Genomic DNA, 57,671 nt, shown 5'->3' on the forward strand with positions numbered 1-57,671 from the left:
CGGATGATCCGGCGAACACTGCAACGCGAAATCCAGAGCCACCTCCAGCCCCACATCCCGCGCCCGCCCCACGAACCAGTCGAAATCCTCGATACCCCCCAACTCCGGGTGCACCGCATCATGCCCGCCCTCCGGCGACCCGATCGCCCAGGGCACCCCCACATCCCCCGCACCCGCCGACAGACTGTTGTTCCGCCCCTTGCGGAACGTCACCCCGATCGGATGAATCGGCGGCAGATACACCACGTCGAAACCCATTCCCGCGATCGCCTCAAGCCGCCGCGCCGCCGACCGGAACGTCCCATGCGGCCGCTCAGGCGTACCCTCCGACCGCGGGAAGAACTCGTACCACGCCCCGAACAACGCCCGCTCCCGCTCCACCACCAACGGCAACGGATCCGACGACGACACCAACTCCCGCAACGGATGACGAGCCAGAACCCCATCCACCTCCGGCGTCAACGCCGCCGCCAGACGGGACGCGGCCGGGCGGCCGGTGTCGCGCAGGGCGTCCACCGCAGCGAGGAGCACGTCCTGCCGGTCCTCGTTCTCGGGGATGCCGGCGGCTGCGCGTTCGTACAGCCGGGCGCCCTCCTCCAGGACCAGCTCGGTGTCGATCCCCGCGGGGATCTTGATCCCGGCGTGCTTCCGCCAGGTGGCGACCGGATCGCCCCACGCCTCCACGGCGTAGGTCCAGTGCCCCTCGCTGTGTGCGCAGACCGTGGCGCCCCAGCGGTCGGTGCCGGGGGCGAGTTCGTGCATCGGCGTCCACGGGCCGGGGCGGCCCTCCGGGTCCTTGAGGACGACATTGGCGGCGACGGCGTCGTGGCCCTCGCGGAAGACCGTGGCGGAGATCTCGAACTCCTCGCCCACCACCGCCTTGGCCGGACGGCGGCCCTGGTGGACGAGGGGACGTACGTCCAGGACGGGGATGCGTCCGAGGGTGGGATCTGTGCCCGGGGCCGGGGTCGGACTCCCGGCGGGACCCGGACTCCCGGCGGGACCCGGACTCGGGGTGGGACTCGGGCCCGCGGCGGGTTTCCGCGGGGCGGGGGGAACGGCGTCGGCCTTCCGCATGGGGGAGGTGCCGGTGCCGGATGCCGGGGGTGCAGGCGAGTGGTGCGACGGGGGCATGACCGCTCCTGTCCGCGTCAACGTGGGTGGGCGGATGGGGGTGTCGGGAGGTGGGCCGGCAGGTCTACCGGAGGAGCCTTCCCATGCTGTGCGGGTGGGCATTCCGGCACTTTGTTAACTACTCACGCGTATGTCTACCTTCAAGACCGGCCGCTTCCGGAACAGCGGAAAAGGACCGGCCCCACCCGAGGGGGGCGAGGCCGGCAAGGGTACGCGTGTCCGGTTAATTCTGGTTTACGCGAGTCCGGTTTGCAGGGGTCAAGGGTTGTCCACCTGAAGCAGTTTGTTCGGCGAGCCGATCCCCGCTCCCCTGATCTTCCCGGAGGCCGCCCGCTGTACGAGCGCCTGGCTCACCTGCGCCGGAGTGGCCTTGGGACGGCCCGCCAGATACAGCGCCGCGGCGCCCGTGACGTGCGGTGTCGCCATCGACGTACCGGAGAAGGTGGCGATTCCCGTGTCGCTCGCGTTCGAGTCGGAGGTGATCGCCACGCCGGGGGCGAACAGGTCCAGGCTCGAACCCCAGTTGGAGAAGCTCGCCCGGGTGTCCTTCTGGTCGCAGGCGCCGACCGTGATGGCCTGTGTGACGCGGGCCGGGGAGTACAGGCCGGCCGGGAGTCCGTCGTTGCCGCCGGCGACCGCGTAGGTGACGCCGGAGGCTATGGAGTTGCGCACGGCCGCGTCCAGCTGGGCGTTCGCGTAGCCGCCCAGGCTGAGGTTCGCCACCGCGGGCTTCCTGGCGTGCTTGGTCACCCAGTCGATCCCCGCGATGACCTGCGCCGTCGTGCCCGCGCCGGTGTTGTCGAGGACGCGCACGGCGACGACCTTCGCCAGCTTGGCGACCCCGTACTCGGTGCCCGCGATGGTTCCGGCCACATGCGTGCCGTGGCCGTTGCCGTCGGCAGCGGTACTGTCGTTGTCGACGAAGTCCCAGCCGTAGCTCGCCCGGCCCCCGAAGTCCTTGTGCGAGATGCGGATGCCGGTGTCGATGACGTACGCCGTCACGCCCGCGCCCGCCGCTTCGGGCCAGGTGTAGCCCTTGTCGAGCGGCAGGTTCGGCTGGTCGATGCGGTCCAGGCCCCACGAGGGCGGGTCCTTCTGGAAGTGGTCCAGGGTGACCCTGGTGTCCTGCACGACCGAGGCCACGCGGGAGTCCGCCGCGAGACGCCTGGCCTGCTGCTCGTTGACCTTCACCGCATATCCGTTGAGCGCGGTCCGGTAGGTCTGGCTTATTTTCGCCCCGTACTTCTCGGCGATGCCCTTGCCGACGGCCGACGGAGCCTCCGTTCCCCCCTTGAGCGTCACGATGTAGCTGCCGCTGACGGCGCCGGGAGCTCCGGCGCCGAGGATCATCCCCTCCGGGGCGGCCTGCGCGGGCTGGGCGATGGCCGAGAGCGCCGCGACCGTGGTGACCGCGGTGAGGCCGCCCGCCCAGCGCAGACGCGCGTTTCTCATCCGTGCCATGACGTGAGTTCCCCTCCTCGACTCGACGCACGGCGGCCGGAGTTCCATCCACGCCCGGGCTGTTGCCGGCCGGTGCGCCAGTGGGCAGCCTCTCGTGTGGTGTGAACCGCCACAAGGTCGCCCAGGTGGCCGGAATCGGCCATATCGGCTATGGCGGATGTGTAAAGGTTGCGTTGTTTTTCGGACGGCAGTCTCGGCCCGTCCGGCGCTTGAGCACGAGGCTGTTCAGGCCGAAAGCGGGGGCTGGGGGTAGCCCCGGGGACGGTCACCGCAACCCGGCTGCGTACAAACCCGGCGGTGAGCGAACCGGACCGCGTACCGTCGGAGACGACACGTACGCCTCCGTGAAGGTGGAACTCGTGAAGGCCATCCGCAGGTTCACCGTACGTCCCGTCCTCCCCGAAGCCCTTCACCCGCTGAGCGATCTCGCGCGCAATCTGCGCTGGTCGTGGCATGCGGAGACCCGTGACCTCTTCCAGTCCGTCGACCCCGAGCGCTGGGCCGCCTCCGAGGGCGACCCGGTGCGGCTGCTGGGGAGCGTGCCGCCCGCCCGGCTCGCCGAGCTGGCGGAGGACCGCCGCTTTCTGCGCCGCCTCGCCGCGGCCACCGACGATCTGACCGACTACGTGAGCGGCGACCGCTGGTACCAGTCCCAGCCCCAGTCGTCCGACCTCCCCGCCGCCATCGCCTACTTCTCGCCCGAGTTCGGCATCACGGCCGCGCTGCCCCAGTACTCCGGCGGTCTCGGCATCCTCGCCGGCGACCATCTGAAGTCGGCCAGCGACCTCGGCGTGCCCCTGATCGGGGTGGGCCTGCTGTACCGGCACGGCTACTTCCGGCAGACGCTGTCGCAGGACGGCTGGCAGCAGGAGCACTATCCGGTGCTCGACCCCAACGAGCTGCCGCTGGTGCCCCTGCGCGAGCCGGACGGCACCCCCGCACAGGTGTCCCTGGGCCTGCCGGGCGGACGCCGGCTCCAGGCCCGTATCTGGCTCGCCCAGGTGGGGCGGGTCCCGCTGCTGATGCTCGACTCGGACGTGGAGGAGAACGGCCTCGGCGAACGGGGCGTCACCGACCGGCTCTACGGCGGCGGCAGCGAGCACCGGCTGCTCCAGGAGATGCTGCTCGGCATCGGCGGGGTGCGCGCGGTGCGCACGTACTGCCGGCTGACGGGGCACCCCGATCCCGAGGTGTTCCACACCAACGAGGGCCATGCCGGCTTCCTCGGCCTGGAGCGGATCGCCGAGCTGTGCGACGCCGGACTGGACTTCGACTCCGCGCTGGAGGCCGTGCGCGCCGGTACGGTCTTCACCACCCACACCCCCGTCCCGGCCGGCATCGACCGCTTCGACCGGGAGCTGGTGGCCCGCCACTTCGGCCCGGACGCCGAGCTCGCACGGATCGAGGTGGAGCGGATCCTGCAGCTCGGGATGGAGACGTACCCGGGCGGGGAGCCGAACCTCTTCAACATGGCGGTGATGGGCCTCAGGCTGGGCCAGCGCGCCAACGGCGTGTCCCTGCTCCACGGCAACGTCAGCCGGGAGATGTTCTCGGGCCTGTGGCCGGGCTTCGACCCGGACGAGGTGCCGATCACGTCCGTGACGAACGGTGTGCACGCGCCGACCTGGGTGGCGCCCGAGGTGTTCCGGCTGGGGGCGCGGCAGGTCGGCGCGGAGCGCACCGAGGACGCCATGACGGTGGGCGGTCGCACGGACCGCTGGGAGGCGGTCGCGGAGATCGCCGGCCAGGACATCTGGGACCTGCGCCGGGTGCTGCGCGAGCAGTTGGTGCTGGAGGTGCGCAAGCGGCTGTACGCGTCCTGGCGGCAGCGTGGCGCCGGGACGGCCGAACTCGGCTGGATCGACGGGGTGCTGGACCCCGACGTCCTGACGATCGGCTTCGCCCGCCGTGTGCCGTCGTACAAACGTCTGACGTTGATGCTCCGCGACCGGGACCGGCTGATGGAGCTGCTGCTGCACCCGGAGCGTCCGATTCAGATCGTCGTGGCCGGGAAGGCCCACCCCGCGGACGACGGCGGAAAGCGCCTGATCCAGGAGCTGGTCCGGTTCGCGGACGACCCGCGGGTACGCCACCGCATCGTCTTCCTCCCCGACTACGGCATGGCGATGGCACAGAAGCTCTACCCGGGCTGCGACGTATGGCTGAACAACCCCCTGCGCCCGCTGGAGGCCTGCGGAACGAGCGGTATGAAGGCGGCGCTCAACGGCTGTCTCAATCTGTCGGTGCTGGACGGCTGGTGGGACGAGTGGTTCCAGCCCGATTTCGGCTGGGCGATCCCCACCGCCGACGGCACGGCGACCGACGAGGACCGGCGTGACGACCTGGAGGCGGCGGCCCTGTACGACCTGCTGGAGCAGCGGGTGGCGCCGCGTTTCTACGAGCGTGGCCAGGGCGGACTGCCGGACCGCTGGATCGAGATGGTCCGCCAGACCCTGATGCACCTGGGCCCGAAGGTGCTGGCCGGGCGGATGGTCCGCGAGTATGTGGAGCGTCTGTACACCCCGGCGGCCCATGCGCACCGGTCGATGACCCCGGACGCGGCGCGCGAGCTGGCGGTCTGGAAGTCGCGGGTACGGGCGGCCTGGCCGGCCGTCACGGTCGACCACGTCGAGACGTCGGCGGCCACGGCGACGGCGGAACTGGGCACCACACTCTCACTGCGGGTCCGCATCGGCCTCGGTGATCTGACGCCCGACGACGTCGAGGTCCAGGCTGTGTCGGGGCGCGTCGACATGGAGGACGGCATCACGGACGCGACGGCGACAGCGCTGAAACCGGCGGGCGGACCGGACCTGGAGGGACGCTGGGTGTACGAGGGCCCGCTGTCCCTGGACCGCACGGGGCCGTTCGGTTACACCGTGCGCATTCTGCCTGCCCATCGGCTGCTGGCGTCCGGTGCGGAACTGGGCCTGGTGGCGGCGCCGCCGGAGGAGTCGGGGGAGGCGGCGGGGGTGTTGATGCGGTGAACGCCGTCATCGCGTCCGTGTCGGCCCGCTGATCGGACCTCTGGCCGGCATGTGCCTCACACGGTGATGACGATCTTCGACCGTGCGTGTTCCCCCTCGAGGTACCGGATGGCCTCGGGGGCTTCGCTCAGCGGGTAGGTGCGCTCGATGACCGGGGAGACCTTGCCGGACTCGGTGAGGTCTCTCAGCGCCACCAGGTTCTCCTTGCTGGGCGCGGGTCCTATGAGGGGGAGCAGCCGCTGCCGTACGAACGGGGAGAGAGCGACGGCCCCGAGCATGAGACCGGCAGGGCCGAGCAGACGTCCGGGCGCGCCGCCGCCACCGAGGACCAGCGTCCCCGTGGGGGTGAGCGCGCGTCGGAGGTCGTGCAGGGGACGGTTCGCCACGAAGTCGAGGACGACGTCGTGGCGTTGTCCGCTCCGGGTGAAGTCCTCCCGGGCGTAGTCGACGACGTGGTCGGCGCCGAGGGTCCGCACGAATTCGGCGTTCCTCGCGCTGCACACGGCCGTCACCTCGGCGCCGAGCGCCTTGGCGATCTGCACGGCGAAGGAACCGACACCCCCGGACGCGCCGTTGATGACAACCCGCTGCCCGGGCTGTACCCGCCCCTTGTCCCGCAGTCCCATGAGGGCGGTGTTCCCGGCGAGGGGCACGGCGGCGGCCTGCTCGAAGGTGAGGGAGGCGGGCTTCCGCTCGATCTGGGATTCCGGGACGGAGACGTACTCGGCGAAGGTTCCGTCGACCTCCCCGAACACCTCGTCTCCGGGCTGCAGCCCCGTCACCCCCTTTCCGACGGTTTCCACAACCCCCGCGAAGTCCCGGCCCCGGATCTTCGCCCTGGGCGCCCTGAACCCGATGGCGGGCCGCGCGAAGAGGTACGGGTCTCCGCGCATGAAATGCCAGTCGTACGCGTTCACCGAGGCCGCCCGCACCTGCACGAGCACCTCCCCTTCACCCGCGACCGGCTGCTCGACGTCCCTGACCTCCAGTACGTCGGGCGATCCATAGCGGTCCTGCACCACAGCCTTCAACGCGCCCCCCATGGCCGTAAACAGCGGCGTTGATCGGGAGGATAGGCAAAGGCCCGCGGTACGGGCATCGGGGACCGTCCCTAGTCCTTGCGGAGTAGGCGGAGAGCTACTCGTCCGTGGCGCACAACCGCCGCAGTACCGCCCCGCACCGCCGCGCGTACGCATGCTGCAGGCCTCGTGTCGCCGGGCCGCCCGCCCTTGTGTACCACTTGGCCGGGCGGCTGAAGGCCGTGATCGTCAGCCAGACCGTGCCGTCGCCGGTGCGGTCCACGACGAAGGCCTCCTCACCGCACTCCGGGTGGCCCTGCAGCGTGCCGTACGCCCAGCCCGCGCGGCGCTGTTCCTCGACCGTCCAGACCACGCGGCAGGGGGCCTTGATCACGCCCGCGAGGGTGATGGTCACGTCGACCCCGGTGGCGGCCCTGTCCTCGGTGGCGGCGACCCCCACGCCCATGGCCCGGTGCATCTCCCAGGTCATGAGCGCCTCGGACGCGCGGCGGAACACCTCCTGGCCCTCGCCGATGCGCGTGCGGACATGCAGGGGACGGAAGCCCTCGGGGCAGTGGCCGGACTTGCGGGTCGCCCCGACATCCTCGTACGTGAAGTCCGTCAAAGACATAAGACCCCAGCGTAGGGCGGCCCCCGGCGTCGACTTCCCGCCGGGGGCCGTAGCGTCGCTACGCGCGCACTAGCTCACGTTGACCGCGGACCAGGCCGCCGCCACCGTCTTGTACTCGGTGCTGCTGGAGCCGTACAGGTCGGCCGCCGCCTTCAGGGTGCCCGAGCGGGCGCCCGAGTAGTCGGTGGTCGACGTGAAGTACGTCGTCAGCGCCTTGTACCAGATCTGCAACGCCTTGTCCCGGCCGATACCGGTGACCTTGGAGCCGTTGGAGGTCGGGGAGTTGTACGAGACCCCGTTGATCGTCTTCGCGCCGCTGCCCTCCGACAGGAGGTAGAAGAAGTGGTTCGCGACACCGGACGAGTAGTGGACGTCCAGGTCGCCGACGGAGGAGGACCAGGAGTCGGCCGAACTGCCGTCCTTGCTGGGCTTGTCCATGTAGCGCAGCGGGGTGCCGTCGCCGTTGATGTTGATCTTCTCGCCGATGAGGTAGTCACCGGGGTCGGACGCGTTGTTGGCGTAGAACTCGACGCCCGTGCCGAAGATGTCCGAGGTCGCCTCGTTCAGGCCGCCGGACTCGCCGCTGTAGTCCAGGCCCGCGGTGTTGGCGGTGACGCCGTGGCTCATCTCGTGCCCGGCCACGTCCAGCGACGTCAGCGGGTCGGTGTTGTTCTCACCGTCGCCGTAGGTCATGCAGAAGCAGCTGTCGTCCCAGAACGCGTTCACGTACGAGCTGCCGTAGTGGACGCGGGAGTAGGCCGCCTGGCCGTCGTTCTTGATGCCGCTGCGGCCGAAGGTGTTCTTGTAGAAGTCCCAGGTCTCCTGCGCGCCGTAGGCCGCGTCGGCGGCGGCCGTCTGGTCGCTGGAGGAGCTGGAGGCGGTGCCGGTGCCGAAGGTGTTGGTCGAGTTGCTGACCAGGGTGCCCTTGCCGGACGTCTTGCGGGCCAGGCTGTAGGTCTTGTGACCGCCGCGGGTGCTGTCGGTCAGGTTGTACGACGAGCCCGACTGTGTGGTGGTGAGGCTGACGGTGCCCGAGTACAGCGTCTTGCCGGTGCCGGTCGCGTTCTCGATGCCCTGGTACTCGAAGAGCTTCTTGCCGGTGGCCGCGTCGGTGATGACGTGCAGCTGGTTCGGGGTGCCGTCGTCCTGGAGGCCGCCGACGATCGTCTCGTAGGCGAGGACGGGCTTGCCGGACCCGGCCCAGATGACCTTGCGGGCACCGTCGGCGGAGGACTTGGCGGAGCCCAGCGTCTTGGCGGCGCTCACGGCCTGCTTCTCGGCCTTCGCGGCGGTGATCTGCGGCTTGAGCGAGGCCACCTTGATGGTCGCGTTGGTCGCTCTGGTCACGCCCTCGGTCCTGCCCGACTTCGCGGTGTGGACGACGAGGTCGCCGCCGAGGACCGGGAGGCCGGCGTAGGTGCGCTCGTAGCGGGTGTGCACCGTGCCGTCGGCGTCCTTGACGACGTCCTTGACGACCAGCTTCTCCTTGGTGCCGAGTCCTATCTTCTGCGCGGTCTCGGCGACGTCGGCCTGGGCCGTCTGGATGAGCGAGGTGCGGGCCGCGGCGGACAGCGCGGCCGGGGCTGCGGCGAGAGGGGCCTTGCCGGTGGACTCGGCCGGGCTCTGGGCCGAGGCACTGATGGTCAGACCAGTGGTGAGGAGGGCTCCGGCGGCAACGGCGGTGGCGATGGCCAGAGTGGTGCGCTTGTGACGCGCGTAGCGGGGAGTCACACAAGCTCCTTATGTGGGGGAATCCGGGCGGAGTGGGGATACCGTCCGGAACGGTTGTGAAGTTGCGGTGCGTGTGCGGCAGCTGAGGAAGCGTGACATCAAGGACGCGTACATGTCAGGACCTCAAAGTGATGTTGGCCGAAAATCAACTGACCGGTTAACGTTGCGGGAATGTAAACGGGCGCCGCCCGGGGGTGTCGAGCCCCCGGGACGGCGCCCTGTCCGTGCCGCTCGGGAGCGCGGTTTACGGGAAGGTCAGCTTCCAGCCGTTGATGGTGCCGACGTCCTGCGCCGCCTGGTCCTGGACCTTCAACTTCCAGGTGCCATTGGCCTGTTCGGAGGACGCGTTGACCGTGTAGGTCTCCTTGACGTCGTCCGCCGAGTCGGACGAGCTGAAGTTCTTCAGACGGTACGAGGTACCCGAGGGGCCGACCAGATCGATCACCAGATCACCGCGCCAGGTGTGCGTGATGTCGACGCTCACCTGGAGGTTGCTCGGCGCGTTTCCGGTCCTGCCGGACACGGTGATCGACGACGTGACCGCCGGCCCGTTGTCCGGGATGGACACCGGGGAGTTGTTCTCGTACGACGTGCCGCCACCGCCGCCGCCCCCACCGGAGCGCGACCCGACCGCGACGCCCGCCCATGCGTCCTGCACCGCCTTGTACTCGGCGCTGGAGGTGCCGTACAGCTCGCCCGCCGCCGCGAGGGTGCCGGTGCGGGCGCTCGCGTAGTTGGTGGTCGAGGTGAACTTCGTGGTGAGCGCCCGGTACCAGATCTGCAGCGCCTTGTCGCGCCCGATGCCGGTGACCGGAAGGCCGTCCGCCGTCGGCGAGTTGTAGCTCACGCCGTTGATGACCTTGGCGCCGCTGCCCTCGCTCAGCAGGTAGAAGAAGTGGTTCGCGGGACCCGACGAGTAGTGGACGTCGAGCCCTCCGAGCCCCGAGTACCAGCTGTCCTTGGACGAGCCGTCCTTGCTGGGCTTGTCCATGTAGCGCAGCGGGGTGCCGTCGCCGTTGATGTTGATCTTCTCGCCGATGAGGTAGTCACCGGGGTCGGACGAGTTGTTGGCGTAGAACTCCACCCCGGTACCCATGATGTCCGAGGTGGCCTCGTTCAGACCGCCGGACTCACCGCTGTAGTCGAGGCCCGCCGTGTTCGACGTGACGCCGTGGCTCATCTCGTGGCCCGCCACGTCCAGCGAGGTCAGCGGATCGGCGTTGTTCGACCCGTCGCCGTACGTCATGCAGAAGCAGCTGTCGTCCCAGAACGCGTTCACGTACGCGTTGCCGTAGTGGACCCGGGAGTAGGCCGCCTGGCCGTCGTTCTTGATGCCGCTGCGCCCGAAGGTGTTCTTGTAGAAGTCCCAGGTCACGGAGGCGCCGTAGTGCGCGTCGGCGCCCGCGGTCGCGGCGTTCGACGTGGTGCCGTTGCCCCAGGTGTCGTTCGACTGGGAGAACAGCGTGCCGGTGCCGGACGTGCCGTGGTTGAGGTTGTACGTCTTGTGGCCGCCGCGCGAGCCGTCGTTCAGCGTGTACGTCGAACCCGACTGCGTGGTGGTCAGGCTGACCTGGCCGCTGTACTGGGTGTTGCCGACGCCGGTCTCGATGCCCTGGTGGCGGAAGAGCTCCTTGCCCGTGGCGGCGTCGATGATGACGTGCAGCTGGTTCGGGGTGCCGTCGTCCTGGAACCCCCCGATCACCGTCTCGTACGCCAGCACCGGCTTGCCGCTCGCCGCCCAGATCACCTTGCGGGGCGCGACGTCGGCGCCGGTCTTCGTCGAGCCCGCCGCCCTGGCGACGGACAGCGCCTGCTTCTCCGCCTTCGAGGCGGCGATCGCGGGCGTGAGCGAGGCGACCTGGATGGTGGCCTGCGTGGCCTTGACGACCCGCTCGGTCTGTCCCGACCTCGCCGTGTCGACGATGAGGTCGCCGCCGAGGACGGGAAGGCCGGCGTAGGTGCGCTCGTAGCGCGTGTGGAGCGTGCCGTCGGCGTCCTTGAGGACGTCCTTGACGACCAGCTTCTCCTGCGAGCCGAGGCCTATGGACCGGGCGGTGTCCGCCTTCGCCGCGTCGGCGTCACGGATCAGCTCGGAGCGCTGCGAGGGGGAGAGCTTGAGGGCCGCGTGCGCGGGGTTGATCTTCCCGGCGGAGGGCCCGGCCGGGGCGGCGTTCGCGGCGCCGGACTGGACCGCGGCGGCCAGCAGGGCGGAGACGCCGACGAGGGCGACGGCCGCGGCACGACGGGGGGTGTGGGGGGTGCGTCTGCGAGAGGAACTGCTTCTCAACACTGACTCCTTCTGCGTGGCCGCGGATCGCGCGGCCAGGGGAGACCGGACGGATGGTCAGCCGTCCGGGCAGAACAGGGCTGAACGCGGAACCAGGTGCATGAAGGGCACGGGCCACGGCACGGCGATGGAACGGTGAGGTTGCTGTGGAGTGGCCGTGGGAAGCGTGTCAGCTGACTGCGCTTACTGTCAGGGGCGCGTCAAGAAGTTGTCCGGAAATCGTCCGTTGTCCGGGTGGTCATGTCCGCTATACGGAGCGTTTGCCGGGGTTGGCTACGAAGCGTCCGCCTCTCCGTGCCACGTCCGCCACAGGGCCGCGTATGCGCCGTTCGCCGCGACCAGTTCCTCGTGGGTGCCGAGTTCCGTCAGGCGGCCGGACTCCATCACCGCGACGCGGTCCGCGTCGTGCGCGGTGTGCAGCCGGTGCGCGATGGCGATGACGGTCCGGCCTTCGAGGACGGCGGCCAGCGCGCGTTCGGTGTGGCGGGCGGTCGTCGGGTCGAGGAGCGCCGTCGCCTCGTCGAGGATCAGGGTGTGCGGGTCGGCCAGCACCACCCTGGCGAGGGCGAGTTGCTGGGCCTGGGAGCCGTCCGTGGGGCAACCCGCCGTGCCCAGCTCGGTGTCGAGGCCGTCCGGCAGCTCCCGTACCCAGTCGTCGGCGCCCACCGCGGTGAGCGCCGCCCACAGTTCCTCGTCCATGGCGGACGGTTCGGCGATCCGCAGGTTGTCGCGGACCGAGCCGAGGAAGACGTGGTGCTCCTGGGTGACCAGGACGACCTGGCGGCGCAGCCGCTCCGGCCCGAGACCGGCGATCGGCACCCCGCCGACCGTCACCGAGCCCGCGCTGGGCGCGTCGATGCCCGCCAGCAGTCTGCTCAAGGTGGTCTTCCCTGCTCCCGAGGGTCCGACGACAGCCAGCCGCTCCCCGGGCCGCACGGTCAGGTCGACCCCGCGCAGCACTTCGCCGCCGCGGTCGTAGGCGTAGCGCACGTCCGTCACGTCGATCCGGTCGTCCGCGGGGACGGCCGACGCACTGTCCGGAGCGGAGTGCGGGGCATGGGCGAGCCCCTCCACCCGGGCGAAGGACGCGCCGCTGCTCTGCAACTGCTCGACCCGCATCAGGATCTCGTCCAGGGGCGAGCTGAACTGCTGCAGATAGACCGCGGCCGCCACCACCGACCCCAGGCTCATCGCCCCGTGCGCATGCAGCACTCCGCCGGCCAGCAGCACCGCGGCCACGGGAAGGACGTACGACACCTCCACCACCGGGAAGAACACGGACCGCAGGTACAGCGTGTACAGGCGTCTGCGCCGGGAGGTCTCCAGCGCGTCCCGGCTCGTCGCCACCCGACGCTCCTGGAGCCGGAACGCCTCCACCGTGCGCGCCCCGGACGCGGTTGCCGCCAGGATCTCCGCAACCTGGGAGTTGGCCTCTCCCTCGGCGAGGTAGCCGTCCCGCGCCCGGTGCAGATACCAGCGCAGCACGCACCAGATGGGGACGAGGCCGAACAGGCTGATGGCACCGAGCAGGGGGTCGAGCGCGAACACCGCGCCGAGCAGGAACAGCGCCTGCGCGATATTGATCAGCAGCTCGGGGCCGGCGTCCCGCAGTGTGGTGCCGACGGTGGCCACATCGGCGGTGCCTCGCGCCGTCAGATCACCGGTGCCGGCCCGCTCCACCACCGACGCGGGCAGCGCAAGAGCCCGGTCGACGAACTCCTCGCGCACCCGCGCCAGCGACCGCTCCCCGAAGCGGTGCCCCACATACCGGGCCCAGCGCGCCAGCAGCAGCTGCGCCAGCGAGCACAGCAGGATGTCGAGCGCCGTCCGGTCCACGGCCGCGACGCCGCCCCCGGCCCGGACCTCGTCGACGATCCGCCCGAGCAGCCACGGCCCGGCCAGCCCCGCACCGGCCGCCGCCGCGTTCAGGGCCAGCGCGGCGGCGAAGGCCCGCCCGTCGGCCCGCACCAGTCGTACGGCGGCCCGGCGCACGTCGACGGGCTCGGCGACGGGCAGTTGTCCCCGGCTCACCCCACGGCCTCCTCGGCAGCAGCAGTGTCGGTGTCCCGCGCCACCAGCGCCCGATACCCCGGCTCCGCCGCCAGCAGCCGCTGATGACTCCCGGTCGCCGCGACCTTGCCGTCGACCAGGTAGTACACGGTGTCCGCACGGTCCAGCACCAGCGGAGAAGTGGTGGTCACCACGGTCGTACGGCCCTCGCGCGCGGCCCGCAGCCGGTCCGCGACCGCCGCCTCGGTGTGCGCGTCGAGCGCCGACGTGGGCTCGACGGCCAGCAGCACCTCCGGGTCGGCCAGCAGCGCCCGTACCAGCCGGACGCGCTGCCGCTGGCCGCCGGAGAGGTTGCGTCCCTGCGCGTCGATCGCCGCGCCCGTCCCTTCCGGCAGGCCCTGCACGATGTCGTCGGCGACGGCGGCGTGCACCGCCTCCATGATCTCCGCGTCATCGGGTTGCGACGGGCCGCCGACCAGCTCCCGCAGCGTCCCCGCGAACAGATCGGCCTCGTTGTCGGCGACCAGGATCCGCGCCCGCACCAGCGGCAGCGGGATCTCGTCCAGCCGCCCCCCACCCCAGGTCGCCTCCGACGGGACATAGCGGCCCAGGCGGTCGACGACGGCCACGGCGTCCCCGGGCCATGCCCCGGCCAGCGCGGTCAGCCGTCCGGGCAGCACCCGCACCCCGGACTCCGGGTCGTGCAGCACGGACGGTTCCGCGGGCGCGTCACACGTGCCCTCGTCGGGCTCCGGCTCCAGCCGCAGCAGCCGTACGACGCGCCGGGCGGCCACCACGCCCCGGCTGAGCTGGTAACCGCATTCGATGAAGAACGCCACCGGACGCACCATCACGGCGACATACCCGTACACCGCCACCAACTCGCCCACCGTGATGGCCCCCTGGGCGGCCAGGCGGGCCGCCTGCCAGGTCACGACGGCGAGGAACAGCGTCGGCAGCCCCACCCCGAGCGCCTGCATCCAGCTGGTCACCGCCCCGACCCGGTAGCCCTGCTCCCGCAGCCGCCGGGAGTCCCGGCGGAAGACGTCCGCGAACAGCCCCTTTCCGCCAAGGCCGTTGAGGACGCGCAGCCCGCCCGCGAGGTCGCCGATCCGTGCGGTCAGCACGCCCTGCCGCTCCCGGTACTCCGCCTCGGTGCCCTGCAACCGCCCCATCAGCGGCCCGACGATCAGGGCGATCACCGGCACGCCGAGCAGCACGACCGCGGCAAGCTGCGCGGAGACCGACAACAGCAGCCCGGCGACCACCAGGTAGGCGACGACCGCGCCGACGCCGGGGCCGACGACCGTCAGGGCTCCGGCGATCGTCTGCACATCGCCCACGCCGATCGTGACCACCTCGCCGGCCCCGGACCGCCGCGGCAGCGCGGCCCCGAGCCGGACCGCCTGCCCCACGACGACCTTGACCGTGCGGAAGTTGGCGTCCATCCGCACCCGGGTCATCACGCGGTGCCGCATGATGCTCAGCCAGGCGTTGAAGGCCCCGGCCACGACGAGCGCGGCGGTCCACCCGGCGAGCGCGCCCATGTCACCCGGCTGAAGGCCCTCGTCGATCGCACGGGCCATCAGATACGGCGTCGCCGACAGCAGCACCATCCACACACTGCCGAGCAGCGCCCCCGCGACGGACCGCCACGGCTGCCGCGACACAAGCCACCACAGATACCGCCAGCCGCCACGACAGTCGGGCGTCCCGGGGTCCTCGTACGCGTCGATCATCCGTCCCGGCTTCCCCGTTCCCTCACGCCAGACTGTCCCGCCACGCCCGGTGCAGATCCGCGAACCGTCCTGTCCCCGCGATCAGTTCGGCCGGGCTGCCGTCCTCGACGATGCGGCCGTCCGCCATGACCAGGACGCGGTCCGCGATCTCCACCGTCGACAGCCGGTGGGCGATCACGACGGCGGTACGGCCCCGCAGCACCGTCACCATCGCCCGCTGCACGGCCCGTTCGCCGGGGACGTCCAGGGAACTGGTCGCCTCGTCGAGGATCAGCACCGCCGGGTCGGCGAGCAACGCCCGTGCAAACGCGACGAGTTGACGCTGACCGGCCGAGATGCGGCCGCCGCGCTTGCGTACGTCGGTGTCGTAGCCCTCGGGCAGGGCGCTGATGAAATCGTGGGCCCCGATCGCCTTCGCGGCCCGCTCGATCTCCTCCCGGGTCGCGTCCGGGCGGCCGATGGCGATGTTCTCGGCGACCGTGCCGGAAAACAGGAAGGCCTCCTGGGTCACCATCACCACCCCGCGCCGCAGTTCGGGCACGGCGAGCTCGCGCAGATCCACGCCGTCGAGCAGGACCCGGCCGTCCGTGGGGTCGTAGAAGCGGGCGAGCAGCTTCGCGAGCGTCGACTTTCCGGCGCCCGTGGCACCAACCACCGCGACCGTCTGCCCGGCCGGCAGGGTCAGCGAGAAGCTCGGCAGCACCTCGCCGCCCGTGCGGTACGCGAACCTGACGTCCTCGAACACGACCTCGCGCCCGGGGTGTTCACTCTCGAGCGGGGGCAACTGCCGGGGCGCCGACGGCTCTGGCACGGACGGCGTCTGTGCCAGCAGCCCCGCAATCTTCTCCAGCGAGGCCGCGGCCGACTGGTAGGCGTTGAGGAACATGCCCAGCCGGTCGATGGGGTCGTACAGGCGCCGGAGGTAGAGGACCGCGGCCGCCAGCACACCCAGCGCCAGCGACCCCTCCGCCACCCGGTACGCGCCCCACAGCACGATTCCGGCCACCGCCGCGTTGGCCACCAGCCGGGAGCCGGTGACATAGCGGGCCATCTCCAGGAGCGCGTCGCCGTTGGTCTGCGCGTGCCGCTTGTTCAGGGCGCGGAAGTCGGCGTCGTTGGCCTCCTCGCGGCGGAACGCGCGCACCGGCCGGATGCCGTTCATCGTCTCCGCGAACTTCACGATGACCGCGGCGATCGCGGTCGACCGGAGGCGGAAGATCCGCCCCGCCCGGCGCCGGTAGACACGCACGAGCCAGTACAGCGGCACGAGGGACGCCACCGCCACCGCGCCCAGGCCGAGGTCCAGCCAGAGCAGCATCACCGAGATGTAGACGAACGACAGGATGACCGTGACCAGTTCCTGGAGGCCCTCGCTGAGCAGTTCGCGCAGCGACTCGACGTCCGTCGTGGAGCGGGAGATCAGCCGGCCCGAGGTGTAGCGCTCGTGGAAGTCGATGCTCAGCGCCTGCGCATGGCGGAAGATCCGGCCGCGCAGATCGAGCAGCACGTCCTGGTTCACGCGGGCCGAGGCGACGATGAACGCGTACTGGAGCCCGCCGGAGGCCACGGCGGACAGCAGGTACCCGACCGCCACCGCGATCAGCGGACCGTGGTCGCCGTCCCGGAACGCCGGTACGGCGCGGTCGATGGCGTACGCCACCAGCAGCGGGCCCACCTGTACCGCCGCCTGCTGGAGCAGGAGCAGCACACAGGTCAGGACGACCCTGGGCCTGAGCGGGGCGAGCAGTGAACGCAGCAGCGCGGCCGTGGCACCCGGGGGTGTGGGGAGGGTGTCGCGGTCGAAGGGGTCGCCGGAGGCGGCGGGCTCGGGAGCGGGCCGGTCCCGAGTCGCGGCCTTGTTGTCGTCGTTCTCCTCGTTCCCCTCGTTGTTCGGCGCGGTCGTCAAGGGCGCCGTCATCGGGCCTCCTCGCTGTCCTCGGAGTCTCCGGACATCAGATGGGCGTACTCGGCGTTCGTACGCAGCAGTTCCTGGTGGGTGCCGACGGCCGCGATTCGGCCGCCGGAGAGCAGGGCGACGCGGTCGGCGAGCAGGACCGTGGACGGGCGGTGCGCAACGACCAGGGCGGTCGTCCCGTCGAGGACGCGGCGCAGGGCCGCCTCGACCGCGGCCTCCGTGTGCACGTCCAGGGCGGAGAGAGGGTCGTCGAGGACCAGGAAACGGGGGCTGCCGACGACCGCGCGGGCCAGCGCGAGGCGCTGGCGCTGGCCGCCGGAGAGGCTGAGTCCCTGCTCGCCGACCTGGGTCCCTGTGCCCTGGGGGAGGGAGTACGCGAAGTCTGCCTGCGCGATGCCGAGGGCGCGCTCCAGCTCCGGCTCACCGGCGTCCGCCGGGGCGCCCATGAGAACGTTGTCGCCGACCGTGGTGGAGAAGAGGGTGGGTTCCTCGAAGGCGACGGCCACCCTGGAACGCAGGTCTTCGCGGGACATGGCCGTGATGTCCTCGCCGTCCAGCGTGATCCGCCCCGAAGTCACCTCGTGCAGACGGGGGATGAGCGCGGTGAGGGTGGTCTTGCCGCTGCCGGTGGCACCGACGAGGGCCATGGTCTCGCCGGTGCGGACATGGAGGTCGACGCGGTCGAGGATGGCGGGTGAGCCGGCGGGGGCGTCGGGGTAGCGGAACCGGACGTTGTCGAAGCGCAGTCCGTCCGCAGCCGTCGGCACTTGCGCCGCCCCGGCGGCACGAGCGCCCCCAGCGGTCTCCGGCTCCTCGTCCATCACCTCGAAGTACCGCTCCGTGGCCGTAGCCGCTTCCTGACTCATCGCCAGCAGGAACCCGATCGAGTCCACCGGCCACCGCAGAGCAAGCGCCGTCGACAGAAACGCCACCAACGTCCCCGCGGACAAGTTCCCGTCCGCCACCTGAACCGTCCCGAGCACCAGCGCCGCCCCGATCGCCAGCTCCGGCAGCGTGACGATGACCGCCCAGATCGACGCCAGCAGCCGCGCCTTCGACAGCTCCGTACCGCGCAGCGTCCCCGACAGCTCCCGGAACGCCCGCGCCTGGCTGCGGTGCCGGCCGAACCCCTTGATGATCCGGATGCCGAGCACGCTCTCCTCGACCACGGTCGTCAGATCGCCCACCTGGTCCTGCGCCCGGCGCGCCACCTCCGCGTACCGCCGCTCGAACAGCGCGCACATGACCACGACCGGGATGCCGGGCCCCAGGATGACCAGCCCGAGCGTCCAGTCCTGGAGCAGCATGATGATCACGCCCACAAGGATCGTCACACCGTTGACCAGCAGGAACGTCAGTGGGAAGGCGAGGAACTGGCGCAGCAGCATCAGATCCGTCGTACCCCGTGACAGCAGCTGCCCCGATGCCCAGCGGTCGTGGAAGGAGACCGGCAGCCGCTGCAGATGCCGGTACAGATCCGCCCGCATGTCCGCCTCGACCCGGGACAGCGGCCGCGCCACCAGCCACCGCCGTATCCCGAAGAGCACCGCCTCGGCGATCCCGAGCAGCAGCAGATACAGCGCGCCGAGCCATACGCCCGCCGGGTCCCGGTCGGCGACCGGCCCGTCCACCATCCACTTCAGGACGAGCGGGATCACGAGGCCCACGCAGGACGCGACGATCGCGACGAACGCGGCGGTGAACAGCCGCACCCGCACCGGCCGCACATACGGCCACAGGCGCAGCAGGGTGCGAACGGCGGAATGGTCCCTGGGCGTTACATGTTGTGTGGGCATCATCGGCGAGCCTACGGATCGGCACTGACAGTGCCCACCGAGTTTTGGCCGGACCCGGATCCGCCGGTGGTCCTACGACCTGGGGGTCCTCCCTGCTCGAGCGAAGCCGAGAGCTTGGGGGAGTGTTCGAGGGGTCGTACGGTGCCATCAACCGATCGGCTGATGCCCGTTCGAGCGCGACGGGCCGCGGGCCGCGTCCAGGTCGCCGGTCTCGACCCCGTGGCCGACCACGAGCAGCTGTCCCGCGTCCTCGGTGCCCAGCTGCAGCAGAGCGAGCTGCAGGCCAAGCTCACCGTGCGCGAGGCGCTGGAGCCTTACGCCTCCTTCTGCCCGCACCCCGCCGACCGGCGCCCGCTCGCCGAACGTCTCGGCCTCACCGAGAAGCTCACCACCCGCTTCGGCAAGCTGAGCGGCGGTCAGAAGCAGCGTGTGTTCATCGCGCTCGCGCTCATCGGCAGCCCGCGCGTGGTGGTCCTCGACGAACTGACCACCGGGTTCGACCCGCGCGCCCGGCGCGACACCTGGCGGCTCATCGAGGACGTGCGGGCCTCGCCTCCGGCTCCACGGTCATCAGCCACGCCGTTCGACGCCTTGCCCAGGACCCTGAAGCCGGGAGCGTTCTCGAACATGCCGCGCAGACCGTCCCGTACGAGGGGATGGTCGTCGACGATCACCAGGGCGGCGGTGGCCCTGGCCGCCGAGCTCGACCCCGACGTGATCCTCATGGACCTGCGGATGCCGGGCGGCAGCGGGGTGGAGGCCATCGCGGAACTCACCCGCACCGGTGCCCGCGCGAAGGGGGAATCCTCGGTCAGCCGGGGGTTCGGTCACTCCACCACCCGCAACAACAGCACCGCCCGCGCCGGCACCGTCACCGTCGCCCCCGCCCGGTGCACCGTTGCCGGCGGATGTACCTGCTCCTCGTGGGACGTGTCCACGACCAGCTCGTACCGCCGCGCCCACGGCGGCCCCGGCAGCACGAAGCTCACCGGGCGGTCCCCGGCGTGCAGGACCGCGAGGAAGCTGTCGTCCACCACCGGTGCGCCCCGGGAGTCCCGGCCCGGTATGTCGCGGCCGGACAGATACATGCCCAGGGTCGCCGCGGGCGCGTACCAGTCGCGTTCCGTCATCTCCGCCCCGCGCGCCGTGAACCACGCCAGGTCCCGAAGGCCGTCCGCCGAATGGGCCCGCCCTGAGAAGAACGCCCTGCGGCGCAGCACCGGATGGCGGTGGCGCAGCTCGATCAGACGGGAGGTCAGGTCGAACAGCGCCCGCCAGCCCGGATCCTGCTTGAGGCTCCAGTCCACCCAGCCGATCTCGTTGTCCTGGCAGTACGCGTTGTTGTTGCCGCGCTGGGTGCGGCCCATCTCGTCGCCCGCGACCAGCATCGGGACACCCGTCGACAGCAGCAGGGTGGTCAGGAGATTGCGCAACTGCCGCCGCCGCAGCGCCCGTACGCGCTGGTCGTCCGTCTCCCCCTCCGCGCCGCAGTTCCAGGAGCGGTTGTCGTCGGAGCCGTCCCGGTTGTCCTCTCCGTTGGCCTCGTTGTGCTTGCGTTCGTACGACACCAGATCGCGCAGCGTGAAACCGTCGTGCGCCGTCACGAAGTTGACCGATGCGTACGGGCGGCGGCCGCCCCACGCGTACAGATCGCTCGAACCGGACAGGCGGTACCCCAGGTCCCGGACGTCGGGCAGCGCGCCCCGCCAGAAGTCCCGTACGGCATTGCGGTAGCGGTCGTTCCACTCCGTCCACAGGGGTGGGAACGCCCCGACCTGGTAGCCGCCCGAACCCACGTCCCACGGCTCCGCGATCAGCTTTACCCGGCGCAGCACCGGGTCCTGGGCGATCACCGCCAGGAACGGGGACAGCATGTCGACGTCGTGCATCGACCTCGCGAGCGCCGCCGCCAGGTCGAAGCGGAAGCCGTCCACTCCCATCTCCGTCACCCAGTAGCGCAGGGAGTCGGTGATCAGGCGCAGTACGTGCGGCTGCACCACGTGCAGTGTGTTGCCGCAGCCGGTGTAGTCCGCGTAGCGACGTGCGTCCGGCTGCAGGCGGTAGTAGCCGCGGTTGTCGATCCCCTTCAGCGACAGCATCGGGCCCAGTTCGTCCGCCTCCGCCGTGTGGTTGTAGACCACGTCGAGGATCACCTCGATCCCGGCCGCGTGCAGCGCCCGAACCATCCGCTTGAACTCCCCGACCTGCTGGCCGGTCGTGCCGGAGGACGCGTAGGCCGCGTGCGGGGCGAAGTAGCCGATCGAGTTGTAGCCCCAGTAGTTCCTCAGGCCCCGCCTGAGCAGATGGTCCTCGTGCGCGAACTGGTGCACCGGCAGCAGCTCCACCGCCGTCACACCCAGTTCGGTCAGGTGCTCGAGCGCCGCCGGGTGCGCGAGGCCCGCGTACGTTCCGCGCAGTTCCTCGGGGATGTCCGGGTGCAACTGGGTGAAACCGCGGACGTGCAGCTCGTAGATGACCGAGTCCGCCCACGGGGTCTTCGGGCGGTGGTCGTCCGCCCAGTCGTCGTCATCGTGCACGACCACGCCCTTGGGAACGTACGGCGCCGAGTCCCTCTCGTCGCGCACGGTGTCCGCGACATGCTGCTGGGGCCAGTCCCGTACGTGCCCGTACACCTCCGGCGGCAGGCCGCTGCGTCCCATTTCCATGGCGCCGTCCACCGCGCGCGCGTACGGGTCGAGGAGCAGCTTCGCCGGGTTCCAGCGCGCGCCGGTCCACGGGTCCCAGCGGCCGTGCACCCGGTAGCCGTACCGCTGTCCGGGCATCACGCCCGGCACAAAACCGTGCCAGATCTCGTGAGTCAGTTCGGTGAGCCGGACCCGGGTCTCGTGGCTCCCTTCGCCCGGCCCGTCGAACAGGCACAACTCGACCGCCTCGGCACCGCCCGCCCACAGCGCGAAGTTGGTGCCGACCGCCCCGTCCGGGCCCGCGCGGAAGCGCGCCCCGAGCGGCGTGGGCGCGCCGGGCCATACGGGCACGGGGGGCACCGCGCGTCGCCTGCCGTTCAGCACGGCGGCCGGGCGCGCGGACCGTCCCTCGTCCGCCCGCTCCTTCTGCACTGCCTCCTGCTCGGCTGCGCTCGACACGTGCCCGCCTCCCGCGGCTCGGTGGACGACGCGGATACGGGCGCACGGCGTCCCGGCCGCACTTCCCCATCGCGTAGTCCTCCCACTGTTCTGCCCAGAGCGTGGCTCGCACTCACGTTTCCCCAGGACGGCCTGGGTCGTTGGGATCGTCGTGATCCACGTACAGACGCGCGCGCGACGCACAGGAGTCGCGCTGGCCGCCGCACTGACCTGGGTGGGCCTCCTGGCCGGCTGCACCTCCGACGGATTCGACGAGGTGTTCGGCAAGCCGCCCGCGCCCGAGGACCTGATCCGCGTCTCTCCCGCCGACGGCAGCAAGGCCGTGGGCGGGAGCGGACGGCTGCGGGTGCGGGTGGCGAGCGGCCGTCTGGAGTCGGTGACCGTCGTGAAGTCCCAGGACGCGCAGGACTCGCCGGTCTCGGGGCATCTCTCCGCCGACGGCAGGGTCTGGCAGCCCGACGACCCCCGTCTCGCCCTCGCCGCGAAGTACAGCGTCGACGCGGTGGCCCACGACGGCAACGGCCGTCGTGCGGCCCGCCACGTGACCTTCACGACGTTCGTCCCCGACCAGCGGTTCATCGGGTACCTCACCCCCGAGAACCGCGCGACCGTGGGCACCGGAATGATCGTGTCCCTGCAGTTCAACCGGGAGATCGAGAACCGGGCCGCGGTCGAGCGCGCGATCCATGTGACCGCGAAACCGGCCGTCGAGATCCGCCCGCACTGGTTCGGCAAGGACCGCGTCGACTTCAGGCCCGAGGAGTACTGGAAGCCCGGCACCCTGGTCACCGTCGCGCTGCGGCTGCGCGATGTGGAGGGCGCGCCCGGCATGTACGGACTGCAGTACAAGAACGTCGCGTTCACCGTCGGCCGCAGCCAGGTCTCCCTCGTCGACGCGGCCGCGCACACCATGAAGGTCCGCCGCGACGGCGCGCTGATCGCCACCGTGCCCATCACGGCGGGTGCCCCGAACACCACCACGTACAACGGGAAGATGGTGGTCATGGAGATGCTCGAGGTCACCCGCATGAACAGCCGCACGGTCGGCTTCGGCGGCGAGTACGACATCCCCGACGTCCCGCACGCCATGCGCCTGACCGCCTCCGGCACCTTCGTGCACGGCAACTACTGGGCCCCGGGCGCCCCCGGGCACGTCAATGTCAGCCACGGCTGTGTGGGCCTCAGGGACGTCAAGGGCGGAGGCTCGAACACCCCCGCGGGCTGGTTCTTCGACCGCAGCCTCGTCGGCGACGTCATCGAGGTCGTCCACAGCAATGACAAGAACGTCGCTCCTGACAACGGACTCGGAGGGTGGAACATGGGCTGGAACGAATGGAAAGCGGGCGGCGCGGTGAACTAGCCCGCAGGGGGGCGGGGTGCAGGGGGCGCGACGTGCCGTCCCCGGTGCGTCTTCGCGCGGTCCAAGTTGGGACTGAACAGTGACAATCGCGGGGAGTCATCGGGCCGGGGGGTGTGATTAATTTGCGCAATGCGCGCGCGGGTCGCGCTGTAGTGCGGGCCTCATCAGGCCGTGCGAGGGGAGACAAGAACGTGAACGGGCGACCGATATCGGGGGCGTCGGTTGGTACGCGGGGGCGCAGACTGCTGAAGACGGCGATCGCCGGCGCGCTGCTGCTCGCCGTCACCGCGTGCGGTGGGGGAGGGGGCTCCGGCTCGGGATCCGGTGCCGCGAAGGGCAAGAACGCCGAAGGTTCCACCGCGAGCAAGCAGTCGCAGGCCGTCGTCACGATAGCCCCGAAGAACGGCGCCAAGGCCGTCGAGACCAGCGGTGCCCTCAAGGTGAGCGCCGCCAAGGGCAAACTGACCGAGGTCAAGGTGGAGGACGCCAAGGGCCACGAGGTCGCCGGGCAGATATCCGGCGGGGGCGCCACCTGGACGCCCTCGACCCATCTCGCCGCGGCCACCACGTACAAGGTCCACGCGATCGCCAAGGACTCCGCGGGTCTGACCTCCGCGGAGGAGTCCACCTTCACCACGCTCACGCCGCAGAACACCTTCATCGGCAACTACACCCCCGACGACGGCACCACGGTCGGCGTCGGCATGCCGTTCTCGATCCGCTTCACCCGGGGCATCACCCACCCCGCGGACGTCGAGAAGGCCATCACCTTCAAGACCGAACCAGCCGTCGAGGTCCGCGGTCACTGGTTCGGCAACGACCGCCTCGATTTCCGGCCCGAGGAGTACTGGAAGGCCGGCACCAAGGTCACCGTCCACATCGACCTCGACGGCGTCGAGGGCCGCCCCGGTGTCTACGGCAAGCAGTCCAGGACCGTGAGCTTCACCATCGGCCGCAGCCAGGTCTCCACCGTCGATGCCAAGACCCACAAGATGGTCGTCAAGCGCGACGGCAAGGTCATCAGGACCCTCGCGGTCACCACCGGCAAGCCGGGTTACGACACCTGGAACGGCCAGATGGTCATCAGTGAGCGCCTCGTGGTGACCCGGATGAACGGCGAGACCGTCGGCTACGGCGGCGAGTACGACATCAAGGACGTGCCGCACGCCCAGCGCCTGACCGACTCCGGCACCTTCATCCACGGCAATTACTGGGGCGGCGACGCCTTCGGCAACTACAACGCCAGCCACGGATGCGTGGGCCTGCGCGACGTGCGCGGCGGCTACGACAGTTCGGTGCCCGCCGCCTGGTTCTACAACCAGTCGATGATCGGTGACGTCGTCGTCGTGAAGAACGCGGACGACAAGACGGTCGCGCCCGACAACGGGCTCAACGGCTGGAACATGTCCTGGGACGAGTGGATCAAGTAACGCCGATCAGGTGATACGGGCCCGGTGTGCCGCTGTGAGCGAGCACACCGGGCCCTTGCCGTTGGTCCCCGTGCTGTGCCTGCCTGGGGGGACGACCCCCCAGACCCCCCGATACGGTGCCCTCATGACTGTGCATCTCGAAGTCGCCGAGGGCGTGGGCACCATCCGCCTGGACCGCCCGCCCATGAATGCGCTGGACGTCGCCACCCAGGACCGGCTCAAGGAGCTGGCCGAGGAGGTCACGCGCCGCGAGGACGTACGCGCCGTGGTGATCCACGGCGGGGAGAAGGTGTTCGCGGCGGGCGCGGACATCAAGGAGATGCAGGGCATGGACCACACCGCGATGGTCCTGCGCTCGCGCGCCCTGCAGGACTCCTTCACCGCCGTCGCCCGCATCCCCAAGCCGGTCGTCGCCGCCATCACCGGCTACGCCCTCGGCGGTGGCTGTGAGTTGGCGCTGTGCGCGGACTACCGCATCGCCGGCGAGAACGCGAAGCTCGGACAGCCGGAGATCCTGCTCGGCCTGATCCCGGGCGCGGGCGGCACCCAGCGGCTGGCCCGTCTGATCGGACCGTCCAAGGCCAAGGACCTGATCTTCACGGGCCGCATGGTGAAGGCGGACGAGGCGCTGGCTCTGGGCCTGGTCGACCGGGTGGTTGCGGCCGAGGAGGTGTACACCGAGGCGCACGCCTGGGCCGCCAGGCTCGCCCAGGGTCCGGCGATCGCGCTGCGCGCCGCCAAGGAGGCCATCGACACGGGTCTGGAGACCGACATCGACACGGGTCTCACCGTGGAACGCAATTGGTTCGCGGGCCTGTTCGCGACCGAGGACCGCGAGCGCGGGATGCGCAGCTTCGTCGAAGAAGGGCCCGGCAAGGCGAAGTTCGTCTGATCCGTTCTCGCCGGGTGCGCGTGGCGCGGCGTCCCGGAGCTGAGAATTGTTCAGGAAGTTACCCTGATCCACTTGCAGTTGACGCGACGTCTTATCCGGTGTCCCTCGATGGGGCGGATTATCGTAGCCTTAAGGCTCGTATGCCGAAGACGTCCGGCGCTTGCCTCCAACTGGCCTGTTTTTGCAGGCCAGTTGGGGTGCAAGCGGTTCCGAATTGCTTGTGGCATATGCCGATCGAATGGTGTGGAATGCATGGTTCCGGGGTGCGTATTCCTTCGTAACGCCCCCGAACAGGGCTCTGGGCCGCCATGATGGGGGCATGGCGGGGCTGGAGGGTGTCGAACAGCCGCGGCGGCACGCGAGTGCAACCGCGGCGCGCTGGTCGCCTGCGATCGAGGACGAACGGGCGCTCAAGGTACTGGAGTTGTTCGGCAACCCCACCGAGGCGGAGGTGCCCCTGCCGTCCCGCCCCGAATCCGCGGCCACCGCGCGTCGGCTCGCCCAGGTCGTGATCCTGCGCCACTGGGGGCTCACCCCGAGGATGACTGAGGACGCGGTGCTGCTGGTCTCCGAACTCGTCGGCAACGCCGTCCGGCACACCGGCGCACGTGTTTTCGGATTACGGATGCGAAGGCGCCGGGGCTGGATCCGCGTCGAGGTCCGCGACCCCTCCCGCGGGCTGCCCTGTCTGATGCCGGTTCAGGAACTGGACGTGAGCGGCCGTGGCCTCTTCCTCGTCGACAAACTCTCCGACCGCTGGGGCGTCGACCTGCTGCCGCGCGGCAAGACGACCTGGTTCGAGATGCGGGTCGCCGACCGCTGACAGCCGGCTGCGGAGGCACGCCCCCGCGACCCGCCCCTCCCTGCTTCGGGCCAATCGTCGATTTCCGCCCCATCTCGCCCTTAAATGGGGAGAGTGACCACGCCCGTCCCTCCCCCTCCACCGGACCGTGAGACGGACACCGCGCAGACGGTGCCCGACCGCCGCTCGGCGCTGCGCGCGGGCGCCGGGCTCGCCGCCGGTGCGTTCGCCACTGCCTGTTCCCGTGGCGGCCCCGTCGTCCATCCGGTGTTCCCGTCCCGTGTCACCGCCACGCACGCCCAGGCGGCCGCGCCCCTGCCCCGCGCCTTCCCGCAGCAGCCCGGCCAGATCGCCCATGGTCCGCGCAACCGCCCCCGGGTGGCTCTCACCTTCCACGGTCAGGGCGACCCCGCCCTGGCCACATCGATCCTCCATGCGGCCGAGCGGGCGAACGCGAAGATCACCGTGCTCGCGGTCGGCACCTGGCTCGACGAGCACCCCGACATCGCCCGCCGCATCCTCGACGGCGGTCACGACCTCGGCAACCACACCCAGCGCCACCTCGGCATCAACACCATGACCGAGGTGGACGCGTTCGCCGAGATCCAGGCGTGCGCCGACCGTCTGCGACGGCTGACCGGATCCATCGGCACCTGGTTCCGCCCCTCGCGTGCCCCGCGTGCCACCCCCCTCGTCGAACGGCTGGCCGGCCGTGCCGGCTACCCGCACGTCCTGTCGTACGACGTCGACTCGCTCGACTACACCTCGCCGGGCGCCTCCGCCATCACCCATAAGGTCCTCGGCGAGGTCCGCGGCGGGTCGGTGGTGAGCCTGCACTTCGGGTACGCGGACACGGTCGCCGCCTTCCCCGCCCTTCTTCACGAACTCGACCGCCGCGGCCTGAAGGCCGTGACCACCACGGAGCTGCTGAGCTGATGCATCCCACGACCATCGCGCGCGTACTGCTCGCCGGCGCCGTCCTTGCCGCCCTCGCCGGGTGCAGCGGCGGATCCCACCGCAAGGACGAAGCCATGGGCTCCAAGCCCCCCGTCGACCACGCCCAGCAGCAACAGCAGGCCGTCCAGGGTCTGCCGGGGATGCCGCCCGTCCTCGACCCGCACGACATCTATGCGGCCGACCGTCCGGGCGAGCTCTCCCCGGTGGTCAAGGACTTCCCCTCCCGTGTCTACGTCCCCAACACCAACGCCAACACCGTCTCCGTGATCGACCCGCAGACGTACAAGGTCATCGAGACGATCCCGGTCGGCCGGCAGCCCCAGCACGTCGTGCCGTCCTGGGACCTGAAGACGCTGTGGGTCAACAACGACCTGGGCAACACCCTGACCCCCATCGACCCGAGGACCGGCGAGGCGGGCGAGCCGGTCGACGTGCACGACCCGTACAACCTGTACTTCACCCCGAACGGCAAGTACGCGGTGGTGATGGCCTCCAAGGACCGCGAACTCGTCTTCCGCGACGCGCACACCATGAAGGTCGCCAAGGCCGTGCCGGTGAGCTGCTACGGCGTCAACCACGCCGACTTCTCGCTCGACGGCCGCTACTTCATCGTCTCCTGCGAGTTCAGCGGCGAACTGCTCAAGGTCGACACCGAGAAGATGAAGGTGATCGGTCAGCAGAAGCTGCCGTTCCACGGCGCCATGCCGCAGGACGTGAAGATCTCCCCCGACGGCAAGAAGTTCTACATCGCCGACATGATGGCCGACGGCATGTGGATCGTGGACGGCGACAAGTTCGGCAAGCCGTCCTTCCTGCCGACCGGCAAGGGCGCGCACGGCCTCTACATCAGCCGCGACTCCCGTGTGATGTACATCTCCAACCGGGGCGAAGGCTCCATCTCCGTCTTCGACTTCCAGCAGAGCCGGCTGACCGACAAGTGGCACCTGCCGGGCGGCGGCAGCCCCGACATGGGCGGCGTCTCGGCGGACGGCAAGGTCCTGTGGCTGTCCGGCCGCTACAACTCCGAGGTGTATGCCATCGACACCCGCACCGGGGAGGAACTCGCCCGCATCAAGGTGGGCAGCGGCCCGCACGGCCTCGCCGTCTACCCGCAGCCGGGACGCTACTCGCTCGGGCACACCGGCATCTTCCGCTGACACCGGGGACGTTGGACACGCCGCCGATCGAGTGATGAACCGTACCCCGCCGCCGCGGAACCGGGATCGTGCTGCGCATGATCACCCATCGTCTGCGTCGGCGGGCCGCTGCCACCGTCCTGTCCCTCTCGGCCGTCCTCGCGACCACGGCCGCCGTGCCCCCCGCGTCCTCGACCGCCCCCACGGCGACACCGTTCACCAAGGCCGCCCCGGTCTGTCCCCGGTTCGAGGACAAGATCAAGGCCGCGGCCGACCGGCGCGTCGACATCGGCCGTATCACGCCCACGCCGGTGTGGCGCACGACGTGCGGCACCCTGTGGCGCAACGACAACCGAGGCCCGGCGACCATCTTCGAGCAGGGGTTCCTCCCCAGGGACGTGCTCGACGGCCAGTACGACATCGAGAAGTACGTCCTGGTCAACCAGCCCTCGCCGTATGTCTCGACGACGTACGACCACGACCTCTTCAAGACGTGGAAGTCGAAGTACAACTACTACGTCGACGCCCCGGGCGGCATCGACGTCAACAAGACGATCGGTGACACCCACAAGTGGGCCGACCAGGTCGAGGTCGCCTTCCCCGGCGGGATCGCCCGGCAGTACATCATCGGCGCCTGCCCCGTCGACAAGGCGACGAAGACCGAGATCATGAGCGACTGCGAGAGCAACCCCTACTACGTGCCGTGGCACTGAGCGGACTCGGACTCGGCACAGGCCCTAGCGGGCGATGAACAGTGCCTCCGCCCCCACCGGACGGTAACCGGCCGCCTGGAACGCCCGCAGACTGCGGGCGTTCCCCGGCGCGACCTGCGCCCACACCGGCTCGGTGGCCAGGTGCCGGGCGGCCGTCACCAGGCGGCGCCCCAGCCCCCGGTGCCGTACGCCCTCGTCCACCTCGACGGACACCTCCAGCCGCCCCGCGACGCCCCGCCCCAGCACCACCACGCCGCCCTCCGCCACCCAGGCGCGGACGTCGTCGCGCCGCCCATGGGCGTAGGCGACCCGGGAATGACCGGGGTCCTCGATCTCCTGCAGCGCGAGCGGCGGCGCACCCGCCAGCGGGGCGGCGACCACGAGCGCGTCGATCGTTTCGTGCCTGCGGCCCGTGCGCTCCATGAACGCGGCGAGGAACCGCGCGTTCATCGTCGCGGCCAGCGCGTCGCAGCCCGTCGCCATCAAGGTCTCGTGAACCCACTGCAGGTCCTCGTCGGTGAACACGACGGAGTGCGCGGTGAAGGCGAGGACGCCGGCGTCCCGGTGTGAAGGCTGCGGTACGACCGTCGTACGGCCGTCGGGCGGCGGGAAGACGCCCTGCGCCGCCGCGTCCAGAATGTCCCGCAAGGTCTCCACGACCGCGCTTCCCCTCGCTCCTTGAGTCTCCACCCACTGGAAGGCCCAGACTCGCAGACATGATCGAAGACGGCACCGGACTTTTCACCATCGGCGAGCTGGCCCGCGCCACCGGGCTGACCGTGCGCACCATCCGCTACTGGTCGGACGAGGGCGCCCTGCCCCCGGTGGCCCGCTCCTCGGGCGGCTACCGGCTGTACGACGCCGCGTCCGTGGCCCGTCTGGAGCTGATCCGTACCCTGCGCGAACTGGGTCTCGGCCTGGACCACGTCCGCAGTGTGCTGGCCGGCGAGACGACGGTGGCGGAGGTGGCGGCCACGCATGTGGCGGCCCTGGACGCGCAGATCCACGCGCTGAAGGTGACCAGGGCGGTGCTGTCGACCGTGGCGCGACGCGGCTCGACCGCAGAGGAGATGACGCTCATGAACAAGCTGGCGCGGCTGTCGGCCGCCGAGCGGAAGCGGATCATCGACGACTTCATGGAGGAGATCTTCGAGGGACTCGACACGGTGGACCCCGACATCCGCCACCGGCTGCGGTTCGCCTCCGCGAACCTGCCCGACGACCCCACGCCCGAGCAGGTGGACGCCTGGGTCGAGCTCGCCGAGCTGATCCAGGACCCGGAGTTCCGTGTGCTGATGCGGAAGATGGTCGAGTTCAACGCGGCGGACCGGGGACCGGACGTCCCGTCGGGCACGTCCCTCTGGTTCATGAGCCGCCTGATGCAGCTCGCGGGCGAGGCGCTGCGGCAGGGCATCGCCCCCGAGGCGCCCGAGGCCGAGGAGGTGCTGCAACAGCTGCTGGGCGACGGAGACCGGGCCGCCGTACTGGAGCGGCTGACGGCGGCGGCGAACGTCCGGGTCGCCCGGTACCGCGAGTTGACGGCCCTCGTGAACGGCCTCGAACCCGCGCGATCGGTCGACGAGGAGTTCGCCTGGGTGGTCGCGGCGTTGCGCGCGCGGCAGGGCCGTTAATCTGACCTCCGTCAGTAGGACGGCCGTACGACGGCAAAAGCACCAAGAAGGGGCGGATCGGTGGCGGACATCGAGGAAGCACGCACGCAGTTCCAGCGGATCGATGCGGACGGTGACGGGTTCATCACCGCCGCCGAGTTCAAGGCCGCCCTGGCTCAGGAGGGGGACTGGAACGTCACCGAGGCGGTCGCCGAGGCCATCATCAAGACCCGCGACCTCAACGGCGACAAGGTTCTGTCCTTCGACGAGTTCTGGACGTACCTGAACAAGTGAGCCGACGGTGAGGGGGCGCCCGTCCCGCTGGGGACGGGCGCCCCCTCGTCATGAACGGCGTCGGATCCGAGCAAGGCGGCGCCCCTGCGGTAAGTCGGCGCGGGACAGACCGCCGGTTGCGCCGAGTTCCTCGACCGTCCATGCGTGTCGGGCGGGCTCGGCGAGGCGCGCAGGATGTAGCGCAGCAGGGTGTCGAGAAGCGAGGTGACCACGGCATCCGTCCCCGGTCGGTTCTCCTCCAGCTCCGTGCCCAGCAGCCCCACCGCGGCCCGACCGGTCGAATCGGTGGGTGCCGCACAGGTGACCGTGCGGGGGGCAGCCCGACGGCGGTTCGGCGGGGCGGCCTTGACCGCATCCGGGACGCGCGCCGCCTGATGGAGTCCGACCGGCACACGGGCAAGATCGTCGTACGGGTCTGACGGCGATCACCCGGTTGCCGCGGTTCCCGGAACAATCCACGGACCCCCGGGGTTGATGCCGCACAACAGACTCATGCATGTGCATCGATCCTGGAAAGGCCTGTCATGAAGATCGGCATCATCGGCGCGGGCAACATCGGTGGCAACCTCACGCGGCGGCTCACCGCCCTCGGCCACGACGTCTCCGTCGCCAACTCACGCGGCCCGCACACGCTCACCGCACTGGCCGAGGAGACGGGCGCGACCCCCGTCCCGGTCGAGGAGGCGGCCCGGGGCGCCGAGGTCGTCGTGATCACCGTCCCGGTGAAGGCGGTCCCCAACCTGCCGTCCGGTCTGCTGGACGGCGCGGCGGAGGACGTCGCCGTGATCGACACCGGCAACTACTACCCCAAGGAGCGGGACGGAAGGATCGCGGGGATCGAGGACGAGGGCCTCACCGAGAGCCGCTGGACCGAACGGCAGGTCGGCCACCCCGTGATCAAGGCCTTCAACGGCACGTACGCCCAGGACATCCTGGACCGGCCCCGCCCGGCCGGCGCCCCCGACCGGATGGCCCTCCCGGTCGCGGGCGACGACGAGGCGGCCAAGGGGCGCGTACGGGCCCTGATCGACGAACTCGGCTTCGACACGGTCGACGCCGGCGGCATCGACGACTCCTGGCGCCAGCAGCCCGCCACCCCGGTGTACGGCCTCCAGGCCGGCGCCGACGCGGTCACCAAGGCGCTGGCGGAGGCGTCTCCCGAGCGCACGCCGGAATTCCGCGGCTAGACCCTGTCATCGAACTCGCGTCTGCGCCGCGACGTACCGCACGCTCGGCTTCGCTCGCGCGTGCGGTGCTCTGCGCCGCCGTAGGACCCGTCCCTGGGCGGACGACGGGAGTTCGACGGGGGGCCTGGTCCGGGTGGCCGGGAGGGGTGCGGTCTGCTGGGGGGGCGCGGCGTACGGCCGCAGCCTGCGGCTGCTTGCGTGTGGCGTTGGCCGGTGTTGTCTTCCGGCTTTGCTCGTGCGGCGGTGCCTTGGGCTGCCGTTGGACCCGTCCCTGGGCGGACGGCGGGAGTTCGACGGGGGGCCTGGTCCGGGTGGCCGGGAGGGGTGCGGTCTGCTGGGGGGCGGGGCGTACGGCCGCAGCCCGCAGCCCGCAGCCGCGTGCGCGCCGCGTTCAGCCGTGCCACACCTCGGCCACCGAAGCGGCGAGCGCGGTGGCCTGGGTGTGGCCCGCGCGGGCGGCCGCCGGGCGGCGTGTGTCGTCGGCCATGTTGCGGCCCATCGCGCGGCGCGCGGCGCGGTCCGGTGCCAACAGGACGACACGCGCCCCCTCGGCGGACAGCTCGGCGGCCTGCCGCTGGGCGCTCGGATGCGGGCCGACCGCGTGCGGGATCGGCGCGATCGCGACCACCCGGCGATTCCCGTGCGCAAGCTGGAGGTTGGCGGTCGAGCGGCTGCCGCCGTCCATCCAGCGGCGGCCCGCGACGGTGACCGGCGGCCAGACGACGGGCACGGCACAACTCGCCGCGACCGCTTCGAGGAGCGTCACGCCGGAGCGTGCGTCGAACGCCTCGACCTCTCCGGTCTGCGCGTCGACCGCGGCGATCCGCAACTCCCGCTCGGGCCAGTGGCGTACGTCGCCAAGGAGTGTGCCGACGGTCTCGAAGACGTCCGACTCGGGTACCGTCCGGGCGCTCAGCGCGGCCCGGCCCAGGCGCCCGATGGACCGCTGCGGATCGCGGGAGCCGAGCGCCGCCCACAGGAAACGCGCCGTCTGCTGCGCGGTCACCGCGAGACGGACCGCGTCGGCCCCGGACAGCTGGCACTCGTACAACTCGGCGGCCGGGACGCCGGACAGGAGCCGGGATCCGAAGATCGCACCGGCGGAGGTGCCGATCACGAGGTCGGCGCCGGTGAGATCGATCCCGGCCTCGGCGAGCCCGGCAAGGACCCCGGCCAGCCAGGCCCCACCGACCGGTCCGCCGCCGCCCAGCACGAGTGCGGTGTCGGCCACGATTCCCCCTTCCGTTGACTTCCGCTTGACTTCCGTTGGACTTCCTTGGAGTGAAACGGGGAGTGCTCCCCGGTTGCTCGGCCGACGATAGCATCGGTACCGGGGACTGCTCCCCGGTACCGATGCCGAAAAGAGGGACACGTGGTGGGCGACTCGTCTCCGGTGCGGCGCCGCGATGCGCTGCGCAACCGGAAACTGCTGGTGGAGACGGCCCGCGAGGTCTTCGCCGAACAGGGCCTGGACGCCCCGCTCGACGAGATCGCGCGGCGCGCGGGCGTGGGCAACGCCACGCTCTACCGCCACTTCCCGAGCCGTGCCGCGCTCGTCGACGAGGTCTTCCGGGACGCGCTGACGGAGACGACGGCGGCGGGCGAGCGGGCGCGGACCGCCGAGGACGCGTGGACAGGTCTGACGGAATATCTGGAGGTGGTGTTTGCGGGGCTGGCCGGGGACCGCGGCACCAACGACCTGATGACCACGGGCCTGAAGGGCGTCACCTCGCTGGAGGCGATCCACGCCCACAACCGTGAGACCGTCGGCGGACTGTTGCGGCGCGCTCAGCAGCAGGGCACGATCCGCCCGGAGGTCACCACCGAGGACCTGCTGTTCGCCCTGGCGGCCCTGGGCCGGGCCGTCCCGGCGCTCACCATGGCCGCGCCGGACGCCTGGCGCCGCCCGCTCGCCCTGCTCCTCGACGGTCTGCGCGCCCGGGCCGCCGGGGCCCGCCTGCCCGCACCCCCGCTCACGGCCGCCCAGTTGGGCGAGGTGCTGCTCAACCTGGGCCCGCACGGGCGGGGGTGAGGGTTTCCGTCCGGCTCAGGCGCCGCCGGCCCACTCCCGCAGTGCGGCCCTGGTGGAGAAGTTCGCGACGTCCTTGTCCGAGGGGTCCGAGGTGTACTGGTGGAAGCGCCACGCCGCCTTGATGCGGGGCTTGCCCGCGGTGACGTAGTCGGCGATCCACAGACCGTCCCCGGCGTAGGACGTGGTGTCGATGGTGAGCCAGAAGGTGCGGTTGGTGTAGAGGATCACGCGGTTGTGCGGCCGGAGTTGCTTCACCGTGCGGATGAACTGGTCCTTCTCGGCGTTGCTCGCGTGCGTGCCGTCGCCGGTCGTCTCCCAGTCGGCGGCGAGGATGTCGCCCGCCTTCTCCGGGGTGTGGCCGACGAAGTACTCCGCCTGGGACGTGATGTTGCCCGGCCACAGGAAGTGGTAGAAGCCGACCACGCAGCCCGCGTCCCGGGCGGTCTTCGTCTGGGCGGCGAGTCTGGGGTTCACATACGAACGCCCCTCCGTCGCCTTGATGAAGACGAAGGAGAGGCCGTCCGTTTCGTACGCCGATTCCTGGTACGCGCTGATGTCGACGCCTTGCAGCATGGGGGCTCCCTGAAGTGCTCGTGGGGGGACAGGGAATGATGATGCATCACCTGGTAAGGGTGATATGCCCCCAAAGCGACTGCTTCAGCCGCGGTCGGTCACCGAACCGAGAACCGAGGCCGACTTCGTGGACCAGTCGGAGGTGATCACGCTCGCGTGGTCCGCGGCCAGCAGCGACAGTCGCGCGGCCACCTCGGCGTCCGTCGGGCTCGTGGACGAGATCGCCGGCGACACGCTCGCAGCGTCCGTCATGATCAGGGTGTAGTGGTTGGTGTCGTACCAGGACGTGTCGTAGCCGTTGTTGACGTACGTCGCCGCGTCCCCGTCGAAGAACACGAACCACGGGCGGATCGAGGCGTCGTAGCGGCTGGTGCGCGGGTCGCCGGAGGCGGCGCCGAGGACGGCCGGGAAGGCCTGGGCCTTGGAGATGTTGCCGGCGGCGTACAGGTCGCGCAGGTAGTCGCCGTACTCCTGGTCGGTCCAGTAGTGGTCGAACGGGTTGTTCATCTCGACCGTGCCGGGGATGAGTTCGAAGAGGACCTTGCCCTTGAGAGCGTCACGGGAGGGCCAGGCGTTCGCCTTCGCGGCCGCGTCGAGGGTGGAGTACGAGGACCCCAGCAGGTCGGACGGCTTGTAGACCATGCTGCCGAGCTTCGAGGACACCAGCGCGTCGAACTCGTCCGGTCCGAGGCCGAGGTTGTTGTTGAAGCCGTTCTTCATCTCCACCTTGAAGATGATCGGCCGGTGGTCGGGGTGGAGCTGATGCCAGGCTGCGATGTTGTCGAGGCAGCTGCCGAGGTCCTGGTTGCGGTTCTTGCTGTACAGCTCGCTCGGGGTCTTCGCCGACTCGCAGTTGTTGTCGTTGCCGAACGGATTGCTGTGGCTGACTCGCCAGCGCCTGCTGATGATGTCGGTGTAGACGTCGATTTCGAGCAGCGAGGCACCGGAGTCGAGGGCCTGCGCGAAATACGTGTACTTGGACTTGTCGTACGCGTTGTGCGTCCCGATCGTGGTCGCGTCGGAGAACTTGGGCGCCGCCGCCTGGGCATTGCCCGGTACCGCCATCAACATCGCGGCGGCACCCAGCAGCGCCGCCAGCCGTCTCATCACCCGCACGTGTCAACTCCCCTTCAAAGCCGCCAAGTTGGCGGCAGACTAGGGGAGAGCGGTTACTGAATGGTAGCCCCAGGAGGAACATCGGCCCCCGGCGTCGCGGCGGCGATCCGATAGCACCCCCGGAGGCTCGCCCGAACGGCGTTGGCAACCTGGTTCTGGCCGGAATCTATCGTTCAAGTGAACGAACCATTCCCTGGGGTGGGCATGGGTGTCAGTTTGCCTGATCTTGAAAGAGTGCATGATCATCAACTGATCCCTGCCTGCCAAGCTTTCCGATCGCCAAGCACTTGTGATCGGCTCGTCAAATATTCAGGGGTGAAGCGTGGGGGATTCCGGAGGCAGACGTGTGTGGTCGTCACCTACGGCGTGGCTGGCCGCGGTTGTGCTGCTGATTCAGCCCGGCACGGCGGCCGTTGCGAATGCAGCAGCTGCCGGGGAGCGGGGCAGCGGTTCCACCGCCATGGCCGCTTCCTCGCCGGAGGCAGCCGCCTCGCACAAGGCGAAGGCGAGTGGTACTCGGGTGGAGGTCCTCCGGGACCGCACGGAATACGCCACGACGTATGCCAACCCAGACGGCACAACGTTCACTTTGGACCAGTCGGCCGTACCGATCCGAGTGCACCGGAGTGACGGTTCCTGGGTGACCCCTGATCCGACCCTCCAAACGCGGTCGGACGGTACGGTCGGCCCGAAGGCGGCCGTGGTGGATCTGGCGTTCTCCGGGGGAGGCGACGGCTCGCGGCTGGTGGACATCGCCAGGAACGGCAAGTCCCTGCGTCTCGGCTGGCCGGGCAGGCTGCCAAAGCCCACGCTGGACGGAGCGAGCGCGGTCTACGCCGATGTTCTTCCCGGCGTTGACCTGCGGATGACGGCGACGACAGAAGGCTTCCGTGAGCTGCTCGTCGTGAAGACCCCCCAGGCGGCGACGGATCCGGCGCTGAAGAAGGTCGCCTTCTCGCTCCAGTCGGACGGACTGACGGTCGCGCCCACCAGCGGCGGCGGGATGACGGCCGTGGATGACAATGCGCACCCGGTCTTCTCAGCCCCCGCCGCGCTGATGTGGGACTCACAAGGCGACGCGGCCACCACAGGTGCGGCCGCCCAGTTGGAGCGGACGGCCGTGGTCACGCAGGCGAGCGACCCGTCGCCGTCTCCGTCTCCGTCGGCGACCACGAATCCGTCGACCGGGGCGCAGGAGAACCCGGTGGCGGGGCCGGGGAACGGGGATGCGTCGGCGGTGCTGCCGGTGCAGGTGAGTCCGGATTCGCTGGCTGTGGTGCCGGACGCGGGCATGCTGGCGAACAGTGACAGCCGTGCGTATCCCGTCTACATCGACCCGAGCGTCGGCCTGGACCAGACGGCCCACACGTATCTGCGCTCGGACGGCGTCTCCGACTTCAACTGGGGCAACGGCAGCAACAACGAGGGCAAGGGCATGGGCCACTGTTCCTCGTGGAACGGCTACTACTGCGGTCCCGGCTATACGGAGCGGTTGTACTTCCAGTTCTCGCCCAGCGGCCTGGCGGGCAAGAAGGTGCTGTCTGCGACGTTCCGGGCCACCGAGAGCTGGTCGTTCACGTGCGATGCGAGCTGGGTGGATCTGGAGCGCACCAGCAACATCTCGTCGTCGACCACGTGGTCCACCCGTCCCTCGTATCTGGGGATGATGGCCAGCCGTGACGTTACGGCGGGCCGTGGCTCCCTGTGCGATCCCTCGCAGCCGGCCGCGCCGATCGAGTTCAGTGGTTCGAGTCTGACGTCTGAGGTCGGGGATCTGGCGGCGGGGAAGTTCTCCCGGCTGACGCTGTTGCTGAAGGCGCGGGACGAGACGGACACCAGCGCCTGGAAGCGGTTCAGGAACGATGCGGTGCTGTCGGTGACCTATGTGGGGCTGCCTGCCGTGCCGACCAAGGCGGGCATCGTCGAGGGCAGCGGGGTCAGCTGTCAGACGGACTCCACCGATCCGGATGTGGTCTCCGATCCCACGCCCAGCCTGAGCGCTACGGTGTGGACGGCGACGGGCGGCGGCAGCGGGGCGAGCCTGCGGGCGCACTTCTACATTCAGCAGAAGAACAGCGACGGCAGCTGGTCGGTGGCGACCGAGCCGGTGCGGCCGACCAGCGGCTACGTCGGCAACGGCACCGTGCTCACCTACCCGTCGCCGATCACGCTGTCCGAGGGGCCCTTGTACCGGCTGGCGGTCTTCAGCCGCTCGTACTACGACAGCGGTAACAGCTATCTGGAGTCGCACAGCACGGTGACCACCAAGGGCTGGTGCTACTTCAAGGTCGACACCACTGCTCCGAAGAAGCCCGTCGTGACCTTCGGCAGCCCCTACTCCGAGTGCACGGCCAACGCCTGTGCCGCCGCCGGAGGGCCGGGCGTCGTGGGGCACTTCACCTTCTCCCCGGCTTCGGGCGACACCAACAACGTTGCCTACGAGTACAAGCTGGCGACCTCGGCCGCCTGGTCCAAGCCGATTTCCGGTTCGACCGTGTCGGCGTCGATCACTCCGCAACTGGCGGGTACACAGCAGCTTCAGGTGCGAGCGGAGGACAATGCCGGCCGCTGGGGCGCTGCGGAGATCGTGAAGTTCGATGTCGCCGAGGGGAAGACGGCGATCGGCCGCTGGCACTTCGACGACGCGGCACCCGGCTCCGGTGTGACCACGGCGGCCGACACGGCGACGGAGGGCAGCACACGCTACCCGGCGACGCTGTACACCGCCGGGGCAGGCTGGTCGTCGCTCGCACGCCGGGGTGACGGGGACCGGTCGCTGTGGCTGAACGACACCTCCGACACCACACGCCAGTCCGGGTACGCGGCCACCACGGCTCCGGTGATCAACACACAGTCGTCGTTCACCGTTTCGGCGTGGGCCTATCTGGCGGACGGGTCCGACTTCCGCACGGTGGTGTCGGAGACGGGCAGCGACGGCTCCGGGTTCGCGCTGTACTACTCGCCGAGCATCCAGCGCTGGGTGTTCCTGTGGAACTGGTACGAGAACGGTGTCCGCAAGTACCTGGGCGCGAACGCCGACGCGGCCGGGGTGCCGCTGAAGGTGTGGACCCATGTGACCGGCGTCTACAACTCCCAGGACCGCACCATCTCCCTCTATGTCAACGGCCGCCTGCAGGGATCCCCGGTGGCGCTGCCCAGCACCTCGGACGCCACGACTGCCAACGGCAACCTGCAGTTCGGCCGGGCCAGTTTCACGCCGGGCAGCTACCAGAACTACTGGCGGGGCCGCGTCGACGAAGTGGCCGTCTGGCAGCGCGTCCTGACAGACGACGAGATCGCCACCGAGGACCAGCTCCTCGACTCCAACGGCGCCACGAACGTGGAGCTGATGGGCGCCTGGAACCCGGAGGGTGCGAGCGGCAGCACACTGGCGGACTCCACGTCCGGTTACGGCCGCACACTCACGCTGTCCGGCGGTGCCTCGCTCGACGGTCATGCCATCGTCCTGGACGGCACGGACGGCGCGGCCACCAGCCCCGGTCCGGTCCTGGACGACACAGCGTCGTTCACCGCCTCCACCCTGGTGGACGTCGATGGCAACGCCCTTCTGTCCAAACCTGTCGGCTACACCGCGCAAGTCATCGGCCAGCGCAGCACCGACGGCTCCGCGTGGGGCTTCTGGTATCAGCTGACCGGGACCGACATCGACCCGGCCACCGATACGACCGTCCCGGTGGGCAAGTGGTACTTCGGCCGGCTGAACGCCGACGGAAGCTTCACCGGGGTGGTCTCCGACGAGGCGGCGGTACTGGGCAGCCCCGTGCGGATGACCGGTACCTACGACGCCCCGTCCGGCACCATCCACTTCTACCTCGGACCCGACGAGAACGACGCCGACGTCACCCATCCCTACACGGCCGTAGCCGGCTCGGGAGAGTTCGCGGCCGGCAAGGGCTACGTGGGCGGAGCCTGGGCCCACTACCTTCCCGGAAAGATCACCGACATCAGGCTGTGGGCGGGTGCCATGGCAAACCAGCAGCAGATCATCGACACCATCGGGGACTGACCCCTCCCACGACGGCGTGGGGCGGGCCGGTCGGCCGCCCCACGCCGGACTTCCTCAGTTTTCTCCTTCCCTTTACCCCTTGGCGTGCACAGGCGGCCGGCAGTGGTGGCCGGCGTGTGCGCGACAGACGTCCCTCAGCTTGATCGCATGGAGGCCAGGCATGAGTTCCGGCATGAAAGGCCGTTGGATCCGCAGTGTGCTGAGACACGCGGCATTGCCGCCGCGGGCCGCGCCACGAACGGAGCGCGTCGTACGCGGCCGGAGGGTTCCGGCCGTCGTGGCGCTGTGCATGGCCCTCGCCGTTCCGACAGGACTCGGCGCACCGGCTGCTCATGCCGCGGGCGGAGGCCTGGGCAAACCGGCGCTGCCGAAGCAGCGGGTCGACAAGGTGCAAAAGCACCTGGGCCTGGGCGCCCAGAAGGCGCGCGCCAAGGTCGCTGGATCCGAAGCCGCCAACGCGGCACAAGCCCGGCGTGCACGCGCCCAGCAGCACGCTGCCTGGCCTCGAACCGCCGTGGTGTCCGGGCGAATACCAGGACAGGGCGCGACGAACCTGATCGCGGGAGGGCTGCCGGTCACAGTTGCGCCTGGCCGGGGAAACACATCTGCGGCAGGACAACTGACGGTGACAGTTCTCGGGCAGCAGCAGGCCCGGGCGGCCGGTGTCAAAGGTGTGCTGCTGACCGCCTCCGCCACCGAGCCTGGCTCCGCGCAGTTGAGCGTGGACTACTCGGCGTTCGCCAGCGCCTACGGCGGCGACTGGTCCGGGCGGCTGCGGCTGGTCCAGCTGCCCGCCTGCGTTCTGACCACGCCGCAGAAGGCCGCCTGCCGGACTCAGACTCCGCTCGGCTCACACAACAACATCGGCGGCCAGACGCTGTCGGCCCAGGTCAGCCTTGGGAAGGCAGGCCGCGACCCCGATACGGCGCGGGCTTCGCGCTCGGCGCCGCGTACCTCCCTGATGACCGCCGAGGCGACCTCGTCGGCCACGGTGCTTGCCGTGACCGCCGCATCATCCGGGGAATCGGCTTCCGGTTCCGGTAACTATGCGGCCAGCCCGCTGTCGGCCTCGTCCAGTTGGGAGGCCGGCAGCTCCTCGGGCGCCTTCACCTGGTCCTACCCCCTGACCACCCCGCCGGCCGCAGCGGGCCCGGCTCCTCAGCTGTCGTTGTCGTACGACTCCGGAAGCGTGGACGGCAGGACCGCGTCGACGAACAACCAGGGGACCATGGTCGGTGAGGGCTTCGACCTGACGTCCTCCTACGTCGAGCGGTCCTACGCCTCGTGCGACGACGACGGACAGGACGGAAAGTTCGACCTGTGCTGGAAATACGACAACGCCTCGCTGGTGCTGAACGGCAAGTCCACCGAGCTGGTCAAGGACGACACCACCGGCGTCTGGCATCTCAAGGGGGATGACGCCTCCACCGTCACGCACTCCACCGGCGCCGACAACGGCGACAACGACGGGGAGTACTGGACTGTCACCACCGGCGACGGCACCAAGTACGTGTTCGGACAGAACAAGCTGCCGGGCGCCGACACCCAGCGCACCAACTCCGTATGGACCGTGCCGGTGTTCGGCGACGATGCGGGCGAACCGGGCTATGACCAGGGTTCCACCTTCGCCGACCGTGCCGTGACCCAGGCGTGGCGGTGGAACCTGGACTACGTCGTGGACCTGCACGGCAACGCGATGTCGTACTGGTACACCGCCGAGACCAACTACTACGGCAAGAACGGCGCGTCCACTGGGACCGCCCAGTACACGCGGGGCGGCTACCTCACCAAGATCCTCTACGGTCAGAACAAGGACACCCTGTTCACCGGTACCGCCTCGGACGAGGTCACCTTCGGCTACGACGAGCGCTGCACCGCCTCCGACTGCTCCTCGCTGACCTCCTCCACCGCCTCCAACTGGCCCGACGTCCCGTTCGACTCCCTCTGTGCGTCCGGCGCGGACTGCAAGGCCACCGGCCCTTCATTCTTCACTCGTAAGCGTCTGACCAGCATCGACACCCACGCCTGGTCGGCTACCTCGAGCGCCTACACGGACGTCGACTCGTGGGCGCTGGCCCAGCAGTTCCTGGACCCCGGCGACATCGGCAACAGCACCGACCAGACGCTGGTGCTCAAAAGCATTCAGCGCACCGGTAAGAACGGTACGGCCATCTCTTTGGACCCGGTGACGTTCACGTACCAGATGCGGGCCAACCGGGTCGACTCCTCCACGGACAACATCCTGCCGCTGAACCGGCCCCGGATTCAGACCGTCACCTCCGAGACCGGCGCCGTCACCACCGTGACGCTGTCCAATCCGGAGTGTGTGCGCGGGTCGAACATGCCGTCGTCCGAGGACAACGACACGATGAGCTGCTACCCGGTCTACTGGCACATCAACGGCGCCACCGAGGCATCCCTGGACTGGTTCAACAAATACCGGGTAACCGACGTCATCACCTCCGACCCCACGGGTCACGGCGAGACGATGGAGAACCACTACAGCTACTCCGGCCCGGCCTGGCACTACAACAACGACCCGCTGACCCCCACCAAGGAACGCACCTGGTCCGACTGGCGCGGCTACCGCACCGTCACCACCCTCAAGGGCGCCTCCAGCGAAACCCAGTCCAAGACCGTGTCGCTGTATCTGCAGGGCATGGACGGTGACAAGCAGAAGGACGGCACGACCCGGTCGGTCTCCGTCCCGGGCATCGGCTTCACCGGCCTGAGCGTGGCCGACCAGACCGACTATGACCGTTTCTCGGGCTTCACGCGTGAACGGGTCACGTACAACGGGTCCGCCCCGGTCTCCGTGACCGTCAACTACCCGTGGTCCCAACTCACGGCCAGCCAGCAGAAGTCGTACGCCAACATCGAGGCGTACTTCGTCCGCACGTACAAGACCGAGACCTCCACGTACCTGACCGCCGCGTCCGGCTGGCGCACCCACAGCGTGAACACCAGCTTCGACAGCTACGGCATGCCCGTCAGCGTCAACGACTCCGGCCAGATCGGTGTCAGCGGCGACGAGACCTGCACCCGTACCTGGTACGCCCGCAACGCGAGCCTCGGCATCACCTCCCTGGTCTCCCGCTCACGGGTCGTCGGTCACGTCTGCTCCACCGCCGAGACCGACCTGAACCTGCCGGCCTCCTCCGGCAGCCGCGGCGACGTGCTGTCCGACACGGCCACCGTCTACGACGACCCCAACGCCACCGCCTGGACCGCCTCCCAGACCCCGACGCTGGGCGATGCCACCTGGACCGGACGCGCCTCCGCCTACCCGGCCACGGCCACCAACGGCGAGCGGTATCCGACCTCCTGGCAGACCGTCGCCAAGACGACGGGGTACGACACCCTGGGCCGGCCAGGGACCGTGACCGACGCCGCCGGCAACGCGACCAGCACCGTCTACACCCCGACCACGACGGGGCCGCTGACCAAGATCACGGTCACCAACGCCAAGAGCCAGAAGAGCTACACCTACCTGGACTATGCACGGGGCTCAACCCTGAAGTCCTACGACGTCAACACCAAGCTGACCGAGTCCACATACGACGCCCTGGGCCGGGTCACGGCCGTCTGGCTGCCGAACCGCTCCCGCGCAGGCGCATACAGCGCCAACTACACCTACGCCTACTCCGTCAGCAACAACGCCCCACCATGGGTCTCGGCTTCGGCCATCCGAGGAGAAGGCGTCTACAACACCAGCTACACGATCTACGACTCGCTGCTGCGCCCGCTGCAGACCCAGTCCCCGACCGCGAACGGCGGCCGGCTGCTGACCGACACCCGATACGACAGCCGCGGCCTGGCCTACGAGACCTACGCCGACGTCTTCGACTCCTCCACAACCCCCTCCGGCACCTACGCGAGGGCCCAATACGGCGGCGCTCCGAAGCAGACCGACACCGTCTTCGACGGAGCCGGACGCCCGACCAACAGTACCTTCTACGTCTACGGCGTCATGAAGCGGTCCACGTCGACGACGTACACCGGTGACTCCACCGCCACCACCGCCCCGGCCGGCGGATCCGCGGTCCGCACCATCACCGACGTGTTCGGCCGCACCACCGAGAGCCGTCAGTACTCCGGCAGCGACCCGGCCGACACCGCCTACGGCGCGGGCGTCGGTGCCGCCTACACCTCGGCCAAGTACACGTACACCCGGGACGGCAAGCCGGACACGGTCACCGGCCCCGACGGCACCAAATGGACGTACACCTACGACCTGTTCGGTCGGCAGGTCTCGGGGACCGACCCGGACAAGGGAACCGGCACCACCTCGTACACCGACCTGGACCAGGTCGCCACCACCACGGACTCCCGCCACATCACCCTCCTCTACGGCTACGACGAACTCGGCCGCAGGACCGATGAATGGCAGACGTCCAAGACCGACGCCAACAAACTCGCCCACTGGGCCTACGACACCCTCGCGAAGGGCCGGCTGGACTCGTCCACCAGTTATGTGGGCGGAGTGGCCGGCACGGCCTACACCAGGAAAGTCACCGCCTACGACAGCCTGTACCGGCCGACCACCACACAACTCGTCCTGCCGTCCACCGACGCCCTGGTCACCTCCGGTGCCGTCACCGCAACGTCGGCCTCCTCGACCTACTACAACCTCGACGGCACCCAGCAGTACATCTCCGAACCCGCCGCCGGCGGCCTTGCCGCCGAAACCGTCAACACCGGCTACAACACCGTCGGCCTGCCCACCACCGTCTCCGGTGCCAGCGACTACCTCCTCGGTGCCGCCTACTCCGCCACCGGTCAGACCCAACAGCTCACCCTGGGCACCTCCTCGGCCGCCGGCACCAAGAAGGCCTACATCACCAACACCTGGGATGAAGGCACCGACCGGCTCAATCAGTCGGCCGTCACCGACCAGACCCACGGCTACGAACTGCAGGAACTGAACTACGCCTACGACGACGCCGGCAACGTCACCTCCATCACCGACCCCACCACCCTCGGCGGCACGAGCAAAGCGGACAACCAGTGCTTCGCCTACGACGGATACCAACGCCTGACCGAGGCCTGGACGCCGTCCACCACCGACTGCTCCACCTCCGGCCGCACCACGGCGAACCTCGCCGGCGCCGCCCCGTACTGGAGCTCGTACTCCTACACCGACAGCGGCCTGCGCAACAGGGAGACCGCCCACACGTCAGGCGGTGACACCACCAAGGTCTACTGCTACGACGCAACGCGACCTCACGCATTGACCACAACCACCACGGCATCGTCGTGCACGGGGGTCACCGCCACCTACGCCTACGACGCAATCGGCAACACCACAGGCCGACCCAATGGCACCGACACCCAGACCCTCACCTGGAACCCCGAGGGCCGGCTCGACACCCTCACCGAAAAGACCGGCTCCGGAACCACAAAAAGCACGACGAGCCACATCTACGACGCCGACGGCAACCTGCTGATCAGTCGTAACAACACCGGAGAGAGCGTCCTTTACCTCGACGGCGGCACCGAGGTCCACCTCGACACTTCCACCTCGACCGCCAAGTACTGGGCCGATCGGTACTACGCCGCCGCTGGTTCCACCATCGCCCTGCGCAGCAACAAACCCGGCACTCCGACAGTGACCTGGCTCGCCGCCGACCAGCACGGCACCGGCACCCTCGCCGTCGATGCCGCCACCCAGGCCGTCACCAAGCGCTACACGACACCCTTCGGGGCTCCGCGCACCGGCGGCACCGGCACCTGGCCCGACGACAAGGCCTTCCTGGGCAAACCCGCAGACCCCACCACCGGCCTCACCCACCTCGGCGCCCGCGAATACGACACGAACACCGGCCGTTTCATCAGCGTCGACCCGCTCCTCGACACAGGCGACGCCCAATCCCTCAACGGTTACACCTACGCCGACGACAACCCCACGACGGGCAGCGACCCCACCGGCCTGCGCGACTGCGGCGAAACCGAATACTGCGGCAAGGGCAGCAGACCCAACCTGGAATACGGAACTGCCGCCAGTGCCGACGCCAAGGACATTCTCCCCAACGGCAAGCACGTCAAGGTGGGCGGCGGCACCGGCAGCGCCCCGGCAAGCGATCCGGTCACGATTGCCCCTGTCCCGCCGCGTCAGTTCGACGAAGAGGCGAAACACGCGTGGCTCGACGCGCTCCACATGGTCGACAAGCAGAACCGGATGACCGACACCGACGACATGTGGGACGCCCGTAACGGAATTCACCTGGCGAGTGAGACATTCTGGGAGGTCTTCTGTCGCGAGGCCCCCGGATCCTGCCCCAAGAGCCGGCCCGACGCGCACAACTCCACCGACTTCGGGTACTTCCCGATGGTTTCGCCGGACTCGTCGGGAGAATCTCTCAAAGACGTTCTGCGTGGTGGCCCCGCGGCGGCAGCTGCCGGAATCTGGTACAGAAATCTGCGCCCCGACGAGGATCCGGCAGAGGGCCTGTTCGCCAAGAATGTCGACGGCGACTACACCATTAACGTGCAGATCGGTCAGGGGACCCGGGTACGGACCCAGTGGATTTCGGTGACGAAGAGCTGGGATGTGATCAAGAAGTGGCGACAGCCCGGTCAACGGGTCGCTATCATCGACGGAGACAAAGTCGAGGCGCGGCTGGTCGACCTCACTACCCCGGAAAACAGGGCAAGGTACCTGAGGGGATTTCGTTCGCTCAACAACGCGCAATCATCGCAAGAGGCCCTGGTCGAGAGATACATAAACCCGAGCGCCGTAATCGGACTGGTCGAAGATGAGGAATAATCCAGTGCATGAGGAACTCGTGTCGCAACTTGACGACGCGGCCGAGGCGTTCATCGGTCCCCTGCGCCTGAACGACGGCTTCGATCAGCTTGCGCTGGACGAGCTGTGCAGGCGGATCGACCAGTTCGGGCATCAGTGGCGGACATCCGAAGTCATCCCGAAATCGGTTGCTCTCCTCCTCTCGGAGCTGTACCCGGCGATTTCCGCCTGCGCCGACCTCTACTCGGGGGACGAGCGGCAGAGAATGATCGAGGCTGCTGTGCTGGTCGGAGAAAGGGTCACCATTGCATTGGATCCCGCGGGCGAGCCCGAGGCGTGAGGGCTTGCGCCTCACCGACATCGAGCACCTGGAGTCCGCCCTGTAGGCGTCCCGAACACGACGAGCCCCGGACCAGTCATCCGGGGCTCGCTGGGGAATCCGGGCCCCGCACCCTGAGGCAGGGTGCGGGGCCCGCCCGGGAGTGTCAGAGGGAGCACACAGGTTTCCACGCCTGACCCAGGGGCATTCCGGGGATCTGCCGTCGCGTAAGCACGAAGGCCAACGAAGGCCCTGACAGCGCCGAAAGACACGAACGCGCTGGTCAGGGCCTGTTTCTTCAGCACTCGATGATGTTCACCGCGAGCCCGCCCCGCGCCGTCTCCTTGTACTTCACGCTCATGTCCGCGCCGGTCTCCTTCATGGTCTTGATGACCTTGTCGAGGGAGACCTTGTGGGAGCCGTCGCCGCGCATCGCCATCCGGGCGGCCGTGACCGCCTTCACCGCGGCCATGCCGTTGCGCTCGATGCACGGGATCTGGACGAGGCCGCCGACCGGGTCGCAGGTCAGGCCGAGATTGTGCTCCATGCCGATCTCGGCCGCGTTCTCGACCTGTTCGGGGGTGCCGCCCAGCACCTCCGCGAGCGCGCCCGCCGCCATGGAGCAGGCCGAGCCGACCTCGCCCTGACAGCCGACCTCGGCGCCGGAGATGGACGCGTTCTCCTTGAAGAGCATGCCGATCGCGCCCGCGGCGAGCAGGAAGCGGACCACTCCGTCCTCGTCGGCGCCCGGGACGAAGTTGATGTAGTAGTGCAGGGCCGCCGGGATGATGCCCGCGGCGCCGTTCGTCGGGGCGGTGACCACACGGCCCCCCGCCGCGTTCTCCTCGTTCACGGCCATCGCGTAGAGCGTGATCCACTCCATCGAGCGGCCCAGCGGGTCGCCCTCGGCACGCAGCTGGCGCGCCGTGACGGCCGCACGCCGGCGCACCTTCAGGCCGCCCGGCAGGATGCCCTCGCGGGACATGCCGCGCGACACGCACGCCTGCATGACCCGCCAGATCTCCAGCAGGCCCTCGCGGATCTCGTCCTCGGTCCGCCAGGCCCGCTCGTTCTCCAGCATCAGCGAGGAGATCGACAGGCCGGTCTCCTTGGTCAGGCGCAGCAGCTCGTCGCCCGTGCGGAACGGGTACTTCAGGGGCGTGTCGTCGAGCTTGATGCGGTCCTCGCCGACCGCGTCCTCGTCGACGACGAATCCGCCGCCCACCGAGTAGTACGTCTTCGACAGCAGCTCGGCCCCGGAGGCGTCGTACGCCCACAGGGTCATCCCGTTGGCGTGGTACGGGAGCGCCTTGCGGCGGTGCAGGACCAGGTCGTCGTCGAAGGAGAACGCGATCTCGTGCTCGCCGAGCAGCCGGATCCGGCCCGAGGACTTGATGTCCTCCACCCGCTGGTCGGCGGTCTCCACGTCCACCGTGCGCGGTGAGGCGCCCTCGAGCCCGAGCAGCACCGCCTTGGGCGTGCCATGGCCGTGGCCGGTGGCACCGAGCGAGCCGTACAGCTCCGCCCGTATGGACGCGACCGGTTCCAGCAGCTCCTCGTTGCGCAGCCGGCGGGCGAACATGTGCGCCGCGCGCATCGGGCCCACCGTATGGGAGCTGGACGGGCCGATGCCGATCGAGAACAGGTCGAAGACCGAGATGGCCACGGTGACTCCTCAATGACGGGGGGCGGGGGTGGGCACCGCGCTCAGCTGATGAGTGTGCTCCCAGTGTGCGCGGTGCCCGGGGGACTTACTTGGTGAGACCCGGGTACAGCGGGTGCTTGTCGGCCAGGGCCTTCACCCGGGCCTTCAGGGCCTCCGCGTCGTACGACGGCTTGAGCACCTCCGCGATCACGTCCGCGACCTCGGCGAAGTCCTCGGCCGTGAAGCCGCGGGTCGCCAGGGCGGGCGTACCGATCCGCAGGCCCGAGGTGACCATCGGCGGGCGAGGGTCGTTCGGGACGGCGTTGCGGTTGACCGTGATGCCCACCTCGTGGAGGCGGTCCTCGGCCTGCTGTCCGTCCAGCTCGGAGTTGCGGAGGTCGACCAGGACGAGGTGTACGTCGGTGCCGCCGGACAGGACGTCCACGCCCACGGACTTGACGTCGTCCCTCACCAGACGCTCGGCAAGGATCTTCGCGCCCTCCACCGTCCGGCGCTGGCGCTCCTTGAAGTCCTCGCTCGCCGCGATCTTGAAGGCGACCGCCTTCGCCGCGATCACATGCTCCAGTGGACCGCCCTGCTGACCCGGGAAGACCGCCGAGTTGATCTTCTTGGCCAGCTCGGCCGTCGACAGGATCACGCCACCGCGCGGGCCGCCCAGCGTCTTGTGGGTCGTGGTGGTGACCACGTGGGCGTGCGGGACCGGGTTCGGGTGCAGGCCCGCCGCCACCAGACCGGCGAAGTGCGCCATGTCGACCATGAGGTAGGCGCCGACCTCGTCCGCGATCCGGCGGAAGGCGGCGAAGTCCAGCTGCCGCGGGTACGCCGACCAGCCCGCGACGATCAGCTTCGGCCGGGACTCCTTGGCCAGGCGTTCCACCTCGGTCATGTCGACGACACCGTGGTCGCCGACGTGGTAGGCGACCACGTTGTAGAGCTTGCCGGAGAAGTTGATCTTCATTCCGTGGGTCAGGTGCCCGCCGTGGGCGAGGTTCAGACCCATGATCGTGTCGCCTGGCTGCAGCAGCGCGAACATCGCGGCCGCGTTCGCCTGGGCGCCCGAGTGCGGCTGCACATTGGCGTGCTCGGCGCCGAAGAGCTCCTTGATGCGGTCGATGGCGATCTGCTCGACCACGTCGACGTGCTCACAGCCACCGTAGTACCGGCGGCCCGGGTAGCCCTCGGCGTACTTGTTGGTGAGGACCGAGCCCTGGGCCTCCATGACCGCCACCGGGGCGAAGTTCTCGGAGGCGATCATTTCGAGGGTGGACTGCTGGCGGTGCAGCTCGGCATCGACGGCGGCGGCGACGTCCGGGTCGAGCTCGTGCAGGGGTGTGTTCAGAAGCGACATGAGTGGCTACGACTCCTCAGCCGGCGATGTGGGTGTCGTACTCGTCCGCGGAGAGCAGGTCGGCCGGCTCCTCCGCGACACGTACCTTGAACAGCCACCCGCCCTCGAACGGGGCGGAGTTCACGAGCGACGGGTCGTTGACCACGTCCTCGTTGATCTCCGTGACCTCGCCGGTGACCGGGGAGTAGAGGTCGCTGACCGACTTGGTCGACTCCAGCTCACCGCAGGTCTCGCCCGCGGTCACCGTGTCACCGACCTCCGGGAGCTGGACGAACACGACATCGCCGAGAGCGTTGGACGCGTGTTCCGTGATGCCGACCGTCGAGACGCCGTCCTCGGCGGCCGACAGCCACTCGTGCTCCTTGCTGTAGCGCAGCTGCTGGGGGTTGCTCATGACCTGAATTCTCCTGTACGCGGGGAGTGGTGATGAATGGGGGACTGCTGGAGACGCTCGTGAAGAGGGCGGACATGCGCGCTGTCACGTCCGCCGCGCTCAGTCTCTACTTCTGACGCTTGTAGAACGGCAGTGCCACGACCTCGTAGGGCTCGTGGCTGCCTCGGATGTCCACCCCGACCCCGGGCGTGCCCGGCGCGGAGTGCGCGGCGTCGACGTACGCCATCGCGATCGGCTTGCCCAGCGTGGGGGAGGGGGCGCCGGAGGTGACCTCGCCGATCACCTCGCCGCCGGAGACGACCGCGTACCCGGCCCGCGGGACGCGCCGGCCCTCGGCGACCAGGCCGACGAGGACGCGCGGCGGGTTCTTCTCGGCGCGCTCGGCGGCCTCCTGCAGGGCCGCACGCCCCACGAAGTCGCCCTCCTTCTCGAACTTGACCACCCGGCCGAGCCCGGCGTCGAACGGCGTCAGAGAAGTGCTGAGCTCGTGCCCGTACAGCGGCATGCCCGCCTCCAGGCGCAGCGTGTCCCGGCAGGACAGCCCGCAGGGGACGAGACCGACGGGGGCGCCCGCCTCGGTCAGCGCCTGCCACAGCTTCTCGGCGTCGGACGGGGCCACGAACAGTTCGAAGCCGTCCTCGCCGGTGTAGCCGGTGCGTGCGATGAGCGCCGGGACGCCCGCGACCGTGCCGGGCAGGCCCGCGTAGTACTTGAGGCCGTCCAGATCGGCGTCCGTGAGGGACTTCAGAATGCCGGGGGACTCGGGGCCCTGGACGGCGATCAGCGCGTAGTTGTCCCGGTCGTCGCGCACCTCGGCGTCGAAGCCGGCGGACCGCTCGGCAAGCGCGTCGAGCACCACCTGGGCGTTGGAGGCGTTGGCGACGACCAGGTACTCCTGCTCCCCGAGCCGGTACACGATCAGGTCGTCGAGGATGCCGCCGTCCGCCCGGCAGATCATGGTGTAGCGGGCGCGGCCGACGTCGACGGAGGCGATGTTGCCGACCAGGGCGTGGTTCAGGAGCCGGTCGGCCTGGGGCCCGGTCACCGTGATCTCGCCCATGTGGGAGAGGTCGAAGAGTCCTGCCCGGGTACGGACGGCGACGTGCTCGTCCCGCTCGGAGCCGTACCGCAGGGGCATGTCCCAGCCGGCGAAGTCGGTCATTGTCGCGCCGAGCGAACGATGCAGGGCATCGAGCGCGGTATGACGCAGGGGGCTACTGCTCATCGGTTGTGCTCCCAGGACAGGACGGGCGAGGTCGTTCCTCCCCATCTGTCATCGGAACCTGAGAGGTTCGCCATGACTCCGCGCGGCGGATCATCACGGCTTGCACCTTGGGTGGAGCCACTGACCAGCGGCTCGCTTTTCAGATGTGCCTCGCCCGCGCGGTATCAGGGGCCTGAGAGATTCAAGGGAGGGACTTGCTCCTTCGGCGCCCGGGTACACGCGTACCCGGAACTCTCCCGCGCGGATTCAAGCGGCCGGTATGCAGTTGGCGCGCACATCATTGCACGCCTCGCCCGATCGTGGCAGGCCGCCTCTGTAACCGGGTTGTGGCGGTTCGAGTACGGAAACGAGAGACACCGCGCATTACCTTCTCTTTACACTCGACGGGGATGGGACTTCCTGACCCCAAGGGGAGGACGATCACGGTGAACAGGACCACGGTGTACGCCACGACCTCGGCCGTTGCGCTGCCCAAGCAGCCCACAGCCCCGGCCCGGCAGGCCTGCGGACCGCTGCGGGCGGGAGTGGTGCGTGATCTTCGCGACCGCGCGGGCCGCAGCCCGCACGGGCTCACCTTCGGCGCGAGCGACGTCGTCGTGGTGACCGGCCTGCCCGGCAGCGGCAAGTCCACGCTCATACGGCGCGCCGTGCGGGGCGTCCGCGTCGACTCCCAGGACACCCGCGACCGCTGGGACACCCGCCTGGCCCGCTTCCTGCCGTACGCGGTCTACCGCCCCCTTGTCCGCCTCGCGCACTACGCGGGCCTGCGCCGCGCGGTGCGCACCGGCACGGGAGTCGTCGTGCACGACTGCGGTACGCAGTCCTGGGTGCGCACCTGGCTGGCCCGTCAGGCCCGCCGCCGCGGCGGCACGCTCCATCTGCTCCTGCTCGACGTCACCCCGGACACGGCCCTGGCGGGCCAGCACGAGCGCGGCCGCGGCGTGTCGCGTTACGCGTTCCTCAGGCACCGCAGAGCCACCCGACACCTGCTGCGGTCCGTCGAGCGCGGCGATCTGCCGGAGGGCTGCGGCTCGGCGGTGCTGCTGGACCGGGACGCGGCGGACGTTCTGCGCCGGATCGACTTCGCATGCTGACCGCTCATGCCCGTACACCCATTAGCCTTTCAGCCACAGCAGTGGTTCTCAGCAGGCGGTAGGCAGATGGACTTCCCGGCGGACCTTCCCTTGGACTTCCCCGCACAGGCGCACCCCCATTCGCACGGCGGATGGCCGGGCAACGAGCTGGAGGAGGCGCTCTCAGCCTCCATCGGCATCCCCTCGGCCGGAGCCCGGATCGTCGAGGTCCTCGGCCGCAGCTTTCTCTGGGTGCCACTGCCCAACGGCGGCGGCCCGCACAGCGGCCCCCTCGACCTGCCCACGCTGGAGATCGAGGGCCAGGCGTACGTCCCGGTCTTCAGCTCGGAGGAGCAGTTCCGCCAGGTCGTGGGGAACCACATGTCGTACACGATCGCGCCCGCCGTGGAGTTCGCCCGCGGGCTGCCCCCGCAGGTCGGTATCGCGGTCAACCCGGACGGCGTGGTCGGCGTGCCGCTGCCGCCGGACGCGGTGGCCGAGCTGTGCGTGGCCGGGCGCACCGCGCTCGACGGGCCCGCGAGCGGCGGCCGTGTCCGCCTGTTCGAACCCGACTGGCAGGACGACCCGGTGGACTTTCTCGCCGCCGCGTCCGCCGAGTTCGCGGCGACCGGAGTGGTGCTCACCGCGCGCCGCTGCCTGGCCGCGATCGAGACCGCGGACCCGGTGATGTTCGTCGGCGTGGAACTGTCCGAGTGGGAGGGTGACCTCCGTGCCCTCCCCATGGAGGCCCTGGGCCGGGCTCTGGGCAAGGTCGCGGTGGAGTGGCCGGTGAACCTGGTACTCCTGGACGTGGCCCAGGACCCGGTGGGGGACTGGATGAGGGAAAGGGTCCGGCCTTTCTATCAGTACGGTCACTGAAGCGAGCCCCTGAAGGGGCGCGGGAACTGCGCGACCAGCCACGATGCGCCGGCACCCGTCGGACGGCAGCGAGCCCCGAGCCCGTAGGCGCTTAAGCTGGTTTCATATGCGGGGCGAGTCTTCAGCGAAGGGGCGGTAAAGGGTGAGCGGGGCGAGCGCGAGCGGCACCGCGGCCGGGCAGGTCGAGCACATGCTGCGCCAGGTGACGCCCGGGCGTTACGACGCCTACGAGTCGCTCCTGCGCGCGCTCGCGACCCCCTCGTCCGGCCAGGTCTGGATGCTGCTGTGGCACGGCCAGGCCGGCTCGCCCGACGCCCAGTACGGAAACATGGAGGTGGACGGCTACGGCTACGCGCCCTGCGTCACCTCCGCCCAGGAACTCTCGGCCAGCGGCTGGAACCGTTCGTACGAGGTCGTCGACGGGCTCGACGTGGCCCGCACCCTCTACCCGGACCACTACGGCCTGTGGCTGAACCCGCACGCGCCGGGCGGCGGCGTCGGCATCCCCTGGCTGGATCTGCGGCGCATCGCCACCGGTCTGGAGCGCCAGCCCGCCGGACCGCTGCGGCTGTCCGAACCGGCCATCGAGGTCCCGCAGTTCTACGCCCTGCTCACGCAGAACGCGCATCGCACGCCCGCCGTGCGCTCGCTGCGCCGCGCCTGGGTGCAGCCCGCCCTCGGCGCCCCCTATCTGGCGATCGGCCTGGACGTGTACGACACGTCGCCGCCCGCCGTCGACTCGGTGCGCGCGATGATGCAGCAGTCCATCGCCGCCGTCCCCGAGGGGCTGCCGGTGTCGACCGTCGCGATGTCGGACGAGTACGACCCGGTCGCGATGTGGCTCCGCGCCGGCTCCCGTCCGTTCTACGACCGCGAGGCCCACGCCGCCCCGGCCCAGGCCCCCGCGGCGGGCGGTTACGGCTACCCACCGGCGCGCGGCACGTACTGACGCCGGACCCTGACCCCGGAATCCGACCCCGGACCGTGCCCACGGTCGGCGGTGTCCGGCAGTGAGAGCACTTCTCCGCGCGTAGATGAGGGGGGATTATCGCGCTCTGTCGTGATGTGTCCCGATTGACCCGCGTCCGACCCCCGTTACCCGCTGTTCGGATAACGGAACCCTCCAGCCCGCATCACGTTTATGCATCCATTCACCTCCAAGTCTGGCAACAGATCGCCAGAGCGTTGAAGACTCCGGCTTCAGGGGTTCGCCCCTGTGTACGACGGACTGAATCATGCCGCCACAGCGGCAAGCGCGGGCCGGTCACCACCGGTTGAGAGGGGTCCCTGCCAGATGACGGCACCATTGCACGAGCCGACCGCGGAAGCGGCCCCGAGTGCTGCTGAGGAAGCGGCTGTAGCCGGAGCCGACGCCAAGGCCGTACAGGGACGTTCCCTGGGCCGGATCGCCTGGGAGCGCCTCAAGCGCGACAAGCTCGCCCTGACGGGCGGCATCATCGTGCTCGTGCTGATCCTGATCGCGATCCTCGCGCCGGTGATCACGAACCTGGTCGGGCAGGACCCCGACGCGTACCACGAGAACTTGATCGACCCGCTGTTCGGAACGCCCAAGGGTTCCCTGGGTGGCATCAGCGGCGACCACCTCCTCGGCGTCGAACCGGTCAACGGCCGCGACATCTTCGCCCGTATCGTCTACGGCGCGCAGATCTCGCTCCTCGTGGGCTTCCTCTCCGCGCTGGTGGCGGTCGTCCTCGGCACCGTGCTGGGCATCCTCGCCGGCTTCTTCGGCGGCTGGGTGGACTCGGTCATCAGCCGGATCATGGACGGTCTGCTTGCCTTCCCGCAGCTGCTGTTCATCATCGCGCTGGTCTCGGTGATGCCGAACCAGATGCTGGGCCTGACCGGCACGGGCGTGCGCGTCTTCGTGATGATCCTGGTCATCGGCTTCTTCGGATGGCCCTACGTGGGACGCGTGGTGCGCGGTCAGACGCTCTCGATGCGCGAACGCGAGTACGTCGAGGCGGCCCGCTCTCTCGGCGCCGGGCGGTTCTACATCCTCTTCAAGGAGCTGCTGCCCAACCTCGTGGCGCCGATCATCGTGTACACGACGATGATGATCCCGACCAACATCCTCACCGAGGCCGCCCTGAGCTTCCTGGGTGTGGGCGTCAAGCCGCCCACGGCCTCCTGGGGCCAGATGCTCTCGAACGCGATCGACTACTACGACTCGGACCCCATGTACATGGTGGTCCCCGGCGTGGCGATCTTCATCACCGTGCTCGCCTTCAACCTCTTCGGTGACGGCGTGCGTGACGCGCTGGACCCCAAGGGCTCCCGCTGAACTGCCGTACCCCCAGCGACCCGTGGAACTGCACGGGGTCTCTCATCTATCCGGAGGATCCGAGATCGTGACTACCGAACGCACCTCAGGGCGGCGCAAGCAGGCTTTGGCCGCTGCCGCCGCGGTCGCCGCGCTGCTGACCACGGCGGCGTGCGGCGGAGGCGGCAACAGCGACGGCGGTTCGAAGAACGGCGCGGCCGGCTTCGACGCCGCCAACAACAAGGTCGCCCAGGCCTCGGCGGTGAAGAAGGGCGGCGAGCTGAAGTTCGCGGCCGCCCAGGACGCCGACTTCTGGGACACCACGCGCGGCTACTACGGCTTCGCATGGAACTTCATGCGCTACTACAGCCGTCAGCTGGTCAGCTTCAAGACCGAGCCCGGTGCCGCGGGTGCCCAGCTCACGCCGGACCTCGCCACCGACATGGGCAAGGTCTCCGACGACGGCAAGACCTACACCTTCACCCTGCGCGACGGGGCCACCTGGGAGGACGGCAAGCCGGTCACCTCCCAGGACATCAAGTACGGCATCGAGCGCGTCTGGGCGCAGGACGTTCTCTCCGGCGGTCCGGTCTACCTCCAGCAGGTGCTCGACCCCAAGAACACCTACAAGGGCCCGTACAAGGACACCTCCAAGGACCACCTGGGCCTGAAGGCGATCGACACGCCCGACGCCAAGACGATCGTCTTCCACCTGCCCGAGGCCAACTCGGACTTCCTGCAGATGCTCGCGCTGACCTCGGCGTCCCCGGTCCGCCAGGACATGGACACCAAGGCCAAGTACACGCTGCACCCCTTCTCCTCCGGCCCGTACAAGTTCCAGTCGTACGACCCGGGCAAGTCGCTGGTCCTGGTCCGCAACACCAACTGGAAGGCGTCCTCGGACCCGATCCGCAAGGCGTACCCGGACAAGATCAGCATCAAGTTCTTCACGAACGCCAACGACATGGACCAGCGCCTGATCGCTGGTGACTACGACCTGGACCTGGGCCAGACCGGCATGTCGCCGCAGGGCCGCACCATCGCCCTGAAGGAGCACAAGGGCAACCTGGACAACCCGGTCTCCGGCTACATCCGTTACGCGGTCTTCCCGCAGAGCGTGAAGCCGTTCGACAACATCCACTGCCGCAACGCGGTGATCTACGGGGCCGACCACGTCTCCCTGCAGACGGCGCGTGGTGGCCCGATCGCCGGTGGTGACATCGGCACCAACATGCTGCCGCCGTCCGTGCCGGGCTCCGAGGGCCAGAAGTACGACCCGTTCCAGATCGCCACCGCGAACAAGAACGGCAACGCAGACAAGGCCAAGGAAGAACTGAAGGCCTGCGGTCAGCCGAACGGCTTCAGCACCACCATCGCCGTCCGCAACAACAAGCCGGTCGAGGTGGCCACCGCCCAGTCGCTCCAGGCGTCGCTGAAGAAGGTCGGCATCAACGCCCAGATCGACCAGTACGACGGCTCGCAGACCACCGGCGTCATCGGTAGCCCCGACAACGTGAAGAAGAAGGGCTACGGCATCATCATCATGGGCTGGGGTCCGGACTTCCCGTCCGTCCAGGGCTTCGGTCTGCCGCTGTGGGACAGCAAGTACATCCTGCAGAGCGGTAACAACAACTACGCCCTGATCAAGGACAAGACCATCGACGGTCTGTTCGACCAGTACGTCAAGGCGCTGGACGACTCGAAGAAGACCGAGCTGTCCACCGAGATCAACCACAAGGTCATGGAGGGCGGCTACTACCTGCCCTTCGTCTTCGAGAAGTTCATCAACTGGCGCGGG

At 69.6% G+C, this 57,671-nt stretch carries 39 protein-coding genes, 3 pseudogenes and 1 riboswitch (1 of these 43 running past the window's edge); of the genes and pseudogenes, 22 read left to right on the forward strand and 20 right to left on the reverse strand.

All coding sequences use genetic code 11. From position 1 onward, the window contains the following. On the reverse strand, window positions 1–1,134 hold a 1,134-nt coding region (locus ABT186_RS10180; protein ID WP_351924461.1), incomplete at its 3' end, for a maltotransferase domain-containing protein. Window positions 1,135–1,392: 258 nt separating this feature from the next. Next, a complete protein-coding gene (locus tag ABT186_RS10185) occupies window positions 1,393–2,595 on the reverse strand; it encodes a S8 family peptidase (protein WP_351232562.1) in 1,203 nt (400 codons plus the stop codon). Between the two features lie 359 nt (window positions 2,596–2,954). Here ABT186_RS10185 and ABT186_RS10190 point away from each other — a divergent pair, with 359 nt between their 5' ends. Next, window positions 2,955–5,582: a glycosyltransferase family 1 protein gene (locus ABT186_RS10190; RefSeq protein WP_351232560.1), complete on the forward strand. Its 2,628-nt coding sequence runs from the start codon at window positions 2,955–2,957 to the stop codon at window positions 5,580–5,582. A 56-nt stretch (window positions 5,583–5,638) separates the two neighbouring features. On the opposite strand, the gene ABT186_RS10195 is transcribed toward ABT186_RS10190, so the two are convergent. The 8 genes from ABT186_RS10195 to ABT186_RS10230 all read right to left on the reverse strand — a co-directional run bounded on the left by ABT186_RS10195 (window position 5,639) and on the right by ABT186_RS10230 (window position 18,710). Next, entirely contained in the window at window positions 5,639–6,613 is a 975-nt protein-coding gene (locus tag ABT186_RS10195; protein ID WP_351924463.1) for an NAD(P)-dependent alcohol dehydrogenase, read from the reverse strand. Between the two features lie 106 nt (window positions 6,614–6,719). Then, window positions 6,720–7,232 (reverse strand): DUF1990 domain-containing protein, encoded by a 513-nt coding sequence (locus tag ABT186_RS10200; protein WP_351232556.1) that lies wholly within the window; start codon window positions 7,230–7,232, stop codon window positions 6,720–6,722. A 69-nt stretch (window positions 7,233–7,301) separates the two neighbouring features. Next, window positions 7,302–8,963 carry a M4 family metallopeptidase gene (locus ABT186_RS10205; protein ID WP_351232554.1) on the reverse strand — a complete coding sequence of 554 codons (1,662 nt, stop codon included), beginning with the start codon at window positions 8,961–8,963 and terminating at the stop codon, window positions 7,302–7,304. A 244-nt stretch (window positions 8,964–9,207) separates the two neighbouring features. After that, window positions 9,208–11,250 carry a M4 family metallopeptidase gene (locus ABT186_RS10210; protein ID WP_351232553.1) on the reverse strand — a complete coding sequence of 681 codons (2,043 nt, stop codon included), beginning with the start codon at window positions 11,248–11,250 and terminating at the stop codon, window positions 9,208–9,210. A gap of 273 nt (window positions 11,251–11,523) precedes the next feature. Beyond that, window positions 11,524–13,281 (reverse strand): ABC transporter ATP-binding protein, encoded by a 1,758-nt coding sequence (locus ABT186_RS10215; RefSeq protein ID WP_351924465.1) that lies wholly within the window; start codon window positions 13,279–13,281, stop codon window positions 11,524–11,526. Continuing rightward, window positions 13,278–14,999, reverse strand: a complete 1,722-nt coding sequence (locus ABT186_RS10220) for an ABC transporter ATP-binding protein (RefSeq protein ID WP_351232549.1) — start codon at window positions 14,997–14,999, stop codon at window positions 13,278–13,280. The genes ABT186_RS10215 and ABT186_RS10220 overlap by 4 nt, the downstream gene beginning before the upstream one ends. A gap of 22 nt (window positions 15,000–15,021) precedes the next feature. Then, window positions 15,022–16,917: an ABC transporter ATP-binding protein gene (locus ABT186_RS10225; RefSeq protein ID WP_351232547.1), complete on the reverse strand. Its 1,896-nt coding sequence runs from the start codon at window positions 16,915–16,917 to the stop codon at window positions 15,022–15,024. Then, window positions 16,914–18,710, reverse strand: coding sequence for an ABC transporter ATP-binding protein (locus ABT186_RS10230; protein ID WP_351924539.1), 1,797 nt, complete (start codon window positions 18,708–18,710; stop codon window positions 16,914–16,916). Before ABT186_RS10230 ends, ABT186_RS10225 begins: the two co-directional genes overlap by 4 nt. Here ABT186_RS10230 and ABT186_RS47915 point away from each other — a divergent pair. After that, a pseudogene (locus tag ABT186_RS47915) lies at window positions 18,696–19,259 on the forward strand (ATP-binding cassette domain-containing protein); the annotation flags it as partial. The gene ABT186_RS10230 and the pseudogene ABT186_RS47915 overlap by 15 nt on opposite strands. A gap of 132 nt (window positions 19,260–19,391) precedes the next feature. Continuing rightward, a pseudogene (locus ABT186_RS47920) lies at window positions 19,392–19,508 on the forward strand (DNA-binding response regulator); the annotation flags it as partial. 29 nt (window positions 19,509–19,537) lie between these two features. Here the strand turns inward: ABT186_RS47920 and glgX are convergent. Further along, window positions 19,538–21,814 (reverse strand): glycogen debranching protein GlgX, encoded by a 2,277-nt coding sequence (gene glgX / locus ABT186_RS10240; RefSeq protein WP_351232545.1) that lies wholly within the window; start codon window positions 21,812–21,814, stop codon window positions 19,538–19,540. Between the two features lie 151 nt (window positions 21,815–21,965). Here glgX and ABT186_RS10245 point away from each other — a divergent pair, with 151 nt between their 5' ends. The 7 genes from ABT186_RS10245 (at window position 21,966) to ABT186_RS10275 (ending at window position 29,104) form a co-directional block, all read left to right on the forward strand. Then, window positions 21,966–23,174 carry a L,D-transpeptidase gene (locus ABT186_RS10245; protein WP_351232543.1) on the forward strand — a complete coding sequence of 403 codons (1,209 nt, stop codon included), beginning with the start codon at window positions 21,966–21,968 and terminating at the stop codon, window positions 23,172–23,174. A gap of 191 nt (window positions 23,175–23,365) precedes the next feature. After that, window positions 23,366–24,604 carry a L,D-transpeptidase gene (locus ABT186_RS10250; RefSeq protein WP_351232541.1) on the forward strand — a complete coding sequence of 413 codons (1,239 nt, stop codon included), beginning with the start codon at window positions 23,366–23,368 and terminating at the stop codon, window positions 24,602–24,604. 124 nt (window positions 24,605–24,728) lie between these two features. Continuing rightward, entirely contained in the window at window positions 24,729–25,496 is a 768-nt protein-coding gene (locus ABT186_RS10255; RefSeq protein WP_351924467.1) for an enoyl-CoA hydratase/isomerase family protein, read from the forward strand. Window positions 25,497–25,710: 214 nt separating this feature from the next. Continuing rightward, window positions 25,711–26,319: an ATP-binding protein gene (locus ABT186_RS10260; RefSeq protein ID WP_502973167.1), complete on the forward strand. Its 609-nt coding sequence runs from the start codon at window positions 25,711–25,713 to the stop codon at window positions 26,317–26,319. A gap of 84 nt (window positions 26,320–26,403) precedes the next feature. Beyond that, entirely contained in the window at window positions 26,404–27,234 is an 831-nt protein-coding gene (locus ABT186_RS10265) for a polysaccharide deacetylase family protein (RefSeq protein ID WP_351237723.1), read from the forward strand. Beyond that, window positions 27,234–28,412, forward strand: coding sequence for a YVTN family beta-propeller repeat protein (locus ABT186_RS10270; protein WP_351924469.1), 1,179 nt, complete (start codon window positions 27,234–27,236; stop codon window positions 28,410–28,412). Before ABT186_RS10265 ends, ABT186_RS10270 begins: the two co-directional genes overlap by 1 nt. Before the next feature lie 77 nt (window positions 28,413–28,489). Beyond that, a complete protein-coding gene (locus ABT186_RS10275; RefSeq protein ID WP_351237719.1) occupies window positions 28,490–29,104 on the forward strand; it encodes an ADP-ribosyltransferase in 615 nt (204 codons plus the stop codon). A gap of 24 nt (window positions 29,105–29,128) precedes the next feature. On the opposite strand, the gene ABT186_RS10280 is transcribed toward ABT186_RS10275, so the two are convergent. Further along, window positions 29,129–29,761 carry a GNAT family N-acetyltransferase gene (locus ABT186_RS10280; RefSeq protein ID WP_351924471.1) on the reverse strand — a complete coding sequence of 211 codons (633 nt, stop codon included), beginning with the start codon at window positions 29,759–29,761 and terminating at the stop codon, window positions 29,129–29,131. A 59-nt stretch (window positions 29,762–29,820) separates the two neighbouring features. Between ABT186_RS10280 and ABT186_RS10285 the strand changes: the two genes are divergently transcribed. Both ABT186_RS10285 and ABT186_RS10290 read left to right on the forward strand, forming a co-directional pair. Next, window positions 29,821–30,735, forward strand: coding sequence for a helix-turn-helix domain-containing protein (locus tag ABT186_RS10285; RefSeq protein WP_351231962.1), 915 nt, complete (start codon window positions 29,821–29,823; stop codon window positions 30,733–30,735). A gap of 60 nt (window positions 30,736–30,795) precedes the next feature. Further along, the gene (locus ABT186_RS10290) at window positions 30,796–31,008 is read left to right on the forward strand and encodes an EF-hand domain-containing protein (RefSeq protein ID WP_351231960.1); all 213 of its coding nucleotides are present in this window, start codon (window positions 30,796–30,798) and stop codon (window positions 31,006–31,008) included. A gap of 75 nt (window positions 31,009–31,083) precedes the next feature. Here the strand turns inward: ABT186_RS10290 and ABT186_RS10295 are convergent. After that, window positions 31,084–31,280: pseudogene (locus tag ABT186_RS10295) on the reverse strand (AraC family transcriptional regulator); the annotation flags it as partial. A gap of 237 nt (window positions 31,281–31,517) precedes the next feature. Between ABT186_RS10295 and ABT186_RS10300 the strand changes: the two are divergent. Next, entirely contained in the window at window positions 31,518–32,195 is a 678-nt protein-coding gene (locus tag ABT186_RS10300; RefSeq protein ID WP_502973171.1) for an NADPH-dependent F420 reductase, read from the forward strand. Between the two features lie 391 nt (window positions 32,196–32,586). Here the strand turns inward: ABT186_RS10300 and ABT186_RS10305 are convergent, their stop codons facing one another. Further along, window positions 32,587–33,426 (reverse strand): patatin-like phospholipase family protein, encoded by an 840-nt coding sequence (locus ABT186_RS10305; RefSeq protein ID WP_351924473.1) that lies wholly within the window; start codon window positions 33,424–33,426, stop codon window positions 32,587–32,589. A gap of 144 nt (window positions 33,427–33,570) precedes the next feature. On the opposite strand from ABT186_RS10305, the gene ABT186_RS10310 reads away from it, so the two are divergent. Then, window positions 33,571–34,227, forward strand: a complete 657-nt coding sequence (locus ABT186_RS10310) for a TetR/AcrR family transcriptional regulator (RefSeq protein ID WP_351924475.1) — start codon at window positions 33,571–33,573, stop codon at window positions 34,225–34,227. A 15-nt stretch (window positions 34,228–34,242) separates the two neighbouring features. Here ABT186_RS10310 and ABT186_RS10315 read toward each other — a convergent pair whose 3' ends face one another. Both ABT186_RS10315 and ABT186_RS10320 read right to left on the reverse strand, forming a co-directional pair. Further along, on the reverse strand, window positions 34,243–34,800 hold the full coding sequence (locus ABT186_RS10315; protein ID WP_351924477.1) for a glycoside hydrolase family 25 protein: 558 nt from the start codon (window positions 34,798–34,800) through the stop codon (window positions 34,243–34,245). A gap of 84 nt (window positions 34,801–34,884) precedes the next feature. Next, on the reverse strand, window positions 34,885–35,916 hold the full coding sequence (locus ABT186_RS10320; protein ID WP_502973169.1) for a phosphatidylinositol-specific phospholipase C domain-containing protein: 1,032 nt from the start codon (window positions 35,914–35,916) through the stop codon (window positions 34,885–34,887). A gap of 460 nt (window positions 35,917–36,376) precedes the next feature. Here ABT186_RS10320 and ABT186_RS10325 point away from each other — a divergent pair, with 460 nt between their 5' ends. The 3 genes from ABT186_RS10325 (at window position 36,377) to ABT186_RS10335 (ending at window position 47,028) form a co-directional block, all read left to right on the forward strand. Further along, window positions 36,377–39,943 (forward strand): laminin G domain-containing protein, encoded by a 3,567-nt coding sequence (locus ABT186_RS10325; protein ID WP_502973170.1) that lies wholly within the window; start codon window positions 36,377–36,379, stop codon window positions 39,941–39,943. 160 nt (window positions 39,944–40,103) lie between these two features. Beyond that, complete coding sequence (locus ABT186_RS10330; protein ID WP_351924479.1) at window positions 40,104–46,709, forward strand: RHS repeat-associated core domain-containing protein; 6,606 nt, start codon at window positions 40,104–40,106, stop codon at window positions 46,707–46,709. 4 nt (window positions 46,710–46,713) lie between these two features. Further along, complete coding sequence (locus ABT186_RS10335; protein ID WP_351231948.1) at window positions 46,714–47,028, forward strand: hypothetical protein; 315 nt, start codon at window positions 46,714–46,716, stop codon at window positions 47,026–47,028. 277 nt (window positions 47,029–47,305) lie between these two features. On the opposite strand, the gene ABT186_RS10340 is transcribed toward ABT186_RS10335, so the two are convergent. The 4 genes from ABT186_RS10340 to gcvT form a co-directional block, all read right to left on the reverse strand. After that, window positions 47,306–48,673: an L-serine ammonia-lyase gene (locus tag ABT186_RS10340; protein WP_351924481.1), complete on the reverse strand. Its 1,368-nt coding sequence runs from the start codon at window positions 48,671–48,673 to the stop codon at window positions 47,306–47,308. A gap of 85 nt (window positions 48,674–48,758) precedes the next feature. After that, window positions 48,759–50,021: a serine hydroxymethyltransferase gene (gene glyA / locus ABT186_RS10345; protein WP_351231944.1), complete on the reverse strand. Its 1,263-nt coding sequence runs from the start codon at window positions 50,019–50,021 to the stop codon at window positions 48,759–48,761. Window positions 50,022–50,037: 16 nt separating this feature from the next. Further along, window positions 50,038–50,415: a glycine cleavage system protein GcvH gene (gcvH, locus tag ABT186_RS10350; protein ID WP_351231942.1), complete on the reverse strand. Its 378-nt coding sequence runs from the start codon at window positions 50,413–50,415 to the stop codon at window positions 50,038–50,040. Between the two features lie 106 nt (window positions 50,416–50,521). Next, entirely contained in the window at window positions 50,522–51,640 is a 1,119-nt protein-coding gene (gene gcvT / locus ABT186_RS10355) for a glycine cleavage system aminomethyltransferase GcvT (protein ID WP_351924483.1), read from the reverse strand. 149 nt (window positions 51,641–51,789) lie between these two features. Beyond that, a riboswitch (glycine riboswitch) is annotated at window positions 51,790–51,889 on the reverse strand. A 140-nt stretch (window positions 51,890–52,029) separates the two neighbouring features. Here gcvT and ABT186_RS10360 point away from each other — a divergent pair. From ABT186_RS10360 to ABT186_RS10380, 5 genes are all read left to right on the forward strand, one after another. Next, complete coding sequence (locus ABT186_RS10360) at window positions 52,030–52,734, forward strand: AAA family ATPase (RefSeq protein WP_351231938.1); 705 nt, start codon at window positions 52,030–52,032, stop codon at window positions 52,732–52,734. Between the two features lie 66 nt (window positions 52,735–52,800). After that, window positions 52,801–53,592: an enhanced serine sensitivity protein SseB gene (locus ABT186_RS10365; RefSeq protein WP_351231936.1), complete on the forward strand. Its 792-nt coding sequence runs from the start codon at window positions 52,801–52,803 to the stop codon at window positions 53,590–53,592. A 190-nt stretch (window positions 53,593–53,782) separates the two neighbouring features. Beyond that, window positions 53,783–54,541 carry an enhanced serine sensitivity protein SseB C-terminal domain-containing protein gene (locus ABT186_RS10370; RefSeq protein ID WP_351231964.1) on the forward strand — a complete coding sequence of 253 codons (759 nt, stop codon included), beginning with the start codon at window positions 53,783–53,785 and terminating at the stop codon, window positions 54,539–54,541. A 345-nt stretch (window positions 54,542–54,886) separates the two neighbouring features. Continuing rightward, window positions 54,887–55,894 (forward strand): ABC transporter permease, encoded by a 1,008-nt coding sequence (locus tag ABT186_RS10375; protein WP_351231934.1) that lies wholly within the window; start codon window positions 54,887–54,889, stop codon window positions 55,892–55,894. Window positions 55,895–55,961: 67 nt separating this feature from the next. Continuing rightward, window positions 55,962–57,671, forward strand: partial view of an ABC transporter substrate-binding protein gene (locus ABT186_RS10380; protein ID WP_351231932.1) — the 5' portion only. 84 nt of this gene lie beyond the right edge of the window; 1,710 of the gene's 1,794 nt are visible here — the first part of the coding sequence; its start codon is at window positions 55,962–55,964; its stop codon lies off the right edge, out of view.

It is taken from the genome of Streptomyces sp. NPDC001634 (assembly GCF_040298185.1).
Lineage (GTDB): Bacteria > Actinomycetota > Actinomycetes > Streptomycetales > Streptomycetaceae > Streptomyces.

Coding starts and splice junctions, on each gene's coding strand:
- ABT186_RS10185 (WP_351232562.1), bottom strand. CDS start 2,595: ATGGCACGGATGAGAAACGCGCGTCTGCGCTGGGCGGGCGGCCTCACC.
- ABT186_RS10200 (WP_351232556.1), bottom strand. CDS start 7,232: ATGTCTTTGACGGACTTCACGTACGAGGATGTCGGGGCGACCCGCAAG.
- ABT186_RS10220 (WP_351232549.1), bottom strand. CDS start 14,999: ATGATCGACGCGTACGAGGACCCCGGGACGCCCGACTGTCGTGGCGGC.
- ABT186_RS10225 (WP_351232547.1), bottom strand. CDS start 16,917: ATGACGGCGCCCTTGACGACCGCGCCGAACAACGAGGGGAACGAGGAG.
- ABT186_RS10230 (WP_351924539.1), bottom strand. CDS start 18,710: ATGCCCACACAACATGTAACGCCCAGGGACCATTCCGCCGTTCGCACC.
- ABT186_RS10255 (WP_351924467.1), top strand. CDS start 24,729: ATGACTGTGCATCTCGAAGTCGCCGAGGGCGTGGGCACCATCCGCCTG.
- ABT186_RS10265 (WP_351237723.1), top strand. CDS start 26,404: ATGGGGAGAGTGACCACGCCCGTCCCTCCCCCTCCACCGGACCGTGAG.
- ABT186_RS10270 (WP_351924469.1), top strand. CDS start 27,234: ATGCATCCCACGACCATCGCGCGCGTACTGCTCGCCGGCGCCGTCCTT.
- ABT186_RS10275 (WP_351237719.1), top strand. CDS start 28,490: ATGATCACCCATCGTCTGCGTCGGCGGGCCGCTGCCACCGTCCTGTCC.
- ABT186_RS10285 (WP_351231962.1), top strand. CDS start 29,821: ATGATCGAAGACGGCACCGGACTTTTCACCATCGGCGAGCTGGCCCGC.
- ABT186_RS10315 (WP_351924477.1), bottom strand. CDS start 34,800: ATGCTGCAAGGCGTCGACATCAGCGCGTACCAGGAATCGGCGTACGAA.
- ABT186_RS10325 (WP_502973170.1), top strand. CDS start 36,377: ATGGCCGCTTCCTCGCCGGAGGCAGCCGCCTCGCACAAGGCGAAGGCG.
- ABT186_RS10330 (WP_351924479.1), top strand. CDS start 40,104: ATGAGTTCCGGCATGAAAGGCCGTTGGATCCGCAGTGTGCTGAGACAC.
- glyA (WP_351231944.1), bottom strand. CDS start 50,021: ATGTCGCTTCTGAACACACCCCTGCACGAGCTCGACCCGGACGTCGCC.
- gcvH (WP_351231942.1), bottom strand. CDS start 50,415: ATGAGCAACCCCCAGCAGCTGCGCTACAGCAAGGAGCACGAGTGGCTG.
- gcvT (WP_351924483.1), bottom strand. CDS start 51,640: ATGAGCAGTAGCCCCCTGCGTCATACCGCGCTCGATGCCCTGCATCGT.
- ABT186_RS10360 (WP_351231938.1), top strand. CDS start 52,030: ATGGGACTTCCTGACCCCAAGGGGAGGACGATCACGGTGAACAGGACC.
- ABT186_RS10365 (WP_351231936.1), top strand. CDS start 52,801: ATGGACTTCCCGGCGGACCTTCCCTTGGACTTCCCCGCACAGGCGCAC.
- ABT186_RS10370 (WP_351231964.1), top strand. CDS start 53,783: ATGCTGCGCCAGGTGACGCCCGGGCGTTACGACGCCTACGAGTCGCTC.
- ABT186_RS10375 (WP_351231934.1), top strand. CDS start 54,887: ATGACGGCACCATTGCACGAGCCGACCGCGGAAGCGGCCCCGAGTGCT.